Genomic DNA, 54,852 nt, shown 5'->3' on the forward strand with positions numbered 1-54,852 from the left:
GGCCACCAAGGAGGCCGCGAAGTACGACGTGCGCTCGGCCGACACCTCCGTGAAGATCGGGGGCTTCGGGTTCTTCCCGCAGCTGTTCAAGGAGGACTTCTCCAAGGTCACGCTGACGATGGGGCAGCCGAAGCTGTCCAAGATCCCGGGTGAGAAGCTCACGGTCGACATGCACAGCGTGCATGTGCCGCGCTCACTGCTGACACAGCAGTCCGGTGCGGTGACCATCGACTCGACCGACCTGCGACTGCAGTTCTCGCCGCGCGAGTTGAGCAGGCTCGCCGTCGCGTCCACCGGGCTGCAAGGGCTGAGTGTCGTCGCGGTCGACGGCAAGCTGCACGCAAAGCTGACGCTGGGCGGATCCAGCGCCGACGTGCCGATCACTCCGCAGATCAGCAACGGCCGCTTGGCGCTGGCCGTCGACCAGCTACCGGACGGCATCCCGGCCGCGCTCCGGACCGCGCTGCAGAACCGTCTGGCCGCCGGCATCGACATCCCGAAACTCCCGTTCGGCGCCCAGGTCACCGGGGTCAACGTCCAGGACAATTCGATCATCCTGACCGCCGCCGTACAGGACCTGAAGTTCAACTCCTGACTCCCTTGGGTTGCGATGGTTCGCGATATATCGTCGAACTATCGCAATCACTTTCGTAGGGACGGGTGGTCGAGATGACCGGATCGGCGTACGCCGCGGGCTGGCCTTGGCAGCAGTTCGCGCGGCATTGTTCGAGCTTCGACGACATTGTTGAGGAGTTGCGCGCGGCCATGACCGGCGCGAAGCGCGGGCATCGGGGGCACGAGCAGCAGCGCTTCGGGCCGCAGTGGGGGATGTTCGGCGGCGGGCAGATGTTCGGCCCGCCGTGGGGTCCGCCGCCGCGATGGCGCGGACCGAAGGCCCGCAGGGGTGACGTTCGGGCCGCGATCCTCGCCGTACTGGCGGAGCAGCCGATGAACGGCTACCAGATCATCCAGGAGATCGCCGAGCGCAGCGGCGGCGTGTGGAAACCGAGCCCCGGCTCGATCTACCCGACGCTGCAGCAGCTCGAGGACGAAGGCCTGGTGGCGGCGGACGCCGAGGTCGGCCGGCGGACGTTCCAGCTCACGGACGAGGGTCGTGCGTACGTCGCGGCGCACCAGGACGAGGTGTCGGCGCCGTGGGAGGCGATGAGCGCTCCCGCCGGCGACGACGAGAACGGGTTCAAGCCGGTGCTCGGGCAGGTCGCGACGGCGATGTGGCAGATCATGGCCAGCGGTACGCCGGAACAGCAGGCGAAGGCCCGCGAGGCGGTCGGTGACCTGCGCCGCAAGCTGTACGGCATCCTCGCCGAGGACGACGACAACCCGGAGAACAACGAGCAGGACCGGGCATGACATCGCCTGACCGGGGCCGACCCCATCGGGGCGGTCCCGGCGCTCGCGGCGGTCGTCGCGGGCGCGAATGGCAGGGCTGGAACGGCGACTGGGGCCAGCAGGGCTGGGACGGTCGTAGCTCGGGCGGTCAATGGCGTGGACCCGGCTGGGTCGGCGAATGGCGCGAGACGAGCTGGGACGACCCGCGAGATGGCGGCTGGAACCGTGCGGAGGACGGCGGCAGGGACGCCGGCCGGCGAGACGACGTACCCAGGAAGCGGGTGCGGATCGGGGATGCCGAGCGGGATCAGGCTGTGTCGTTGCTCAGTGACCACTTCGTCGCCGGGCGGTTGACGCAGGCCGAGTTCGAGGAACGCAGCGAGCAGGCAACGAAGTCGCGGTACGGCGACGAGCTCGAGCCGCTGTTCGACGACCTGCCGACGTCGATGGAGCTGCAGGTCGCACAACGCGGCCCGGCCGGCGTACGGCGGAGGCCCGGCCCACCGCCGCCGATCCTGATGCTGATGCCGTTCCTGATGATCGGTCTGGTCATCAGCTCGCTCGCACTGGCCGCACCGTGGCTGCTGTGGGGCGTGTTCTGGATCGTCCTGATCAGCGGCATGTCCAAGCGCCGCTGGCACAACAACTACCGTCGCTGACGAGCCCGCGGGATCTCCTCCGCGAACTCGACGACAAACCCATCCGGGTCGGCAATGTGGACCGTCCGATGTCCCCACGGACGGTCCGCCGGCCCGCTCAACACCTGCACGCCGGCCGCGACCAGCCGCTCGGCGTACGCATCCACGCCGTCAACCATCACCACAACTTCCCCACCGGCGCCCGGCGCCACGCCATGCCCGGTCAACCACTCCGCCCGCCGCCGCTCATACAACGCAAACCGCACTCCCCCAGCGTCGAACTCCGCATACCCCGCGTCCGTGAACTTGTACGCCAGCCCCACCACGTCCCGGTAGAAGGCGACGGATCGCTCGAGCTCCCCGACGTACAAAATGACGTACCCGATCTCCATGCCTGGACGCTATCGCCTGTTGCTGCTGCATACCGTTGCATATATGCTACAGAGGATGGACGCGGGAGAGCTGGTGAGAAGAGCTCGGCAGGACGCCGGGCTGTCCCGGCGTGCGCTCGCAGCCAGAGCCGGAGTCCCCACCTCGACGGTGTCGCGCATCGAAGTCGGTTCGAGCGATCCGACGCTGACCATGCTGTCGCGACTGATCGCGGCATCGGGTCGTCATTTGTCCGTGACGATGGACAGCGCTGCGCCGGCCAGTGCGCTGTCGATCGAGAGTCTCACCGCTGCGTACTCGCCTGACGGAGGAGTTCGCAGGGTCAACTGGGCTCGACTGCGCGGGTTTCTCGACCACCTGCTCGCTCATCCGCAGCTCACGGCGGATGCGATCGAGACTCCCCCACACCGGACCGGCGACCCGGCCTTCGACGCGCTGCTTGCCGGCATCGCAGAGAAACTTGCCGACGACCTCGGGATCCCGCGACCCCGATGGACCCGATCGGTTCCCCCCTCGCCCACTCCGTGGGAAGCTCCAGGTACGCCGTCGCGTGTCCAACGAGCACGCGCCAAGGCCCCCGCCCAACTAGCGGCCCGCAACATCTGGCTGGCCGAGCACGATCTCTGGCGTGACGCAGCGTGAGTCGCGGCGACACACCCCGGCCCGCACCCGGCGTCCTCGGCAAGACCGAGATCCTCAACCACCTGGGCGAAGTTGCCGACGAACTCGCCAACGAGAACCTGACCTGCCGCCTGGTTGTCGTCGGCGGCTCGTATCTGGCGTGGCACGATCTCCGGGAGTCCACCGCGGATGTCGACTCGCTGACCAGGCTCAGCGACGAGGTCAAAGCCGTCGTACGGAAGATTGGTGAGCGGCACGGCCTGCGATCCGACTGGCTCAATGACTCGGCCATGATGTTCACGCCCGCGGGGCTGGATCTCGACGAGTGTGAACTGCTGTATGAGCACACCCACCTGACCGTTCTCGGTCCACCACCCGAGCAGATCTTCTTGATGAAACTGCTCGCCGGCCGCGCACCCGACCATGACGACATGACGGTCCTGTGGCCGAAGTGTGGGTTCTCCGACGCCCGGGCGGCGGTGGACGCGTACTACCTGGCCTATCCATTTGAGGAGCACGATCCACACCTCGTCGACTACGTCCAGCAGATCGCGGACCAGGCCGAGCAGATCTAATTGTCGGCGCAGACCCGTAGGGTCGCGGGCATGTACGACGGGACGTTGATTGTCGAGAGCCTTAAGGTCGGGACCGAGCTGGAGGGTGTCCCGTTTACGGTGCGGAAGGTCGGCCGGTATGACGTCGGTAATGCGTCAACCGACCAGCCGAAGGTGTGGTCGGTGGTCGAGTTCGAGGTCGAGCGCGGCGAGGAGTTGGCGGGCCTGTTATCGCAGGTGCTCGACAGCCCGGGGTGGTACGCCGATCTCCACGACGACCGGGAGACCTTCGTGGTGTTCCCGCGTCGCGTGTTTCGTTACCCGCGCGGTGACGAGGCGGCGCGGGCCGAGGCGCAGGAGTTCGGCCGCGGGTTGGCGATCCCCGAGCCGCAGTTGGATTGGACTCGATAATGGGCCGTATGACGACTGTGCTGCGGTACGCCGCGTTCACGCTCGATCCGTCCGGTGGGAATCCGGCCGGCGTGGTGCTCGACGCGCACGGGCTCGATGACGAGGCCATGCAGGCGATTGCCGCGGAGGTCGGGTACTCCGAGACGGCGTTCGTGATCGATGGGTCGGTGCGGTACTTCTCGCCCAAGGCGGAGGTGCCGTTCTGTGGGCATGCGACGGTGGCTACCGCGGTTGCGTTGGCGGAGCGAAACGGGCCGGGCGAGTTCGTCTTCTCGACGCAGGCCGGAATCGTCCCGGTCACTGTGGACGACGGTCTGCGCGCGACCCTCACCAGCGTCGAGCCGCATGTTGAGCCGGCGGGCGACCTGGCAGAGGTGCTCGACATCCTCCACTGGCAACCCGCCGACCTCGACCCGGATCTGCCGGCGAGGATTGCGTACGCCGGGGCGCGGCATCTCGTGTTGAGTGCGGCGACAAGGCAACGACTTGCCGACCTGGACTACGACTTCGATCGGCTGCTCGCGTACATGCTCGAGCGCGACCTCACCACGCTGCAGCTCGTCTGGCGGGAGTCGCCGACCACGTTCCACGTGCGGGATCCGTTCCCGGTCGGTGGGGTCGTCGAGGATCCGGCGACCGGTGCCGCGGCGGCCGCGTTCGGCGCCTACCTGCGCGAGCTCGGGCTCGGGCAGCCGACGATCACGCTGCACCAAGGCGACGACTTGGGTCGCCCCAGCCTCATCACGGTCGAGCTGTCAAAGCAAGACAACCGCGTGCGCGTCAGCGGGAACGCCGTACCGATCACGGCACCCGCATGAGCCACTCGTCGGTGCCGAACTTCTCCGCAACGCGCTCCTGAGCGAGCTCGACAGTCGCGGCGTCGATGTCACCAGCCTGGAGACCGTAGCGGTTCCGGAACGTGCCGACCATCCGCGAGATCACCTCCGCACGGTCGAGACCGGTCTGGCTGCGCAGCGGGTCGACGCGCTTGTTCGCGCTCGTGGTCCCCTTGTCGGACAGCTTCTCGCGGCCGATCCGCAGTACGTCGAGCATCTTGCCGGCGTCCATGTCGTACGCCATCGTCACGTGGTGCAGCACCGCGCCGCCCGCGAACCGCTTCTGCGCGGCACCCGCGATCTTGCCCGCAGGTGAGGTGATGTCGTTGATCGGCTGGTACGTTGCCGCGATCCCGAGATCGTTGAGCGCACCAATGACCCAGTCGTCGAGGAACGCGTAGGACTCGATGAACGACAGGCCGGAGACGAGCGACTCCGGAACGTACAGCGAGTACGTGATCGTGTTCCCCGGCTCGACGAACATCGCGCCGCCGCCGCTGATCCGCCGTACGACGGTCACGTCGTGCCGGGCCGCGCCGTCCAGGTCGACCTCGTTGCGCAGGGACTGGAAGCTGCCGATGATCACCGCGTTCGACGCCCACTCCCAGACCCGCAGCGTCGGCGGACGTTCACCGGACCCGACCTGCTCGGTCAGTACTTCGTCGAGCGCCATCTGCAACGCGGGCTCCCGCGGCACGTCGTGCACGAACTCCCACTCGTGGTCACGCCAACCAGTTGCCCCGGTCAACGCACGCCGTACGGCGACCGCGACCGCCTCCGGCGAGAAGCCCAGCATCTCGACCCCGTCGCCCAGCACACCACGCACGCGCGCCGCGATCTGGGCCGCCGGCAACGCGATCGGCAGGCCGGCCAAGGCGCCGTTGATCCGCTCGAGCGCGTCGTCCGGTTCGAGGAAGAAATCGCCGGAAATCTGCGCGGTCCTCACATGGTCATCGACCACATCGAGATCCGCGACGACGAGCTTCCCACCGGGCACCTTGTACTCACCATGCATGATGAGGAACAACCTACGACGCCCTAGGCTTGTTCCCCCTCCAGAACGACGCGAACCTCGTCGCCGAGTCCAGCCTGCGCTGCTTTCAGCGCTGCCTTGCTGGCGCCGACGCAGAACCCGCCACCCGCGACGAGCATCGTGCTGCCGGCGAAGTCGGCGCCGTTCAGGGTACCGACGACGCGTCGCTGCTTGCGGCCACCTAGTTGCTGCACGCAATCAGCTGGTACGTCGATCACCGCCAGGCCGCTGCCCTTCGCCGGATCCCAGTACCGAACGGTGCCGGTGAATTCAATCGTCGTACTCATCCGGAACCCCCATTCAAGCTGACTTCAGCTTAGACTCCCGAATATGGGGGAAATGAGCATGAACAAGGCGATCCACGCCGCCGTACGGCGCGATCTCGATCGCTTCCTTGACGCACTTGAGCGGTTCCGGGACGGGGACAAGCAGCGGGCCGAGCAGTTGGCGGTGGCCTGGCAGAACTTCGACGAGCAGCTCACCCGGCACCACGAGGGTGAGCACGACACCGCGTGGCCGGCACTGGAGAGGGTCGGCGTGAGCCGCGACCTGTTGACGCAGCTGGATGCCGAGCACGACACGATGGCGACTGCTCTCGCGGCGGCACGTACGGCGATGGGCAAGCTGCGGAAGTCCGCGAGCGCTGCGGACGCGACGACCGCACACGCCGCGATGCACGAGCTCCAGCGGGTCACGGTCGTACACCTGGAACACGAGGAGGCGGAGATCGAGCCCGTCTACCTGGCGAAGAAGGACAGCCCCGAGATGAAGGCGATGGGCCGCGAGTTCGCCAAGGTCGGCCCGGTCCAAGGCGGCACCTTCTTCGCCTGGGCCCTCGACGGCGCCGCCCCCGACGAATCCGAAGCCATCACCCACACCGTCCCCAAACCAGTCCTCACCGTAATAACAGGCCTCTTCGGCCGCACCTACCGCAAATCAGTAGCCCCGGTCTGGCGCTCCTGACGCCGGGCGTACGCCGTACTTCTCCACCACGAACCGCCAGAACAGCCGGACGGCGTGATCAACCGGCCGGTCGATCACGTCGTTCCGCCCACTCAACGACAGGTGCTCGATCCGGACCATCCCGCCCACAGGTCGCCGCGGCGAACTCGGCGACCTGACAGCAATCACGTCGTACGGCGGCTCGGGAACGGGCCGCGGTACGACGAGGATGTCGTGCATCGACGTGGTGCCCGCCAGCAGCTCCGTGGAACCGGTCTGGATGATGCTGTCGGCAACAGCCGCCATGTGCTCGAACTCCGGCGCCTTGTCAGCCATCCCGCGCAAGAACGTCTGGATCTCCGCCCATGGCCGTTCACGGAACGGATACGGGGTTCCCAGCGTGCGCATGAGCCACAGGATGCCAGCGCTCAGCGGGGGTGTTCTACCGGGTTTCGGGCTGGGAGGCCTCGGAGGAGGGTGTCGGTTACGCAGCTGACTTGAGTTGTACGGCGACCTGCCAGACGCGCGAGCGGACCGTGTCGATGTCGGCGGATGCGTCGACCTCGTGGTGGATGCCGCGGTTGGCGTAGAAGTGGATCAACGGAGCGGTCTGCTCGTGGTAGATCTCGAAGCGGCGGCGGATGACCACTTCGGTGTCGTCGGAGCGGTGCTCGATCTCGGCGCGGCGGAGCAGCCGGTGCACCAACGAGTCGACTGCAACCTGTAGGACCAGCGCTGCGTCGAGTGAACGCCCTTGCTCGTCGAGGATGTCGTCCAGCACGCCGGCCTGGTGGAGGGTGCGCGGGTAGCCGTCGAGGACGAAGCCGGCATCGGCGTCCGCCGCCGCGAGCCGGTCGCGAACCATTTCGTTGGTCACCTCGTCGGGCACGTACTCGCCCGCGTCGAGGTACCGCTTGGCCGTCCGCCCGAGCTCGGTGTCGTCCGCGATGTTGCGGCGGAACAGATCACCGGTGGAGATGACAGGCACTCCGAGATGGTCGGCGAGGTGACCCGCGTGCGTCCCCTTGCCCGCCCCCGGCGGCCCCATCAGCAAGACAGTGGTCACGGCACCCTCCTGACCCTCGGTAAGTCCCAAAGAATATGGGACCTTCCGCGACGACGGTACGGTGTACGTCACTCCGGCTCTCGGGAATATGTCACACCGCGCATAACTGTCCGAAATTACTGCTTCTCGAGCATGTCCCACGTAGACAGGCAGAACGGGTGCCCGGCCGGGTCCGCGAACACCAGACAGTGATCGGCATTCGGCTGATGTTCGTACTGCGTCGCGCCCGCCGCAAGCACCAACTCGGCGGCGCCGGCGAGGTCCTCGACGTAGAAATCGAGGTGGTACTGGATCGGCACCGTGGGATCCGGCCAGGTCGGAGGCACATGTGCCGGGTCGCTTTGAAAGTCGATCCGCCCGCCCGGCCCGGCCATGGTGGCCCAGCCCGGGTCGGTGTAGACCAGCTTGCCGCCGGTGATCTGGGCGTAGAACCGGCCGAGCGTCGCCGCGTCCGGGCAGTTGATCGTCGGCGAACTCAGCCGGATCCCGGTGCCGTCCATCTCAGAAGATCATCTCTGGGCGCAGCTCGATGATGTCGCCAGGGCCGGCGAACTTGGCCGCCAGCTCCTCCGCCCGCTCCCGTGTCGCGCAGTCGAGCACGAAGAATCCGGCCAGCTGCTCCTTCGACTCGGCGTACGGACCGTCGGTGCTCACCGGCCGTTTGCCTTCCCAACGGAACGTGCGCGTCGTCGACGGCGCGTCCAGTGCCAGCCCGCTGACCAGCTCGCCGGAGGCGGACAGTTCGGCGAGCATCGCGTCGAACTCCTTGCCCATCGCCTCCCGCTCGTCGGCCGGAATCGACCGCCCGACCTCGGTGAAGTCGATCGTCGGGTGACCCCACGGCTGCGGGTTGGAGTGGATCAGAACCACGTACTTCATCTTGTCCTCCAGTCTCAGCCGGTACGCCGTACTGCGCCCCGGCACCGATGACGTCGGAGGCCCCGTCGCGGCCTCGACATTTCTCCTCGATGTGTTCCAGCTCACATCTAGTCACATTTGCCCCGCCCGGATCCGTCAGCGGGTTGGACACGAAGAGGGGAATACATCATGAGCACGATTCTGGTGACGGGTGGGACCGGAACGATCGGACGCCACGCCGTACCGCTGCTGCAGGCGGCCGGTTGCAAGGTCCGGGTCCTGAGCCGGCATGCCCACGACCGCGGCGACGGCGTCGAGTACCTGGCCGTCGACCTGCTGAAGGGCGAAGGACTGGACCACGCCGTCGACGGCGTGGACGTGATCCTGCATCTCGCCGGTGGGCCGAAGGGCGACGACATCGGCACCCGCAACCTAGTCACGGCGGCCGAGCAGGCCGGGGTCGGCCACCTGGTGCACATCTCGGTGACTGCGGTCGACCAGCTCCCGCTGACCTACTTCAAGTCGAAGCTCGGCGCCGAGCAGGCCGTCCTTCAGTCCTCCGTGCCATCGTCGGTACTGCGGGTCGCCCAGCTGCACGACTTCGCCTGGAACACGGTGCGGATGATGGCGAAGATGCCCGTGCTGCCGATGCCGGGCGGCGTCCGGTTCCAGCCGGTCGACGGGCGGGACGTGGCGGAGCGCCTCGTCGAGCTCGCACTCGGTGAGCCGCAGGGCCTCGTCCCGGACCTGGTCGGGCCGAAGGTTTACAGCCTGTCGGACCTCGCGCACGACTACTTGCGGGCCACCGGCAAGCACCGGTTGTCGCTCCCGATCAGGGTGCCCGGCAAGGCCGGCAAGGTGTACCGCGCGGGCAGCAACCTCACACTGAGCGGTGCCGACCGTGGCACTCACACCTGGGAAGACTTCGTCGCCGCACAGGTGTAGGGCTCCAGCAGCTCCTCCAGGTCCGGCGTACGCCGCCGTGCGATCCCGGCCAGGAAGTCCGCGACCTGCACCCGCGGATCGTGCTTGGAATCAACCTGCGTGAACGACTGCAGCGGTGGCGGCTCCGCCTGCTCGGCCAGGAACGCTCCCAGCCTCGCCACCCGGCCAGGGGTCAGCGCACTCTGCTCGTCGTGCACCACGGCGACCGATCGATGGCCGGCGCTCCAGTACAAGACCGTCTCGGCGAGCGCCGGCACCAGCGGCTCGAGTGGTGGCGGGATCTCCGGATCCTCGTCGATCAGCCGCTGCATCACCTTCTCGACCCGCGAACGGGTCACCGCCCGCAACGCAGGTACGTCGGCCGGCATCGTCGCGAAGAACCGATCCACCGCCTCGTGATCCATCAGCCGCACCCGCTTGGTCCGGGCCAGATCCACGAAGGCCGACAGGAACCCGGTCCGCTGCCTCAGCGCGGCGGCAATCTCGGAGTGATCTGTCCCGAGGCTCGTGCCCGCGCCGTACGACGGCTCCTCGGTGAACAGCTCGAGGACCCGCGCCGCGACGTACGAGGTCTTGTCGATGACGTGGACGTGGGCATGACCCTGCAAGGTGGTGAGCAGCCACTCGAGCGCGGGCCGCTGCTCGGGTCGCAGTAGCTGGTTGGACTTGTACTCCGTCCGCTGGCGCAGACGTGTGCGCAGTACGGCGATGATGCCGGCGGCCGCGGGTACGTCGAGATCGACGCTGGCGTGGGTGATGACGGGTGAGGCAGGGTCGAGCAGGTTGGTTCCGGAGAACCCCGACTCGTCACACGCGACCTCGAACTGGGTACTCATACGCAAGCTCCAAGGCTGAAGGACTGCACGCTACGGGGCCCGTCCGCGGGACGGGCGTGATCAGGTCGCGCGCCAGGGCTCATCGGGCGCGATGCGATCAGTGAGCGGCAGCAGCCTTGGCAGACATGCGACCCATCATGGTCCGGCTCACAGCCGGACACCAGTGAATTCCTACGGCTTGCGGCCGAGGGCGACCAGAAGAAGCTGGCCGGCGCCGGCGGAGCTGAGCGTCTGCTCGTCGTTCGGCCACCACGCTGTCAGGTCGACCAGCCCGGGCTCGACCAGCTCGAGCCCGCCGAGGAGCTCCTCGGTCTCGGCCCTGGTGCGGAACCGGATCTGCGGGAAGGCGTCCTGCAGTTTCTCCTCGATGGCCGTCGAGAACTCCGCGAGCCGGCCGCCGTCGCGCGGGTTGAGCGGATTGGTCAGCGCCACGTACGAGCCGGGCGGTACGGCGGCCACGTAATCCGCGATGACCCGGACCGCCTTCGGGCTCGGGACGTTGTGCAGGACCAGCCCGAGCAGGATCCCGACCGGGCGGGTGAGGTCGAGCCCCGCGGTCACGTCCGGATGGTTGAGTACTGCGGCCGGGTCGGTCAGGTCGACGCCGGCGAAGAAGCTGCGCTCGTCGTCGGCGAGCAGCGCCTGACCGTGCGAGATCGCGGTCAGGTCGTGGTCGACGTACACGACCTTCGCGGCGGCGTTGGCGCGCTGCGCGATCTCGTGCGTGTTCAGCGCGGTGGGCAGGCCCGCGCCGAGGTCGAGGAACTGGTCGATCCCGCCCTCGGTCGTCATCCGGCCGACCGCCTCGGCCAGCCAGCGCCGGTTCTGTTTGGTCAGCTCGGGCAGTTCGGGCGCGATCTTCAGCAACTCCTGGACGAGGCGCCGGTCGACCTCGAAGTTGTTCTTGCCGCCGAGCAGCAGGTCATAGACCCGCGCCTGGGACGCGCGGTCGAGGTCGATCAGGTCCAGCTGCCCGTAGTCCGGCATGGCCCTGCTCCACCTCCGATCCGTCATCCGAAAACCGGGATTGCCGGAAGGCTATCCAGCAAATCCGCCGGGCGCTGCACCGGGGCCGTGTCGTGGAACCTCCGGCCGTGGCTGTCCCGCCCCACGGGAGATCCGCCCGACTCGCGCGGTAAGCGCTTGCCAGGCTCGCTTGACGCCCTCCACACTGAGCGACTACCGCCCCACCTCCCAGGAGGAACCCATGCACCGTCGTACCTTCCTGATCGGCAGCCTCGGCCTCACCGCGGCAACCGTCGCCAGACCCGCGAGCGCGACCACCACCCGCGCAAGAGCCGTCCGGGCCCGCACGCTGGACGAGCTCCGCAAGGCGATCGCGGCCGCCAAGCCGGGCGCGGAGATCGTGCTGGCCAATGGCACATACGCCGTACCCGGTGACGAGACCGTCGCCGTCAGCGCGAAGCACGGGACCGCGACCGCGCCCATCACCGTCCGCGCGGAGTCGGTCGGCGGCGTGACGCTGACCGGGAACAACGGGTTCGCTCTGGCGGGTTCGTCGTACGTCGTGATCGACGGATTCAACCTTCGGCAGCAGACCACGTTCGAGGTACCGACGACGTGTCAGCACATCCGGATCAGCCGCAACGACGTCCAGCTCGGCGATATCGAGGGCTCGCACTGGGTGATGGTGCGCGGCGACGCGACTGTTGTCGAGCGCAACCACTTCCACGGGAAGTCGAAGCTCGGCGTCTTCCTCGGCGTCGAGGGCCCCGGCTCGGACGGCATGGCCCGCGGTGTGCAGATCGTCCGGAACTACTTCTCCGACCACACGTACGCCGGTGACAACGGCGGCGAGCCGATCCGGCTCGGACTGAGCGGCCGGTCGTTGAGCAACGCCGGCGCGTTCGTCGAGGAGAACCTGTTCGAGCGGTGCAACGGCGACCCGGAAGCGATCTCGGTCAAGTCGACCGGCAACACGATCCGGCACAACACGATCCGCGACAGCCTCGGCGGGATCGTGCTCCGACACGGCAACAAGTCCCGCGTCGACGCGAACTTCATCCTTGCCGGAAGCAACGGAATCCGGATCTACGGCAACGACCACCTGATCGTGAACAACTACGTCGAACAGATCGCCGGCTCCGGGATCGTGCTCGGCAGCGGGAGCGTCCGCGATCACAAGCCCGAGGACTCCCCCGAGAGCCGACGCGGCAACGACGCACCCGATCGGGTGACGATCGCGCTGAACACCGTTCAATCGTGTGGAACAGCGATCAGCGGTGAGTCGCAGCGTCCCTTGCCGCCGCTCGGCTGCTCGATCACCGACAACCTTCTCGTCGGCGATGCAGGCAAGCAGCTGGTCTCGATGCCGTACCTGGACGGGATCGCGTTCTCCGGCAACCTCTGCTGGGGCGCCGCGTCCGACGGCACCATTCCGACGGGTGGATCCGCTCGGAAGGACCCGAAGCTCGCGGCGGGCAGCGACGGCGTACGTCGGCTCACGGCCGGCAGCCCGGCGATCAACGCGGCGAGCAAGTCGTACCCGACTGTCACCCGCGACCTCGACGACCATCCGCGCACCGGCAAGGCGGACGTCGGCGCCGACGAGTACAGCAAGGCGACACCGCACAACCGTCCGTTGATGCCCGCGGACGTCGGACCGCAAGCCGGATGATGCGGATCCCCAGGCCATCACAATCCACGCCGCAAGCGGCGTCCACGCTGGCCGGCGGCCGCAGCCGCAGATTGTGATGGCCTGGGAATCCGTGCGATGAGTTTTCTCGCTCTCGCTCGTCTCAACGGAGACCAACCAACGAGCAGGAGGAAACATGGCGAAGGTCTTGTACTCGGTGACGATGTCGGTGGACGGGTTCATCACCGGGCCGGACGGTGACATGCAGTGGATGCGTCCGTACCTCGGGCCGAACCCGGAGGTCGACGAGCTGATCCCGCGGATCGGATCGATCCTCGTCGGCCGCCGGTCCCACGACGGGGACGATCCGTTCAAGGGTGAGTCCGGTGAAGGTCAGGCGTTCGGCGGCGGGTGGAGCGGACCGTTGTACGTCGTCACGCACCGCCCGCCGGCCGATGCCGAACCCGATGTCACGTACGTCGACGACTTCGCCAAGGCACTCGCCCAAGCGAAGGAGGCGGCCGGCGACAAGTACGTCAACGTGATCGGAGCCAACATCGCCAAGCAGTGCATCGAGGCCGGCGAACTGGACGAGGTCCTGCTCCTGTTCGCCCCGACGATGCTCGGCGACGGCACCCGCCTGTTCGACTACCCAGGCGGCCACACGGTCCGGCTCGAACGCATGAGCGTCACCGAGACCGCCATGGCCACCAGCATGTGGTTCAAGGTGGTCTAGAAGTCCGCAGCGGTCGGGTGCATGACCGCTCGGATCTCAACGGAGCGACCGGCAGCTCGCGCGTCTGGCAGTAGGCGCGCGAGCTCGATTGCTCGCTCAGGGCTCTCCACGTCGACGACGTAGTAGCCGTCGATCTGCGTCGGCCGGCAGTCGGGGAGTCGGACGGACAGCTGCGGGTCGGCCAGCAGTTCGCCGCCGACCAGTTCGCCGGCGTCGTGGGCAACTCGCTCGAACTCGTCACGCCGCAGGCGCGCTTCACCGTCACCCTGCAGGATCAGTAGGAACTTCATCGGCGCACTCCTCTCACTGATAGGACGGAGTCGAGTGCGCGGTTTTGACATGATGGGCCGATGTTCGTGCGCACCGAACGGCTGACCTTGCGCCGCTTCACGCCTGCGGACGCCGAGCGGTTCGCGGCGTACCGCTCGGATCCTGCTGTCGCCCACTACCAAGGGTGGGACGCGCCGGTGTCGCTCACCGACGCCCAAGAGACGGTCGAGCGGTTCGGGCAGGGCGATCCGGAAGCGGCCGGCTGGTTCCAGTACGCGGTCGACCTGGACGGCCTACTGATCGGGGACCTCGGTCTCAACCTGCACGAGAACCTGATGCAGGCCGAGCTCGGGTTCACGCTCGCAACGGAGTACCAAGGGAGGGGGTACGCGTCCGAGGCCGTGCGCGGTCTGCTCGAGCACCTCTTCGTCGAGCGGGAGCTACACCGGGTATCCGCCGAGGCCGACGCCCGCAATAACGCATCGGCGCGGTTGCTCGAGCGGGTCGGCTTCACCCAGGAAGGTCTGCGGCTGTCCAACACCTGGTTCAAGGGCGAGTGGACCGACGACCTGCTGTTCGGCTACCTGCGCGATGACTACCTCAACCGATCGCGGCCCACGCCCGCGCCGTCAACTTGATCGAGCCGTCCGCCTCGATCGGCAACCGCTCCCGCACGCCCTCACGCATCGCATCCTGATCCGCCGGGGCCAGACTGCGCAGATACACCGGCGCCACACCCGTCCCGCCGAGGAACGGCGTCCAGTAGTCGTCGAACGACGTGAACACCGTCGGTACGTCGATCGCGCGCGTCCGCACGTCCGCGAACCCGGCCTCGCGGAACAGTCCTTCCAGACCTTCCGCCGTACAGAAGGGGAATCGGACGCCCTCGTCGTGTTCACGGTCCTGCGGACGCAGCGCGAGCATCGTGTCGAAGAAGTACCGCATCACCTGCATGCCTTCGGCGTAGTCCCACACGTAGACCGCGACCGTCGACCCGATCTCCCGCATCCGGCGCAGCGCCTCGACCCGCTCCGGCACGAAGTTCAGCACGAGGCCGGAGACCACCACGTCGAACGGACCGTCGGGCAACTCGGCCGCCGAGCGTACGTCGAAGCTCGCCCGCTCGTCGTGGATCGACTGCCGCGCGTACTCGATGAACCCTTCGGACGGGTCGACCCCGAGCACGGCGACTGGGTCCGCCGTACGCAGGATCGTGCTCGTCAGGGCGCCCGTACCGCAGCCGACGTCGAGCCAGCGCAACGCCGCCGGCTGCTCGAGCCAGTCGATGAACTCCGTCGCGACCAGCCGGCTCCAGCGGCCGACATACGACTCGTAAATTCCCCCACGCGACCACTCACTCACTTGGGCAGGATAGACGGGAGCGAAACGCCCGTCAGTCCCTCGGCAACCTTCCAGAGGCGGGCGCTGGTCTCCGAGTCGAGCGCAGCCTTCGGCTGCTTGGTCACGCCGGTGGGACCGACGAGACCGAAGATTCCCGAAGGACCGTAGTAGCCGCCGGCCTCGGCGGCAGGGTCGGCGGCCGCGAACAGGAGCGGCTCGGTGCCCATCTCGACGTCCTGCTTCGGGAGGGGGTTGAAGCGCATGCCCACCCGGTTGAGGAGCGACGGCCGCTCCCGGCCGAGCGCGGCACCGGCGCTCTGCAGGTTGGTGCGGGTGTAGCCGGGGTGGGCGGCGACGCTGAGCAGGCCCCAACCGCGGTCGGAGGAGAGCTTGGCCAGTTGGTTGCTCATCATCAGGTCGGCGAGCTTCGACTGCGAGTACGCCGCGGTCCGCCGGTATCGGTTGTCCCACTGCAGGTCGTCGAAGTGGATGCTGCCGAAGTTCGCGGCACCGCTGGCCATGGTCGCGATCCGAGGCGCCGGCGCTGCCAGGACGAGCGGCAGCAGCCGCACAGTCAGCGCGAACGGGCCGAGGAAGTTCGACCCGAACTGCAGCTCGAAGCCGTCCTTGGTGGACATCCGGGTCGGCGGAACCATCACGCCTGCGTTGTTCACCAGCACGTCGACGTGCGACTCGTCGGCGGCGAGCTTGTCGGCGAACTCCTGGACCGAGGCCAGGTCGGCGAGGTCGATCCGCCGTACCTCGAGCTGGGCATCAGGGTGTTCGGCAAGGATCTCGGCCTTCGCCGCCTCGCCCTTGGCCGGAGTCCGGACCGCCATCACCACCCGCGCACCCGCGGCGGCGAGCCGCTTGGTGGCCTCCTTGCCGGTGCCGCTGTTGGCGCCGGTGACGACAACGAGCTTGCCGGTCTGATCGGGAACGTCGTACATGATCCACACTCCATAAAAGACTGATGGTCTGTTATGGCAGGAACGCTATCAGACCGCTGGTCCGATAACAACAGACCGATGGTCTGTAGAATGTGAGCGTGAAGACATTCCAGCGCGCCCGGAGCGACGAGCAGCGGGCCGAGCGGCGGCGGGCGATCCTCGCGACGGCCGCCACGATGCTGACCGAGATGCCGGTCGCGGACGTCAGCCTCAACGAGCTGAGCCGCCGCGTCGGCCTGGCGAAGTCCAACGTGCTGAACTACTTCGACTCCCGCGAGGCCGTCCTGCTCGAGCTGTCGAGCAGCGAGCTCGCGGCCTGGGTGAAGGATCTGGATGCCACGGTCGGCGACGCGCTCCCGGAGCTGTCGATCGACGATCGGACCGAGCAGCTGATCACCGCCATCGTCGGCACGTTGGCGGAGCGGCCGGTGGTGTGCGACCTGATCAGCGCGCAGGCGGGAGTCCTGGAGCGGAACATCTCCACCGAGACAGCGCTGAGCTTCAAACGCGCTGCCGCGGTGAGCTATGTGCGGATGATCGAGGTGGTCGTCGGCGTACTGCCGGAGCTCGGCGAGGACGGAGCGGGCAGGTTCATCGCCAACGCGAGCCTGCTCGCGGGTGCGATCTGGACCCACTCACACCCCGTCCCCGCCATCCTCGCCGCCTACGAAGCCGACCCGGCCCTCGACGCGATCCGGCTGGATTTCGAGCCGGCGCTCACCGACTCGCTCCGCACCTTGCTGTACGGCGCTCTACCCCGAGTGTGATCAGGGCAGGTAGTAGTTCGGGTTCGGGAGCTTGAAGGTACGGTCCGCGAACCCGCCCTTCAGGTCGGAGAACTGGTCGCCGAAGTTCGCGACGATGTCGTAGCCAAGCGACTCGATGTGCGCGCGGGTCGCCGACTTGTAGTGGATCGTCGTACACGAGCCGTTCGGGTCGGCCGCGCAGGCCTTCTGCAGGTAGTCCGGGTAGTTGGCGACGGCCGGCTTGGTGAACAGGCCGTCCTCACCGTTGCTCAGCGTCGTCGGGTTCGGGTAGCCGGCGTCGACGCCGATCCCGTCCGAGGTGAGGTTGCCGAGCGTCGCGGTCTCCTGCGCCGCGCCACGACCGGTCAGGAAGAAGATCGCGTAGCCCTCACGCGCGGCCGTCTTCACCAGGTCGACCATGCCGGGCACGGCCGGGAACCGCTGGTTCAGCACGTAGTCCGCGTTGGTCGTCGGGTTGAACGCCCAGTTGCTGAAGATCTCGTAGTTCCAGGTCGCCAGCGAGGTGTCGTCGACGTCCAGCAGGATCGCCTTGGTCTCGCGGGTGTGGTGCGGCGTCGAGATCCAGCGCGTGCCCGCCGCAGCCACCGAGCGGGCTTCCTTGGCGTAGTTGCTGTTGTCGGCGAACGTACCGCTACCGAGCGGATCGCCGTAGTAGTTGCGCAACTGCTGCCGCAGTACGTCGATGTTCGTGACCTGCTTCTCGCTGTGCGGCGTCGACGTCTGGATGGCCGGCTGCGGGTTCGCGGCACCGGCCGAGTACGCGACCCCGCCGACGACCGATGTCATCGCGACTGCTGCGACGCTGGTCAGAACCATCCGGCGGGACGGCCGGCGCCAGGAACGGAATGCCATGGTGACCTTCTTCGGAGTACGGGAATGCTTGCCAAAGCAAACTAACCCCGGTCCGGCCCGGTTGACCGTACGACAGCCTGAATTACAGGGGAATCCTGCGCCTGTTCAGACGGATTTCACGTAACGGTGGCATGGCACCGGTAAGGTTCCGCCTTCCACCGTGGCCGGATAGTCGAACGGGCCGCCGTCGGTCCAGCCGCTGCGCTCGTAGAACCGGCGGGCCCGCGCGTTCCCGGTCGCCACGGCAAGCCAGGCTTCCCTGTGTCCTCCTGCTTTCACCTGCCGTTCAGCTTCGGTCAGTAGCGTCCCGGCTACTCCCGATCCGCGGTGATCGCGCGACACGTACACCTGCTCGACCTCGTCCCCCACCACCATCACGAACCCGGCAACCTCGTCCCCGACCAAGGCAACGGTGGTGTCCGCAACCCCTTGCGCAGCACGCGTTCCGAACGATTCCTCGGTCCGGACCGCCACCAGTTCATCCGGCACATGCCCGAGATGCCCGTCCCGCCAACCGTCGTACCAGATCGCTGCCACAACCTCGGAGTCCCCGGCGACAGCAGGCCGCACGATCACAGTCATGCGGCCAGCGTAAGTGAACCCGCAGCCTCGCTCACGAAGGAGAACACGCCATGGCCACTGGCCTGGTCAAGACCGACGATCCGTGCTTCTCCTGGGGAGACTCGATCGTCGAAGCCGTCAGCGAGACCACCGATCGCCTTGTCCGCTGGCGCGGTATCGACTTCGTCGTCCGGCCGAACGACCGCCCGGGCATGAGCGCAGTGGACTCGCTCCGGTCGAACGACAGCCCCTTGGTCCTGCCAGAGGAGTTGGCCGATGCGGTCCGCCGGTACGGCGCCGGGACGCCGGGACAGGGTGACCGGGAACGGCTGGTCCAAGCAACCGCACATACGACCTCCCAGTCGGTCGGGCTGAGCAGCCCGCTGTTCGACAACATCGGCGGCCTCCACCAGCCGGAGGCGGACCTGGACGACGGGCTGGCCGATGTCTGGACCCAGGAACGGCTGCCCAAGCTCTGGTCGAAGACCGAGTCCGCACAGTTCGTCCCGGCCGAAGACCTACCGGACTTTGCCTTCGCCGGCCGGAATCCAGCGGCCGCAGCGGCAGCGCGGGCACTGATGACCGAGATCGTCCGGCAGCAAGGCGGCACCCCGGCCGAGCCCGAGGACTACGCCGCACTCTCCGACTGGCTGATCTCGCAGAAACCCGAGGAGCGGTACGGCGAGATCCTGTCGCTCCTGCCCGGTACGGACGAGCTGTCGCCGCGTGACCTGCTGCGCGCAGAAGTCACCCTCCGCAACGGCTTCACCGAGGCCGTCGCGAAGAACAACCCGTCACTCGCGGCCGCTGCCGTCCAGGCGGCGTCGGAGAAGATCGACCCCCAGCTACGCAGACTGGTCGACGACTCCGCACTCGCCCCGGCCAGCGGCGCAATCACCGCCGGCGCCACCTACAGCACGACCGGGCCTTCCACGATCCAGCCCGGTCGCGAGCAGAGAGGGCTCGGCGGTTAGGCGGGGTCGTAGGACAGGTTGGGGCGGAGCCAGCGTTCGACCTCTTCGACCGTGAGGCCTCGGCGTACGGCGTAGTCCTCGATCTGATCGCGACCGAGGCGGCCGACGCTGAAGTAGCGGGATGCCGGGTTCGCGAAGATCAGGCCGCTGACCGCCGCGGCCGGCGTCATCGCGAACGACTCCGTCAGCCCTAGACCGAGCTGCTCCGCCTCAAGCAGCTCGAACAGGTCCTTCTTCTCGGTGTGGTCCGGGCTCGCCGGGTACCCGAGTGCCGGCCGGATCCCGCGGAACCGCTCCGCGTGCAGATCCTCCAGCACCGGCTGTACGTCGGGCTCGAACCACGCCTTCCGCGCCTCCAGGTGGATCCACTCGGCGAACGCCTCGGCCAGCCGGTCGGCCAGCGCCTTCACCATGATCGCCCGGTAGTCGTCGTTCTTCTGCTCGTACGACTTCGCCAGCGCCTCGGCGCCGTGGATCGCGACGCCGAACCCGCCGAGGTGGTCACCGGCCGGCGCGACATAGTCCGCCAGGCAGCGATTGTGTCGCCCGGCAGGCTTCTCGGTCTGCTGCCGCAGCATCGGGAACGACCGGTCGAGGCCGTCCAGAACGATGTCGTCCCCGGAACTGTGCGCCGGCCAGAACCCGTACACACCCTCGGCCCGGAACGACCCGTCGGCGATGATCTCGTCCAGCAGCGTGTTCGCGTCGTCGAACAGCTCCCGCGCGACGGGATTGTCCAGGATCGCCGGGTACTTGCCCTTCACTTCCCAAGCCAGGAAGAGGAACTGCCAGTCGATCATCGCGCGCAGAGCCTCCAGCGACGGCATCTCCCGGCGCAGACCGGTGAACGCCGGCACCGGCAGCTCGCCGTACTCGACGGGCTCCTTGTTCGCGCGCGCCTCGGCCAGCGTCAGCAGCGGGCTGCGCTGCTTGTTCGCGTGCTGCTCGCGGAGCCGCTCCTGCTCAAGACTGTTGCTCTTGGCAAGCTGTTCGGCCCGCTCCTCGTCGAGCAGGTCCGACACCACGCCGACCACCCGCGACGCGTCGAGCACATGCACTGTCGTCTGGTCGTACGCCGGTGCGATCCGGACCGCGGTGTGCTGCTTCGACGTGGTCGCACCACCGATGAGCAGCGGCAGCTTCAGCCCGCGCCGCTGCATCTCGGCGGCCACGGCAACCATCTCGTCGAGCGACGGCGTGATCAGCCCGGACAGCCCGACCGCGTCGGCGCCCTCGGCAACGGCCGTGTCCAGGATCCTTGCCGCCGGCACCATCACGCCGAGGTCGATCACCTCGTAGTTGTTGCAGCCGAGCACCACGCCGACGATGTTCTTGCCGATGTCGTGGACGTCGCCCTTCACGGTCGCCATCACGACCTTGCCCTGGCCGCGGACCATCTCCGCGCGGCCCTCGAGCCGGGCCTGCTCCTTCTCCGCCTCCATGAACGGCTCCAGGTAGGCGACCGAGCGCTTCATCACCCGCGCGCTCTTCACCACCTGCGGCAGGAACATCTTGCCGGCCCCGAACAGGTCGCCGACGATCTTCATGCCGTCCATCAGCGGACCCTCGATCACCTCGAGCGGACGCGGCAACTGCTTGCGCGCCTCCTCGGTGTCCGCCTCGATGTAGTCGACGATGCCGTGCACCAGCGCATGCGACAGCCGCTCCTGCACGGTGCCCTCGCGCCAGGTCAGATCGATCTCGCGCTGGGTGCCCTTGCCCTTCACGTTCTCCGCGAACGCGACCAGCCGATCGGTGGCGTCGTCACGCCGGTCGAAGATGACGTCCTCGACCAACTCGAGCAGGTCCTTCGGGATGTCTTCGTACACAGCCAACTGGCCGGCGTTGACGATTCCCATGTCCAGGCCGACCTTGCCCGCGTGGTACAGGAACGCCGAGTGCATGGCTTCGCGGACGATGTCGTTGCCGCGGAACGAGAACGACAGGTTCGAGATACCGCCGCTGATGTGCACGCCCGGACAGCGTTGTTTGATCAACGGCAGTGCGTCGATGTAGTTCTTCGCGTAGCTGTTGTGCTCGGACATACCGGTTGCGACGGCCAGCACGTTCGGGTCGAAGATGATGTCCTCGGCCGGGAAGCCGATCCCGGTGAGCAGGTCGTACGCCCGGCCGCAGATCGCGACCTTGCGCTCGACGGTGTCGGCCTGGCCCTGCTCGTCGAAGGCCATCACCACCGCGCCGGCGCCGTAGTCCATGATCTTGCGCGCGTGCTCGAGGAACTGCTCCTCGCCCTCCTTCAGGCTGATCGAGTTGACCACGCCCTTGCCCTGCACGCATTTCAGGCCGGCCTCCAGCACCGACCACTTCGAGCTGTCGATCATGATCGGGATCCGGGCCACCTCGGGCTCGGTCGCGATCAGGTTCAGGAACGTGGTCATCGCCTGCTCGCTGTCGAGCAGGTCGGCGTCCATGTTCACGTCCAGCAGGTTCGCGCCGCCGCGCACCTGCTCGAGCGCCACGTCGACGGCGGCTTGGTGGTTGTCGCCCTCGATCAGCCGGCGGAACCGCGCCGACCCGGTGACGTTGGTCCGCTCGCCGATCATCACGAACCCGGTGTCCGCGCTGATCTTGAACGGCTCGAGCCCGGAGAACCTGGTGGTGTGATCGGTCGGTACGACGGTCCGCGGCGCGACGTCCTGCACCGCGGCGGCGATCTGCTTGATGTGGGCCGGCGTCGTACCGCAGCAGCCGCCGACGATGTTCACCAGCCCGGACTGCGCGAACTCCTCGAGCATGCCCGCGGTCTCGTGCGGCTGCTCGTCGTACCCGCCGAAGGCGTTCGGGAGGCCGGCGTTCGGGTGCGAGGCGACGTACGTGCCGGCGAACCGGGCGAGGTCCGCGACGTGCGGGCGCATCTCCGCGGCGCCGAGCGAACAGTTGACGCCGACGACGAGCGGCTTGGCGTGCTCGACCGAACTCCAGAACGCCTCGACGGTCTGACCCGACAGCGTGCGGCCGCTCAGGTCGACGATCGTCACCGAGATCCACAGCGGCAGGCGCGGCGCGACCTCGCGGGCCGCGGCAACGGCGGCCTTGGCGTTCAGCGTGTCGAAGATCGTCTCGATCAGCAGCAGGTCGACGCCGCCCTCGGCGAGCGCCGCGATCTGCTCGGCGTACGTCGCCTTGACCTGCTCGAAGTTCACCGCGCGGTACGCCGGGTCCTCGACCCGCGGGCTCAGCGACAGCGTGACGTTCAGCGGGCCGATCGAGCCGGCCACGAACCTCGGCCGGTCCGGGGTGGCGAACTCGTCGGCGGCCTGTCGGGCCAGGCGCGCGCCGGCCAGGTTCATGTCCCGCACGTACTGCTGCAGGCCGTAGTCCGCCTGGCCGATGCTGGAGGCGGTGAACGTGTTCGTGGTGGTGATGTCGGCGCCGGCCGCGAGGTACTGCCGGTGGACGTCGAGGATCACGTCCGGCCGGGTCAGGTTGACCAGGTCCGGGTCGCCGGCGACGTCGTGGGTCTCGTCGTTGTAGCGGTCGGGCTGATAGTCCTCGGGCTTGAGCTTGGCGTTCTGCAGCATCGTGCCCCAGGCACCATCGAGCACGACGATCCGCTGATCCAGCAGCTCGCGCAGCGCGGTCTCACTCATCTGCCGTCCCCTCCAGAAACGATCTCCGGAGGCGCCCTTGCAGGGTGCACGCAGGCCCTCGCCGTCTGTGCACTCAGGTCGAGCGTGGCGGACCCTCGGCCCGTTGCAGCGCCTCTCGGCCTGGATCGTCCATGGTAGCGGCGTCACTCCCTGCAGCCAGCACCCAAGATCACATTCTAAGACGGTGTCTCAAGGGGTGATCAGGTTCTGGAGGCTCGGGGCGTACAGCGCGGCGATCCGCTCCAGGTCGGCCGCAGCGATCGGGCCGTCCCGGTCGATCGCGATCGCGGCGCCCAGCCCGAGCAGCTGGCCGGTGATCAGCGCGGCGCGGAGGTCGGCGTCCGGACCGGTCAGTCGGGCGGCGAAGGCGCGGGTGACCTGGTCGCGGAAGTGTTCGCGGATCTGGGCGCGCTCGTCACCCTTGCCGGCCGCGAAGACGACCCGGACGAGCAGGTCCTGGTCGTTCTCGCGGCGGTACTTCACGAGGGTCCGGACGGCGTGCTCGCCGAGCCGCTCGTTCGGTGCCGCGAGCAGCAACTGGGCGGCCTCGGTGAAGTCGGCGACCCGCTCGAACAGCGCTTCCTTGCCGCCGAAGTACTTGACGATCAGGGCGGCGCTCACGCCGGCATCCCCCGCGACCCCGCGGAGCGTGACCGCGTCGTACGGCTCGCGCGCGAACGCCTTCCGCGCCGCGCGCAGGATCGCGGTCCGCCCCGGATCGGTCACGCCCGTGTCACCTCGCCAGTCGCCTCACCGGCCACCTCGCCCGTCACCTCGTACGCCGGCTCGGGGCGACGTACCGGGATCAGCAGGACCAGCCCCGCCGCCGCCACGGCCGCCACCCCGGCGATCACGAACACGATCAGGTACGCCGAGAGCGCGGGTGCGACCCGGCCGGCGCTCGCGATCGTGACGTTGGCCAGCACGGTCGCGACGATCGTGCTGCAGATCGCCTGCCCGACCGTGCGCATCAGCGTGTTGAGGCCGTTCGCGGCAGCCGTTTCGGTCACCGGCACAGCATGCATGATCAGCGCCGGAAGCGCCGAGTACGCAACGGCAGTGCCGGCAGAAACCACCGTCGCACCGATCACGATCCCCGGCACGTTGCTGCTGGTGAACAGGCGGACCACGTACCCCGCGGCCATCAGCACCGACGCGATTCCCAGCGTGAACCGCGGGCCGCGCGCGTTGGAGATCCGGGCGGACACAGGCGAGAGCAACACCATCGCCACGCCACCGGGCAGCAGACACAGGCCGCTGACCACGATGGATTCACCCAGCCCGTAGCCGGTCCACGTCGGCTCCTGCACGAGCTGCGCGGTCGACAGCGAGTTGGCGTAGAACGCGAACCCGATCAGCAGTGCACCCAGGTTGGTGAAGAGTACGGCGGGACGCGCGGAGACGCGGAGGTCGACGAGCGGGCTCCTCGTGCGCAGTTCGTACCAGCCCCACGCCGGGACCAGCAGCACGGCAACGGCGTACAGGACGACGAGGGTCGGCGTACTCCAGGCGGTGGTCTTCGAGACCGCGAGGAGGAAGCAGACGAGAAACGCGCTGAGGCCGAGAGCGCCGACGATGTCGAAGGGGCCGCTGGTGCGGATCGCCGACTCGGGGACGATCAGCAGCACCAGGACGATGTCGAGCAGGCCGAGGCCGAGGTTGATCCAGAACATCGTGTGCCAGTTCGCGTACTCGACCACCAGCGTCGCGGCCGGGATGCCGAACGCCGCGCCGATGCCCAGCGTCGAGCTCATGATCGCGATGGACGGAATCACCCGTCGCGGGGGCAGCTCGTCGCGCAGGATGCTGATGCCGAGCGGGACCACCGCGACCGCGGCGCCCTGGAACGCCCGGCCGACGATCAGCACGGTCAGGTTCGAGCTGATTGCGCAGAGCAACGAGCCGATGACCATCGACGACAGCGCGATCAGCAGTACGCGGCGCTTGCCGTACATGTCGCCGGCGCGGCCGAGCAGCGGCGTGAAGACGGCGCCGGTGAGCAGCGTCACAGTGATCAGCCAGCTCACGTCGGACGCGGGGCTGTGGGTGATCTGCGGGAGCTCGGGCAGGAGCGGTACGACGATGGTCTGGCTGATCGAGACCAGCACACCGCAGAAGGCGAGCGCGGCCAGAATCAGGCGTGGGTGAGCGGCAGGGCGGACGGTCACACGGAGTCCTCACGGGGTGAACAGGTGTTTACTCAGGAATGGTAAACGCTTGTTCACCCCTTCCGGAAGTGGACCGTCGAACTGGCCGTCGATTGGACCAGCTCGTCGGAGGCGCCGCTGCCTAGGTTGGTTGCATGAGGATCTTCATCGCCGGTGCGACCGGTGTCATCGGCCGTCGGCTGGTACCGCTGCTAGTTGCCGAGGGCCACGAGGTGACCGCGCTCTCGCGGCGGTCGCAGGTGGCCGGCGTGACGACGGTGCAGGGTGATGTGTACGACGCTGCCGCGCTCCGCGAGGTGGTTGCGGCCGCCCGGCCGGATGTGGTCATGCACCAGCTGACCGACCTCACGTCGCGCGATTTCGCCGCGAACGGGCGGATCCGGCGTGAGGGCACCCGCAACCTCGTCGACGCTGCGCTCGCTGCCGGCGTACGGCGGGTGATCTCGCAGAGCGTTGCGTGGGCGTACGAGCCGGGCGATGCACCCGCTGACGAGTCCACATCGCTCGATCTGCACACCGCCGACGAGAGGCGCCGCGGGACGGTTGACGCGGTCGCCGCCCTCGAGGCGATCACCGCCGAGGCTCCCGAGTGGGTCGTCCTCCGCTACGGCCTGCTCTACGGCCCCGACACCTGGTACACCAAGGGCGGCCTGATGGCCGACCTGGCCGCCGCCGGCCAACTCCCGGCCAACGGCGATGTCACCAGCTTCCTCCACATCCAAGACGCGGTCTCAGCCGCCGCAGCCGCCGTGACCTGGCCCTCCGGCCCCGTCAACGTCGTCGACGACGAGCCGGCACCCGCCACCACCTGGCTCCCAGCGTTCGCACAATCAGTAGGCGCCGCCGCCCCGACAGACCCCCAGCCCGCCTCACGCACTCCTTGGGCTCGCGGTGCCACGAACACCCATGCGCACAGCCTCGGGTGGTCCCCCAGTCAGCCGACCTGGCGTACGGGCTTCTTCTCCTGAGCTCGAACAAAGAGATCGGGCCCGGGCGCTCTGAGGGGGAGGAGAGCGTCGGGCCCGATCGGTCGGTCCGCCTGCAGCGGGGGGGTAGCGCTGGGGGTTAGCGGACCGGGCCTGTGATCAGTTCGATGGTTGCCTTGTGAGTCTGGCCGGACTGGTCGACCCAGCCGACCTCGACCTTGTCGCCGGGGTGCTGGTTGTTCAGCAGCTCCGACAGCGTGTCGGGCGAGTCGACGGTGTGACCGGCGAAGGAGGTGATCACGTCACCGGCCTCGAGGCCGGCCTCGTCCGCGTGACCGTCCGCGAGTACGTCGCCGACGACCGCGCCGGTGGTGCCCTCGCTCGTCACGACCGAGACTCCGAGCATCGGGGAGGCGCCGATGTGTACGGCGTCCGACGACTTGCCGTTCTCGATCTGCTGGGCGATGTCGAGCGCCTGGTTGATCGGGATCGCGTACCCCTCGGTGGTCGTCCCGGACCCGTTCCCGGAACCGCCCTGCCCGTTGCCCGAGCCGTCGCCGGAACCGGAACCATCGCCGGAGCCGCTGCCCGAGCCGTTGCCCGAGGAGCCGTTGCCCGACCCGTCGCCGAAGCCGTTACCGCCGAACGGGTCGCCGTAGCCGTTCCCGTTCCCGTATCCGTCGCCGTACCCGGTGCCGTCCCCGGCCGCCGCCAGCGTCGCCGTCGCGGTCGCGCCGGAGGTGACCGCCGTCTGACCCGGCCGGCCCTGGCCGCCGTTGTTCCCGTTGCCGCCGGCCACGTCCACGCCGACGACCTCGCCGCTCGCGTTCACCAGCGGGCCGCCGGAGTCGCCGGCCTGGATGTTCGCGTCGGTCTCGATCAGGTTGGTGAGGTTCTCCGGGTCCTGCCCGTTCTCGTCGGTCGCGGTGATCGCCTGGTTCAGTCCGGTCACCTTGCCGGCCGCGTAGCTCGGCGTACCGCCGGTGCCGCCCGCGTTCCCGACGCCGACGACCTGGTCGCCCAGCTTCACCTGGTCGGAGTTCCCGGTCTTCGCGGTCTCCAGCCCGGACGCGTCCTTCAGCTTCAGTACGGCGATGTCGTGCTGCTCGTCGTACCCGACCACGCTCGCGGTGTACGTCTTCCCGTTGCCGATGTCGGTCACGGTGATCGACGTCGCGCCCTCGACGACGTGGTGGTTGGTGAGCACCTCGCCGTCGGCGGTGAGCACGATGCCGGTCCCGGCCGCCCGTGCGTTCTCGTACCCGAGCACGGTGTTCACGTCGACCAGCCCCGGGGACACCTTCGCCGCCACGGACGAGGCGTCGAACGCCTTCTGCGACAGCTGCGAGCTGTTCCCGGCGCTGTGTTGGTCGATGCCCCAGGCAACCGATCCGGCGACGACCACCGCGGCCAGCCCGAGCACCCCGGCGCCCAGCAACCGGCGGCCGCGCTTCTTCGGCGGCTTCGGCGGGAACGGGTACTGCGGGTTGTACTGCGGACCCTGCTGGTACGGCGATCCCTGCTGGTACTGCGGGTTGTTCGGGTACGGCCCGTTCTGGGGGTACTGCGGGTACCCGCCATGCGCCGGCGGCCAACCTCCGTACTGCCCACCGTCGTACGGTCCAGGTCCAGCGCTCTCGTTCATCTCCCGTGCCCTCCTCAGCCAGTTCCCTCTGCTACGAGTAGAGCGCGCCAGACTGAGAACTCCATCGGGCCAACCAATGAATCAGCTGAGAATCTTCTGCACGGCCATCACCACGGCCCGGCGTCGCACGGTCGCGTTCGGCTCATCGGCGCCGTACTCCGGGTTCATCGACGACCAACTCGTCGCGATCGCCTGGATCAGCGACAGCAAGCTGACCGCGCTGAACTGCCGCGACACCACCCGCCGCCGCATCCCTCGCTGCAGGTCGTCCAGCCGACTGTGGTTGACCGCGACGATCGCCTCCAGCGGCTGACCCTCCGGCCGCTCGAGCCGGTACCAGGTCGAGAGCCGCAGCCGGTCCGGATGCGCCTCGAAGTAGTCGAACACCCGCCCCGCGTACGCCGGGAGGTCGTCGGCGTCGAACCCGACCTCGTCGAGGTACTGGTCCACGGAGGCGCTGAACGCCGCGTCGAACAGCCCGTCCTTGTTGCCGAAGTACGCGTAGAGCATGGCTTTGTTGCAGCCGGCCGCCTCGGCGATCCGGTCCACCCGGGCGCCGGCGATCCCGCGCGCGGCGAACTCCTCGATGGCGGCGGCCAGGATGCGCGCCTTGGTCCGGTCGGCGTTCCGTTGCTGCATGCGACCAGACTAACCAACTGGTCAGTTGATTTCGACCAACTGGTTGGTTAGCGTGGAATTAAACAACCAACCAGTTAGTTAGGTCTCAGCATGAACAAGATTTGGCTGATCACCGGCAGTTCCCGCGGCCTGGGCCGCGCCCTCACCGAGGCCGTGCTGGCCGCCGGCGACCGGGTCGTCGCCACCGCACGCACACCCGAGCAGCTCGACGACCTGGTCGCGAAGCACGGCGAGCAGATCCGCGCCGTCGCCCTCGATGTGACCGACGCCACGGCCGCCCGTGCCGCCGTTCAGACTGCACTCGACACGTTCGGCGGGCTCGACGTCGTCGCCAACAACGCCGGCTACGCGAACAGCGCCTCGATCGAGGAGACCCCCGACGACGACTTCCGGGCGCAGATCGAGACCAACCTCTTCGGCGTCGTCAACGTGACGAAGGCGGCGTTGCCGGTGTTCCGCGAGCAGAAGAGCGGGCACTTCCTGCAGTTCTCATCGGTCGGCGGGCGGGTCGGCGGGACCCCGGGCATGGGCGCCTACCAGACCGCGAAGTTCGCTGTCGAAGGCTTCTCCGAGGTGCTCAGCAACGAGGTCCGGCCGTTCGGCGTGAAGGTGACGATCGTCGAGCCGGGCGCGTTCCGCACCGACTGGGGCGGCTCGTCGATGCAGCTCGCGGAGGTGCACCCGGACTACGACTCCACCGTCGGCGAGCTGAACCGCTACCGTCTGGAGACCGACGGCAAGCAGCCCGGCGACCCGGCGAAGGCTGCCGAGGCGATCCTCCACATCGCGAACCTCGACAACCCGCCGCTCCGTCTCCTACTCGGCAAGGACGCCCTCACCCACGCCGACCGCGCATCCGTCTCTCGCGCCGAGGAGGCCGCCGCCTGGGCCCACCTGACCACCTCGACCGACTATTCAGCGTAGTGAGCGGAAGAACTCGCGGACGTCGCCGATCAGGATCTCCGGCTCTTCCAGTGCGGCGAAGTGACCGCCGTGGTCGACGTCGGTCCAGCGGGTGATGTTGTTCTCCCGCTCGGCGTACCGGCGGATCGCGACGTCGTGGGCGAACGCGATCACAGCGGTCGGCACCCCGGAGTTCTCCAGCTTGGTCCCCCACGCCTCCTGCTGTGCGTAACCGACGTACGCGGCCGAGCCGGCGGTGCCGGTGAGCCAGTAGATCATCGCGTTGGTGAGCAGCCGGTCCTTGCTGATGATTGCGTCCGGCAAGGTTTCGGCGGGCCAGGTCCAGGCCATGAACTTGTCCATGATCCAGGCCAGCTGCCCGACCGGCGAGTCGACGAGTCCGTACGCCAGCGTCTCCGGCCGGGTGGACTGGATCGAGATGTAGCCGAACTCCTTCTGCATAAAGCCGCCGATCCGCGCGATCCGGTCCTGCTCGAGCGGCGTCAGCGTCTGCAACTCCTCCTCCGGCAGCGGGAACGGCGGCAGCGAGGGCCCGCCGTTCGTGTGTACGCCGACGACCCGGTCACGGGCCGCACGCGCTACCGCCGGCGAGACGGCGCCGCCGATGTCACCACCCTGTACGCCGTACCGCTCGTACCCGAGCTCTTCCATCAGCAGAGCCCACACCTGTCCGACCCGCTCCCTGGACCACCCGCTGGCAGACACCGGCCCGGAGAACCCGAACCCGGGCAGCGAAGGAATCACGAGGTGGAACGCGTCCGCGGCCTGACCGCCATGGGCGACCGGGTCGGTCAGCGGCCCGATCAGGTCGAGGAACTCGACGATGGAGCCGGGCCAGCCGTGCGTCAGCATCAGCGGCAGCGCGTCCGGCTCGGCCGACCGGACGTGCAGGAAGTGGATGTTCTGACCCTCGATCTCGGTGGTGAACTGCGGATACGAGTTCAGCTCCTTCTCGGCCGCGCGCCAGTCGTACGAGGTCCGCCAGTAGTCGACCAGCGAGGACAGCCAGGAGACCGGTACGCCGGTGTTCCAGTCGTCACCGGGCAGCGGCGCGGGGAGCCGGGTGCTCGCCAGCCTGGCGGCGAGGTCATCGAGAGTGCTCTGCGGGATGTCGATCGTGAAGGGCTTGATCATGTCTAGAAGTCTGTCACCCGCTTAGGACAGCTTCAGTCCTAGCTGCGTGACAGAATCCAAATCATGCTCGAAACCTCGGCCCGGCTCCTCAAACTCCTCTCGCTCCTGCAGCAGCCGAAGGAGTGGAGCGGTGCTGCCCTGGCCGACGAGCTCGCCGTCGGCGTGCGGACCGTGCGGCGAGACGTCGACAAGCTCCGAAACCTCGGCTACCCGGTCGACGCCGTGCCAGGTGTCGCCGGCTACCGGCTCGGCTCAGGGGCAGCACTCCCGCCGCTGCTGCTGGACGACGAGGAGGCCGTTGCCGTCGCGATCGGACTGCGCGCCGCCGCGTCCGGCACAGTCGCCGGTACCGAAGAGTCGTCGGTCCGGGCGCTCACCAAGCTCGAGCAGGTTCTGCCGTCCAGGCTCCGGCATCGGATCGAGCTGCTCCAGCAGGTCGCGGTCACGCCGGCGGGCGGCCCGTCCGTGCAACCCGACGTACTGCTGGCTGTCGCCGCCGCCTGTCGCGACCATCAGCGGCTCCGGTTCGACTACAGCAACCACGACGGTACGGCGACCACCCGGACGACCGAGCCGCATCGGCTCGTGCACACGGGCCGGCGGTGGTACCTCGTCGCGTGGGATCTGGATCGGACCGACTGGCGCACGTTCCGGCTCGACCGCCTCGAGCCGCGGATCCCGACCGGTCCGCGCTTCACGCCACGCGAAGAGGTGCCGGACATCGCGACTACGAACCGCGGCGTCGCGTACGGCGGATACCGCTACCAGGCCCGCATCCTGGTCCACGCACCAGCCGAGCAGGTCGCCGACCGCTTCGGGCCTAGCGTCGCGTCGGTAACGCCGATCGACAGCAGCCATACCAAACCGTTTGGTATGGACCCGCATACCAGACGGTTTGGTATGGAGTCGGCAACGACGCTGGTCGAGACCGGGGCGAACTCCCTCGACGAGATCGCCTTCTATCTCGGTCGGCTGGATCACCCGTTCGAGATCCAGTCACCGCCGGAGTTGATCGAGCGCGTCCGCGACCTGGCGACGCGCCTGGCAGCGTCGATTCCGCCGTCCTGACCGGTACCGTTCAGACATGCAGGATCGGTACGTCGAGACCGTGCTGGGCCGGATCCGCTTACGCATCGACGGATCCGGACCTGCGATGCTGTTCTGGCCGAGCCTGCTGATGGACGGCACGCTCTGGTCCGCCCAGGCCGCCCACTTCGCCGACCGCTTCCAGGTGATCCTCGTCGATCCGCCCGGTCACGGCGGCAGCGAACCGCTGACCGGTCCGTTCACGTTCGACCAATGCGCGCAGGTGATCGCCCAGATCCTCGACGACCTCGGCACCGGCAAAGCACACCTGATCGGCAACAGCTGGGGCGGCATGATCGGCGGCACCTTCGCCGCCCTGTACCCGGACCGGATCGGCATCGCAGTCCTGATGAACGCCACGGCCTCACCTGCGGGCCGTCGGCAACGATTCGAGTACGGCGTGCTGACCCGCACCGCGCAACTCCTCGGCGGGATCCGCGGACCGCTCAAGGGCCCGGTGCGGGACGCGTTCCTCGGCCCGACCGCCAGACATGAGAAGCCCGAGGTCGTTGCCACAGTCAACGAACTGGCCGCGAAGGTGAACATCACCTCGGGCCGGCACGCGGTCACCAGCGTGGTCCCGCGGCGACCTGATCAACGCGCGCTGTTCGGCCGGATCCGCACGCCGGTCCTGGTTGTCGCCGGCGGGGAGGACCCGACGTTCACGCCGGACGAGACCGAAGAGATGGCGGATTCGATCCCCGGCGCGCGCTTCGTCGTACTCGAGCAGTCGGCGCATCTGGCCGCGCTCGAGTCCCCGAAAGAGGTCAACGCCCTGATCGACGATTTTCTCGCCGATCAGGGCGCTGCAACCTACTAGCGGACTAGCGGACCACGGCCCCGGTCTTCGGGTCCAGGATCAGCTTGCTCTTGCTCGGGCGCTGCCAGAAGTCGAACATGCCGTTCAGGCTGCCGGCGCGCTGGTCAAACGAGTGGTCGCCGATCCGGCCGGTGCGCCAGTTGTCCTCGATGAACTTCAGCACCGAGGTCTGGTCGGTCACCGCGTGGTCGACGTGGTTGGTCTTCGCGTACGGCGAGATCACGAGCAGCGGCAGGCGCGGACCGTAGCCGCAGCGGTCGGCGTACCCGCCGGAGACCGGGTCCTTGCCGCAGGTCGCGGCCTGGTCGAGCGCCGCGTCCTTCGAGCCGTTCACGGTCGGCGACTTCTGGTGGTCGTACCAGCCGTCGGAGTCGTCGTAGGCCAGGACGACAGCGGTCGAGGCCCATTCCTTCGACTTCTGCAGCTGGTTGATCTCCTTGACGACGAACGCCTGCTCGTCCAGCGGGTCGGAGTACCCGGCGTGCCCGTCCTGGTACTCGCCGGCCTTCAGGAAGCTGACGGCCGGCAGGTTGTTGGCCGCGACGGCCGCGTCGAAGTCCGAGGTGTCGTACTGGTGGTTGGCCTGGTCGGTGTGACCGATCGCCTTCACCGAGGTCGGCGCCAGGTGCTTCGGGTTGGACGTCGACTGGTAGTACTCGAACGGGTTGTGGTGCGGGCTGTAGTCGACCGCCGCGATACCGCCGACGTTGTTGTGCGTCGCGCCGCAGACGGCCTTGCCGTCGACGGTGCTGGTCGGCTTGAAGCCGCCCTGGAACCAGCCCCAGGTGACGTGCTTCTGGTTCAGCAGGTCGCCGATGTTCTGCCCGTGCATGACGGCCAGGTTGTTCGTCGACTTGCCGTTGTTGTTCGAGCAGTCGTCGTAGTACGGGTCGGGGTCGTTGGTGATCGTGCCGATCCCGTTCTTGTCCGGCGACTGGACCGCGTACGCGTCGGTGGTCGGCTTGCCGGTCTTCGGATCGACGGCCTGGCCCCCGTGGGTCTGGCCGGAGATCAGGTTCAGCGCGCCCGGGGTGGACGGGCCGTAGACCGTGTCGTACGAGTTGTCGTTCAGCGAGTAGTGCTGCGCGTAGTTCCACATCGCGGTGACGGTGTTGCCGTCGTAGTAGTCCATCACCAGGCCCGGCTCACCGAACAGCACCGGCTGGCCGGTGCACTTGTCGGTCTCGGTGTTCTCGACGAACTTGTCCATCTTGCCGCCGTTGACGGCCTTCTGCTCCGGACCGTAGCCGTGGTTCTGGTCGCAGGTCAGCGCCTGCGACGGCGCCAGCCGCTTCGGGTTGTACGCGTTCGGGTTGCTCGTCAGCAGCTTCTTGGACAGCCCGTTGACCTTGGGCGTGTTCCGGGCCGCCTTGAACGGCGTACCGTCGGTGTTGGTCGCGTTCGGGTAGGTGCCGAAGTAGTGGTCGAACGAGATGTTCTCGCCGAAGATCACCACGACGTGCTGGATCGGCGTCGACGGGTGCACCGTCGGGAACGAAAAGGCGGCGTCGCCCACCTGAGCGCTACCGCCCTGACTGCCGACACTCCCCTTGCCGCCCCTACTGGCGACGCCCTGACTGCTGCCGGCGCCGCTACAGGCGACCAGCAGCAAGCTCGTCGCGGCCACACCGGCCGTAGCGAGCACACGGAGTCTTGCGCGCATGCCTTCTCCTCTTAGGTAAATCATGCGAGCAACGACCGCCCGAAGTGGTCGTTGCCGTCCCGAACACCGGGAAGAACAAAGAAGTAGCCGCCACCGACCGGCCGGATGTAGTCGACGAGCGGCTCGTCGATCAGCCGGGTCTGCACGGCCTCGAACTGCCGGGCGATGTCCTGCTGGTAGCAGCAGAACAGCAGCCCCATGTCCAGGTCACCGACGGCGTCGGTGCCCTTGTCGTAGTTGTAGCCGCGGCGCAGGAACTGGCTGGCCGCGGTGCTGATGGTGCGCGGGTTGGCCATCCGGATGTGACTGGTCAACGGGATCGCGCCGCCGGTCGGATCAGCCGGGTAGTTCGGCAGGTCGGTCTCGCTGTTGCCGTCCAGCGGTGCGCCGGAGTCACGACGGCGGCCGAACATGTTCTCCTGCTCGCCGACCGACACCCGGTCCCAGAACTCGACCAGCATCCGGATCTGCCGCAGCACCTGGTAGCTGCCGCCCTCGGTCCAGGCCGGCTCACCGTTGCCCTTGGCAACCCACACGAGCTTGTCGTGATCGGCGACGGCCGGCTTGACGATGCCGTCCTTGAAGCCCATCAGGTTGCGCTGCGTCCCGGACGGCCGCGGCGGGCTCTGGAAGCCGTCGACCCGCCAGCGCAACTGCATCACGCCGCGGGTGTGCCGGGCGATGTCCCGCAGCGCGTGCAGCACGGTGTCGCTCTCCGTCGCGCACAACTGCAGGCTCAGATCCCCGTGACACAGGCTGTCGTCCAGGCTGTCGTTGGGGAATTCCTTCATCGGCTTCAGCTTGGCCGGCTTGCGATCCTCGAGCCCGTACCGAGCATCGAACAGCGACGCCCCGACGCCGACGGTGACCGTCAGATCGTCACCCGGCATATCCGGACCGAGTACGCCGGAATCGGCCGGCGGAGCGGTGATCCCCAGCGGCGCAAGCGCACCGCCTGCAGTCAGCAGTCTCGCCCGCTCGGTCACTGTCTTGAACAGCTCGGTGAGCTCGGACTTGTTCGCCGCGATCACGTCGAACGACGCGAAGATCGCCTGCTTCTGCGGATCGTTGGTGATGCCGGCCTGGTGCTCGCCGTGGAACGGCACCGCGGTCGTCGGAGCCGCGGCGGCCGTCGAACCGGCCAGGCCCGCCACTGCCGCGGTACCGACGCCGGTCACGGCTGCCGCACCGGCGCCGGCCAGCGTGCCGCGCAGGAACGAGCGACGGTCGAAGCCGGTCATCCAGCCCTCCGAACTTCACAGATGGCAGCGACGGGGGCGAGCCTCTCCAGCAATTCGCCGACCGCGCCGTTGAGTTGCTCACGGGCCTTCTGGTCCAGCTGCGCGACCGGGGTGTTCTGGTGCGCGGTCAGCAGTGCGCGGACCCGGGCTTCCCACTGCTGCACCTGCGGCAGATCAGGGTCGCGGGGCTTGAGGACCGGGTCGAGGATGGCCAGCACGTTCGCCGTGCCGTTCAAGTTGGCCAGTGCGGTGTTCAGCGACGTACCGCTGCCCTGGTCGTTCTCGCCGGTCAGCTCGAACTGAAGTGCGTTCTCCATGATCTCGTGGGCGCGGAGCCCGAGATCGTTCGGATCCACCTGTTCGTTGGGCAGATCCTTCTGCAGGCCGTGTACGTCGGCCGCGAGCTGATCCGCGATCGGCTTCAAGCTCGCGGCGGACGCGTTGTGCCACAAGCCCTTCTCCAACGGGTGGAAGCCGCCGGAGCCGTCGATCTTGTCCGCGAAGTCGCCGAACGCGTCGTACGCCGCACCGAGCGAGTTGTAGGCCAGATGCGCGGGCAGCCAATCGGCCCGGGCTGCGACCAGGTTGCCGGCGTCGACGTCGGCGCTCAGCTTGTCCGTCTTGACCGCCAGGCCGGCGACGCCGATGGCGACCGCGGCCTGGTACTGCTTCACCAGCGGCAGCATGTCGTTCTTGGTGACGGCGACCGCGGCCGGGCCGGCCTTCCCGTCGCCCGCGACACTGACCGTCGGGCCGGTGATCGCGTCGGTGTCCTCGATCAGGCAGCGGATCGCGTACCGTCCCGCGCCGAGTTGCACGTCCATCGGTGCGGAGGTGTTCGGACCCAGGCCCTCCACCTCGCCGTACACCTTGTTGCTGTCGACGTCGACGAGATCGACCTCGGCGGCCGCATCACCGGTGTTGTGCAGGGTGATCGTCTGCCGACCGGTCTTCGCATCAGTCCAGCCCTGGCCGCACTGGCTGCGGGACACCGCAACCTCGGGTGGGCCACCGGCCGCACTGGCGGAGTTGGCGGAGCCCTGCCAAGGCCGCCAGATCACCACTGCGACTACCGCGCCTACGGCTATCAGCGAGACGGCCGCCGGCAGCGGACGGGGGGTGCGCACGAGATGTTGCTCCTGAGGCTTTGGGCAAATCCATTCGTCGCCGATACTAATCACGAGGTTGCCGGGGAAGGCCGTTGTTGGCCCTCTCGTCATCCAGTGTTCGCCCTAGCGGCGCGACGGTACCGGGGTGCGAGACAGGTCGGAGGCAACGACGATCTCGCCGTCGAACTCGGCGGCGGCTTCGCTGAGAAAACGCTCAGGTTCCTGATAACGCTGGGAAAAGTGGGTCAGGACCAAGGTGCGAACGCCGCACTCGGCCGCGACGCGGGCTGCCTGCCGGGCCGTCAGATGCCCGAAACGACGGGCTAGATCGGCTTCCGGTGAGAGGTACGTCGACTCGATCACCAGCATGTCCGCGTCTTCGGCCAGGCGCAGTACGTTCTCGCACAACCGGGTGTCCATGATGAATGCGAACCGTTGCCCCGGCCGCGGTTCGCTGACGTCCTCGATCCGCACCGTCCGGCCGTCCACCCCGAGGGATCCGGCCTGTTGGAGCCGACCGATGGCCGGACCAACGATGCCGTGGGCAGCGAGTCGGTCGGGCAGCATCCGGCGGCCGTCGGGCTCGATCAGCTGGTATCCGAACGAGTCCACCGAGTGCTCCAGCCGGCGCGCCCACAACTGCCCGAACGATCCGACCGTCAGCAGCCCGTCCTCCTCCACCGGCTCCTCGAGCAATTCGGCTCGCTCGTAGAACGACGCGGCGTACCGCAAGCGCGTGAAGTACTTCTGGCCCGATGCCGGATAGTGCGCGCGGACCGGATGCGGTACGTCGTCCAGCGACAACCGCTGCACGATTCCCGGCATGCCGAGACAGTGATCGCCATGGAAATGTGTAATGCACAGCCGCGTGATCGCCCCGGCCGCGACTCCGGCGTACAGCATCTGCCGCTGGGTGCCCTCGCCGGGATCGAAGAGGAATCCCTCGTCGTCCCAGCGCAGGAAGTACCCGTTCTGCGTGCGTTCCCGCGACGGCACCTGACTGCCGGTCCCGAGCACGACGAGTTCACGCACCCGCCCAAGACTAGTGCCCCGACGCGGGGCACTAGCTAACCGAGTGCCCGCTGGAACGCGACCAGGAAATGATCGACCTCTACCGACGTCCAGATCAGCGGCGGCCGGATCTTCAGCACTCCCCCGCCGGGCCCGGTCGTCCCGACCAGTACGCCGTGAGCTCGCAGCCGCTCGGCGAAGCCGGCCGCATCGGGCATCTCCACTCCCACCATCAGCCCTTGACCGCGCACCGGCAGCTCCGGCACCAGCGCCTCCAACCCGGCACGCAACTCCGCGCCGACCGCACCGGAACGCGCGACCAGCCCGGTCTGCTCGATCACATCCAGCACGGTCAGCGCGGCGACACAGGACACCGGATTGCCGCCGAAGGTGCTGAAGTACTCGTCCACCTCGGTGAACGCCTGGGCGATCTCCCGCCGGGTGATCAGCGCCGCGACCGGATGACCGTTGCCCATCGGCTTGCCGAGGGTGACGAAGTCCGGTGTCAGCCCGAAGTCCTGGAACCGCCACAAGTTCCGTCCGCCCCGCCCGAAGCCGGCCTGCACCTCGTCCGCCAGGAACAGCCCGCCGGCCGCCCGAGCCGCGTCCTGCAACCCCCGCATGAAGTCGTCCCGCGGCGTGAGGATTCCCGCACCGCTGAACACGCTGTCCACCGCGAGCAACGCCGGATCATGACCGGCCCGCTGCAGCTCGGCCCGGGCCGCACCGACCCGCGCGATCGCAACCGGTCCGTCGTCCCGGGGATCTCGCGGTGCCTCGAAGACCGCGACGTGGGACGGCCGCGCCGAGGCCGGGTAGGTGTTGGTCGAGAACGCTGCAGTCGCCTCACTGACCCCGTGGTACGCCAGGTCCGCGACGATCGCACCACCGCGCCCGGTCACGACCCGGGCCATCCGCCAAGCCAGGTCGTTGGCCTCGCTGCCGGAGTTGGCGAACACGCACGTGTCCAGTCCGTCCGGCATCGAGGCGACCAGCCGCTCGGCGAGCTCGACCACGTTCGAGTGCAGGTACCGCGAGTTCAGATTCAGTACGGCGGCCTGCCGCGAGATCGCCTGTACGACGGCCGGATGGGTGTGCCCGACGACAGGAACGTTGTTGTAGGCATCGAGATACCGACGCCCGTCGGCGGTGTAGATCCACGGACCTGAGGCACGGACGACCTGCAACGGCTCGCGGTAGAACAACGGCGACAGCTCGCCGCCGAGGGCTGCCTTCCGGCGTACCAGCAAGGTCGGGTCGGGTGCTGTGGCGACGCGCGACGTGCCGCAGAGGCGGTGGAAGCGGTTGGTCAGCTCGCTCTGTCCAAGCTCGCCGAGCTGGTCGAGGATGCGCCAACTGCCGACGACGAGACTGGTCAGGTACTCCTCGTTGTCGGGATAGAGCGGCGCGCGCCAGGCCGAGATGAGCACGCTGGCGGCGGACCGGGCCAGGACGAGTTCGCCGATCAGCTCCACTTCGGCCGGCTCGAGCGGCAGCACCCGCTGATAGCCGTCGAGGAAGCGGCCGGCGTCGGCCCACAGGTCTCCGGACTCCCGCAGCAACGAGGTGAGGCCGATCGCGAGGTCGGCGACCCGCGCGGTGTGGTGCATGTCGCCGAAGTCGATGACGCCGGAGATGCCGCCGTCGGCCAGCAGCAGGTTGCTCAAGGTCACATCGCCGTGCAGGGCTGACGCCGGGAGCTTGCGGGCGGCCTCGTCGAGACCGGCGAAGCGATCGAGCAGGCGCTGCATCGGGGCGCGCCGCCGTACGTCGGGCAGGCTGTCCGCGTACGGCCGCAGGTCGGCGACGTGGCGCGGATCCCAGTCGAGCCTGCGATGTGCCGACGGGTGTCCGAAGCCCTGGAGTGCGTGTGTCAACCGGCCGCTGATCACGCCGAACTCGGACGCGAACCAGTCCGGCAGCGCGGTCAGGTCGGCAACCTCGCCGGGCAGGACAGTGATGACCCGGACCAGATGTGTACGACCGTCGGTAGCTTGGACCCTGGTGACCGGCGCGCCGGTCGTGCTGGGGATCAGTCGTGGGATCGGCAGCTCGGGATCGACGCGTGCGACATGCTCCATCGCGGCGCACTCCATCGCGATCTGATCCGCATCGTCCCCGGAGTTCGACACCTTGACCACCAGCCGACGGCTGCCTGCCTCGGCAAGGAAGTTCCGGTCGCGCTCACTGCGCAGCTCGGTCACCACGGCGTCGAGGCCGTGCTCCGACCGCAACAGCTGTGCTGCCGTCCGGACGTCGACCTCGGGCGGATCCTCGACCATGCTCGCCGTCTGCCCTGCGATGTGCGTCATGACGCAATCCTCGAGGTGACCCGGCTGCGGCCTTCGAACACCAGCGGCTCCGGAGGTTCGAGGTACTGCGGGACCCCGTCCGCGCCGAGCCGGAACGGCGCATCGTGCCCGGGATAGATCCTGTCCGCCAGCTGGGCGACCCGCTCGATCGAGGCCTCCGCGCGGGCGCCGTCGTACGGGCGACCCGGCGCAGTACGGGAAAGCAGGACGTCGAGGGTGGGTACTGCGTCCGCGCTGAGGACGGCTGTTCCGGTGTCGATGCTGACGGCGAGGCCGATCGAGCCGGGCGTGTGGCCCGGCAGGTCCAGCACCTTCACACCGGGCAGCGGCTCATCGCCGTCGCCGGTCGCCCGTACGTCGAGGTCGTCGAGGATCCGGCGTGCCCATCGCGGCGTACCGAGGTCGGTGGCAGGCGGGTCGGCGAGGTTGTCGAGCTCGTCGGCGTGCAGCAGGATGCGGGCATCCGGGAAGAGGTCGGCGTTCTGCACATGGTCCCAGTGACCGTGCGACAACACGACCGTACCGATGTCGGCCGGCTCCAGACCCCGGGCCGCCAGCGCCTCGAGCAACCACCGGCGCCGACCGGCGTGGCCGCAGTCGAACAGCAGGTGTCCCGCCTTGGTCTCCACCAGGTGGACGGAGCAGAACGCGGGGTTCCCTTGTTCGGTGCGGAGCGAATAGCCGTTGAGCAGAACGGTGATCGTGGCAGTCATCGAGTCCTCGACTGTCGGTAGGTGGAACGGCAGCGCCCCGCGCCGGTTATGAGCCCGGGGCGCTGCCGGCTCAGGTGAGGACGAGCGGTCCGGCGTCGATCAGCAACGACGGGACGACCACGCTGTCCATGAACGTCTGGTCGCCGATCTCCCGGACCGCACCGACCGCCAGTACGGCGTTCAGCACCTCGTCCATCCGGAAGGTGAAACGCAACTGCGGGTGCCACGCGACGAGCTTGCCGTCCTCGGCCCAGTACGTCGCATCCCTGGTGGTGCCGGTGACCAGCGTCTGCTTCGGGTGCAGCACTCGCAGGTAGTCGAGGCGGTTGACCACCAGACCACTGCCACACTCGGCGAGCAACTCGTCCTCGGTTGCTTCGCCGGCGTCCAGCAGGAGGTGCGACGGCACCGGGTCACCGCCGAACCGCCAGCCGTCCGGCACCGCGTGACCGGTCGGGACACCACCGGTCAGCTCGGCCCGGCGCCGGTCGGAGACCACACCGGTCAGCACACCGCGGTCAATCAACGGCGTCCGCCGCCGAACGTTGCCTTCAGCATCGAACCCGCTGAGCAGCCCGGCCGTGTCGGTCGCGTCGTCGACCAGAGTCAGTTGCTCGCTGACGACCTGCTGTCCCATCCGGCCGGCCAGCACCGACCGGCCGCTCGCATAGTGCTGCGCGCCGAGTGCCCAATGCCCGAAGGTCGCGATCAACGTATTCACCGCGGACGGCTTCAGCAGCACCCGGCAGGTGCCGCGGAAGGACTCGCGCACCGGCAGCGGGCGCAGCGCGTCGCGCAGCCGGCCGGGAATATCGCCGACCGGGATCAGGTCGGCGTCGCGGTGCACCAGCTTGACGCTTGCGGATTGCCCGTCCTGCTTCGCGATCGCCTGGATCGATGCCTTGGTCAACGTTTCGGACCGGAACAGGCCGTCCGAGTCCGCGACGACCCGGTCGAGTACGTCGTACCGGATCGCGCCGCCGAGGCGGGCGGAGTCGTCGAGGCCGTCGCGTACCGTGGCGAACCATTCGTGCCGGACGGCGGGATCGCAGTCCAGGATCGACTTCGCCGGCTCCACCACAACCTGCTCGACCTCGGGCGTCGTACCCGAAGGCGCCGGCGTCGGCTCGACCTCACCGGACGGGGCCGGCAGGTCGGCGAGGGCTGCGGTCAGCCGGTCCGCGAGGACCTTGACGGCGGCCGGCTCGAGGGTCTCCAGGGTGCCGCCGGCGGTCCGAGCTCCCCGGTTCACCTTGACCCGGACCCGGAGTCTGCGTTCGCTGTGCTGCGCGGTGATCTCGGACTCGGCGTACCGCAACAGTTCGGCGTTCTCGCCGAGCACGTCCAGCCGGGTCCCCGGCCCGAGAATGTCCAGCGCCTGCTCGATGTCTGCTCGCTCGATGCTCATCGTCCCACCTGCACGTTCTGGAAACGTCCCGGCACGGTGCCGTGACCGACATGAGCCACCTGCAGCGGCTCGCCCTTGTTGCACGACGGGACGCCGTGCAATTTCCACTCGTCCGGACCGCCGAGCGCGTCCAGACCGGCCCAGAACTGCGGTGTCACGCTCTGGTAGCTGCAGTTCTTCAGCAATCGCCCGAGCTTGCCGTCGCGGATCTCCCAGCCGAGCTCGGTGGTGAACCGGAACGACATCCGCTGGTCATCGATCGAGAAGCCGCGATTCGTGTCGACCAGGATGCCGCGCTTGGTACCGGCGATCATCTCCGCCAGCGAGGACTCCCCCGGCTCGAGGCAGATGTTGGTCATCCGAACCAGCGGCAGCCGCTGCCAGCCGTCCGCCCGGGACGCGCCGGTGGGCTGGTCGCCCAGCGCCGCCGCCGACTCGCGGCCGGACATGTAGCCGAGGAAGATGCCGTCCTTGACCAACTGGGTCCGCTGGGCCGGCACGCCCTCGTCGTCGTACCCGAACGAACCCAGTCCGCCGGGGATGGTGGCATCGGCGTACGCCGAGACGATCGGCGAACCCCAGCGGAAGTTGCCGCGCCGCTCAGGCGTTGCGTACGTCCCGCCGGCCAGGCTGGCCTCGGTGCCGAGCGCCCGGTCGGCCTCCATCGGGTGGCCGGCGCACTCGTGCAGGACCATCGCCAATTGGTTGCCGCCAGCAATGAGTGTGGTGACCTCGTCGGGGCACTGCGGCGCGGTCAGCAACGCGACCGCCTCGGCCGCCACCCGGGCCGCGTTCTCAACCAGGCCGAGCGATTCGACATGCTCCCAGCCCGCCGTGGCGAAGTCTCCGCGCTGGCCGCGGATCTGTCGCGGGACGCCTTGCGGGAACGACCGGCGCTGCAGGTCGTCGCCGTTGCCGGCGTTCACCATCAGGCCGCCGCCACTCTCGGTCAACGTCTGCTCGATCAGCGCGCCCTCGGTGTTCGCGAACACCTTCTCGTCGCGGTACAGGTCGATCGACGCCTCGATCTGCTGGACCAGCGGGCCGGCCGTCGACGCCTCCTTCACGGTGGCGGACAGCAGGTCGAGCTTGGTCGACAGCGGAACTTCGAACGGATCGACCCGCATCGGCGACGACCAGGTCGCCCGGGTCGTGACCGGATCGCCGAGGGCCACGTGGCCGCCACCGCCGGCGGCGCGAGCCTGGCCGACCGCCTGCGCGATCACGCTGTCGAGGCCGTTCGGGTCCAGCCGGTGGGTGGCGGCGAAACCCCACTGCCCGCCGATCAGGACGCGCAGCCCGAGGCCGAGCGAGTCGTCATAGCCGACCTCACCGGGGCCGTCGAGCTCGACCAGAACCTGCTCGTGGGTACGCCGGACCACCCGGATGTCGCCGTACTGCACGTCCGCGGGCAACAGGGCCAGCACGGTCTCGGCGGTGTCTCGCATCACTCGGACCTCCGATTTGGGACGGGGTGAAGCCTCACCGTAGCAGATACTACGAGATTTTGAATAGAGGTCGTGAGTACTACAGAGGTGTTCGGCGGACAGCAATCGGCCCCGGTCCTCGCGGGGCGCGGACCGGGGCCGATCGTCAACAGGGACAGGCGTTTCAGCGTTTCTTCGGCCGGACGTCGATCGCCAGGCTGATGCTGAACGCCACGACGATCAGGGCGCCGCCCAGCAGGGTCAGTCCGGTGTCACCGAACAGCTTGGCCGTCATCGCGGCGAACAGGACGACCAGGGCGAGCACCACGGCGACCGCGATCTTCCAGTCGTCGCCGATGATGAAGTCGTACCAGAACTGCCCGAAGGCCTTGAGGAACTTCACTTCTTCACCTCCACCGCGATGTCAGGGGCACCCACCGGCGCCGGAGCGGCCGGCTTGCGCAGCGCGGCCACGAAGATCCGGCTGAGCAGCAGCCAGGCGGCCAGCAGAACCAGGATCATCAGGTCGTGCCCGGGCCAGTTCAGGCTCTCGCGGCCGTCGCGGAAGATGCCGATCCCCTCGACCGCCCAGTAGGTCCCGAACGAGGCGAGCAGCAGGCCGACGCCGTACTTGAGCAGGTTCTCGTTGATCATCGACAGCGGCCGGCGCAGCGCGATCGCGATGACGAGCACGATCACGACGGCCGCGGCGGCGCCCAGGCTGGCAGCCGGGATGTTGTTCGCGTTCAGGCCGAAGGTCAGCACGATGAAGACGACCTCCATCCCCTCCAGGAACACGCCCTTGAACGAGACCATGAACGCGAACAGGTCCAGGCCGCCCTTGCTCTCGCCGGCCGACTTGGCCGCCTCCACCTCCTCGCGGTAGATCGCGTCCTCGTCATGGACGGCCTTTCGCCCAGACGATCTGAGGATCGCCTTGCGGAGCCACTGCAGTCCGAAGATCAGCAGCAGACCGCCGATGGCGAGTTGCAGCGCAGACTCCGGGAGCCAGTTCGCCAGCGCGTAGCCGGCCGCGGCCGTCACCACCGCGAGCGCGCCGAGCGCCGCGAAGGTGCCGACCAGCGCCGACTTCCAGCTCCGGGTGAAGCCCATCGCCATGACGATCGTGGTGGCTTCCACCATCTCCACGAAACACGCGACGAACGTCGCGACGATCAACCCCCACGTTGCCGCGTCCATCTCTCACATCCTCAGGTTGATGAAACATATGTTGCAAGCAACGATAGTTACGTCGTTCTAAGTGTGTCAATGCGCTGAGGCCCGCGGTGGACACGGACGGCTCCGGGCATGCCGAAGCACCCGAGGTGATCAGGGAGTCACCTCGGGTGCATCGGGGCAGGTCAGGCCAGCGCGGCGACCAACGTGCTCGCGGAGATGTTGCCGCCGCAGGACACGACGGCGACCCGCTTGCCTTCCAGTTCGGTACGACGAGCCCGCGCGGCCGCGAACGCCATCGCGGCCGAGCCTTCGATCAGCTGGTGCTCGGTGTCGATCACCGTCCGCAGGGCGGCGCTGATCGCGTCCTCGCTGACCAGCACCCAGTCGTCGACCAGCTCACGGCACAGGTCGAAGGTGATGCTGCCCGGCTCGACGCTGCCCGCCGTACCGTCGGAGAGCGTCTCCTGCGCGTCGACCTGGATGATCTTCCCGGCCCGCACGGACGCTGCCATCGCGTCGTCGCGCACGGGCGAGGCGCCGTACACCGTGATCCCGGGCAGGTGCTTCTTGAGCACCGATGCGACGCCGCTGATCAGCCCGCCGCCGCCGACCGCAACCACCACCGCGTCGAGCGGCGCACCGCCCAGCTGCTCAAGGATCTCGACCGCGACCGTGCCCTGACCGGCGATGATGTCCGGGTCGTTGTACGGCGGCACGTAGGTCAGGTCGTGCTCGGCCGCATAAGCCCGCGCCTTCGGTTCGAGTACGCCGGAATCGTTGCCTTCAGCCCGGATCTCCAGGCCGAGCCGGCGCAGCGCGGCGACCTTGCTCGGCGACGCGTTCTCCGGCAGGTAGACGATGCCGTGCCCGCCCAGCGCGGCGAGCGCGTTGCCGACCCCGAGGCCGTGGTTCCCGGTCGAGGCGGTCACCACCCCGGCCTGCCGCTGCTCGTCGGTCAGGGTGAGGATCTTCGCCATCGAGCCGCGTGCCTTGAACGAGCCGGTGCGCTGCAGGTGCTCGCTCTTCACCAGCAGGTCGGCGCCGAGCTCGTCGCTGAGAGCGCCGTACCGCACGAACGGCGTCGGCGGCAGGTGCTCACGCAGCCTCGGTGCGACCCGTTCCGAGCGCTCGGCGGCTTCCGCAGGGCTGAACGTCATGCAGTACTCCTATCCGGTTGCCACTGACAGCTGGGCCCGGAGCCCGGCGCGCAGCGGGATACACATCGGTTTACCACTCACCGGGTGAGGCACGACCTTGGACTCCACCCCGAAGACGTCCCGGATGATGTCGCAGGTGAACACGTCCTCCGGGGTTCCCTGCGTGACAAGGGCGCCGGACTTCATCACGAACACATGGTCGGCGTACTCGGCAGCCATGTTGAAGTCGTGCAGCACCATCGCCACCGTCTTGCCCTGTTCCTGGTTGAGCTGGTGCAAGAGGTCCAGCACCTCGAGCTGGTAGGCGACATCCAGGTACGTCGTGGGCTCGTCGAGCAGGATCAGGTCCGTGCCCTGTGCGAGACACAGCGCGATCCAGACCCGCTGACGCTGGCCACCAGACAGCTGGTCGACATGCTGGTGACGCAACTCAGCAGTACTGGTCACGGTCATCGCCCATTCGACCGCTTCCTTGTCGGCCGCGCTAGGCACCTTGAGCGAGGTGCGGTGCGGATGCCGACCGAACCAGACCAGGTCCTCGACCGAGATCGATTCGGGCGTGACCAGGACCTGCGGCAGGATCGCGAGCAGCCGGGCCACCTCCTTGGTCGGGGTGTCCTGGATCGACTTCCCGTCCAGGATCACGCTGCCCTTGGCCGGCGGCAGCAGCCGGGCCAGTGCCCGCAACGCGGTGCTCTTGCCGGAGCCGTTCGGGCCGATCAGCACGCTGACCTTCCCGTCGGGGATGGTCAAGGTCAGATCGCGAGCGATCACCTTCTGGTCATAGGCGAGCTGAACGCCTTGTGCCTGCAGACGCATGGCGGGTCTCCTACTTTCCGGTCTTCACGAGCAGGTACAGGAAGTACGGGCCACCGACCACGGCCGTGACCAGGCCGGCCGGAATCTCCAGCGGCGGTGCCAGACCACGCCCGATCATGTCGGCGAACAGCATCAGCAGTACGCCGAACAGCGCGGCCGCCGGGATCGACGCGAGGTGTTTGCCGCCGAACACGCGCCGAGCCATATGCGGAGCGATCAGCCCGACGAAGCCGATCGTGCCGGCCACCGCGACCGCGGCCGCGGCCAACGCGACCGCGAACAGCAGCAACAGCCGGCGGGTCTTCTCGACCGGTTCACCGAGGCCGGCGGCCAGGTCGTCGCCGAGTCCGAGTACGTCGAGCTTGCGCGCCCACACCACGATCAGCGGCACCAGCACGAGCACCCAGGGCAGGATCTCCAGGACCGCACTCATCGACCGGCCGAACAAGCTTCCGGTCAGCCAGATCAGCGCCGCACTGACATCAAGGGGTTTGCGGACCAGCAAGAACCGGATGCCCGCCTCGAAGGCCGCACTGACCGCGATGCCGACCAGCGCGATCCGCACCGGAGTCGCACCACGCCGGTAAGCCAACAAGTACACCAGCCCCGCGGCGAGCAATCCACCGACGAAGGCCGCCGGTACGACGGCGAGCACGGGCACGCCGGGGATCGCGAGCAGCAGCAACATGCCGCCGAAGCCCGCACCCTTGGTCACACCAATGATGTCCGGGGCCGCCAGCGGGTTGCGGATCACGCCCTGCATCACGGCGCCGGACACCGCGAGCGCCGTACCGATCAACCAGCACAACAGGACCCGCGGCACCTGGAAGTCGAACACGATCGCTGCCGCCTGGTCGGACCGGTCGCCGACGATGGCGTGCAGGACGTTGCCGAACGACACCTCGGTCGCCCCGACCTTCAGGCTGTAGATACTCAGCACGACGGCCAATACGCCAAGCGATCCCATCAGAGCAGCGGGATGCCGCTTGGCCAGCGACGTACGCCGGACGTGCTGCGCGACGATCGTCGTGCTGGTCATGAGGTCACCTTCTGTCGACGGGCCAGGTACACGAAGATCGGCGCACCGAGCAGGGCCGTGACCACGCCGGCAGGGACTTCGAACGGCGGCTTCACGTAGCGGGACACGATGTCGGAGTACAGCACCAGCACGCCTCCGCCCAGCGCACACAACGGCAACAGCACCGTGTAGCTGGAACCGACCAGGCGGCGCATGATGTGGGGCACCACCAAACCGATGAACGCGACCGGTCCGGCCACGGACACCGCCGCGCCGCACAGCACGATCACCAAAGCCGACCCCATCGTCCGGGTCCGTTCGACGTTCTGGCCCAGCCCGCGAGCCATGTCGTCACCCAGAGCCAGCAGGTTCAGCGGGCGCGCCATGGCGAACGCACCGAGCAGACCGAGGACGAGCCAAGGGAGCAGGTTGCGCACGTCCTGCCAGCCGGCGAAGTTGACGCCGCCGACCAGCCAGAACAGCACGCTGTCGGTGGAGTTCTCGTCGAAGATGATCAGCACCTGGGTCAGCGAGATCAGCAGACTGCTCGCGGTCACACCCGCCAGCGCCATCCGCACCGGGCTGACCCGGCCACGTCCTGAGCCTGCCAGCAGCATCACCGATACGCCTGCCGCGGCCGCGCCGCCGAACGACAACAGGATCGTCGGCGCACCCGACAGCGACGGCACGACGGTGATCGCCAGTACGACGACGAACACCGCGCCGGCGTTCACTCCCATGATCTCCGGCGCCGCCAGGGGGTTGGCCGCGACCGCCTGCATCAACGCGCCGGCCACCGCCAGGGCGGCGCCGACGCAGAGCGCCAGCACCACCCGCGGCAACCGGATCGACTGCAGGATCAGCGCGTCGGAATCCTTGGCGTTGAAGATCGCAGCCGGCAGCCGGGACAACGAGATGTGCTGACTGCCGATCGACAGGCCCCACGCGATCCCGGCCACGAGCAGCACCAGGACGACCAGCGACACCCAGGTGACCCGCTGCTTGCTGGTGACGATCTTCGGACGCCGGTGGGCGGCGTCCTCGGTCGATTCGGGCACAGTGCCCACGGACAGGCTCATGTCACTTCCCGTAGAGCATCTTGACGGCTTCCTTGGCGACCACTTCGGAGGCGATCAGACCCCGCGAACGGGACCATTCGTTCGGGTCGACGTCGTAGCTCGCGTTGTTCTTCACCGCCGGGATCTCCTTCCACAGCGGACTCTTCTTCCACTGGTCCCGCAGCGTCGGCCCGTCGTTGGGAGCAATGAACATCACGTCCGGCTTCGTGGCGACCAGCGTCTCCAAGGTCAGCGAGACCGACGCATCGCCGGAGCCGTCCGGCAGCGGTGACTTGATACCGATGGCGGACAGCACTCCCGGGGTGTAGGCCTTCGGCGGGAACCCCGTGAAGCCCTTCTCCGAGGCGCGCACGAACAAGGCCTTGCGGCTCTCGTCCGCGGGCGCCGTCGCCTTCAGGTCGGCCATCGTCTTGGCGTGCTCGGCCAGCCGGGTCTTCATCTGGTCGCACTTGTTCAGCGCGATGGCGGTGGACATCTCACTGTCCAGCACCTGCTGGTAGTTGCCGTTCAGGCTGGCGTAGGCGATAGTCGGCGCGATCTTCGACAGCTGCGCGTAGATGGCCTTGTGCCGGCCGCTGTCGGCCACGATCAGGTCCGGCTTCAGCGCCGTGATCACCTGGATGTTCGGCGTCGCCCGCAGGCCGACCGACTTGTACGGACCGACCTTGTCGCGCAGGGCGGGGATGATCCGCTTCGGCTGGTCGTCGTCGGCCACTCCGACCGGCGACATCCCGACCGCGACGAGCGCGTCGACGAACGAGTACTCCAGCGCCACCACGCGGGTCGGCGTACCGGTGATCGTGGTGGTGCCGAGGTCGTGCTTCACCGTGCGGGTGGCTTTACCGCACTGGTCCAGGTTCACGTCCGGGCTGACGCCTTCGGCGGCAGCTGCCCGGTCGGCGTTCGGCGCCGCGCCGGTAGAGGGTGAGGAGGCGGAGCCGCCGCAGCCGGACAGGGCGACCGCGGCGGCGGTCAGGGTGACGGCGACGGCGAAACGCCGCAACCTCGAGGTTCGGTGGGACATGGCATTCGCTCCTGATGTCGACAATGCCTTGCAGGGGTGGGATTCACCCGGCCGCGATGCGGGACAGGGCCGGGTCGTCGACGTCCGGACGGTCTGACAGACCGGGGCCGTCGTAGAGGTTCCAGGGGGCCTGCTGGTAGCTGTTCGCGCAGGGCAGGCCGGGAGTCAGCCGGTAGGTGCCAGTGGTCAGATCGACCAGGCTGGACACGATCGTGGCGTAACGGTCGAGCTCGTGCCGGCGCGGATCGACGTGCTGGCAGACGGCGTTGGGGTGACTGAAGTGGTCGCTCATCGTGTTCTGCACGATGGTCTCGACGGCCTTCTCGGTGGTGCCGTCCTGGCGGACCTGACGCAGGCCCTCCTCGACGCGCGGCACCCGGTAGAGCGAATCCACCGAGAACGGGCGGTAGGTGTCGTTGATCTGCGGCGGGACGAACGCCTGGAAGTGGTTGCCGTGGACCAGCAGTCCATCGGTCGGGTACATCCAGCCGTGCCGTCCGGGCGTGGTCTCGACGTCGATGGCGAAACCGTCGCGGTGGGTGAGAAGCAGGTTGCTCGACAGGTTCTGGCGAGCTCCGAAGACGACCTGCAGAGCGTCGTACATGTCCCAGCTCTCCAGCACCATCCGGCGGACGAACGTGCCGGGAACGGCGAGACCGCGGCCGAAGCCGGCACCCAGCCCGTTCGCGTTCAGCGACAGCCCGGCCGAGTTCGCGCCGTGCCGGGCGAGCTGGCCGGCCTCGACGTGCCCGATCACCGTCGGCTTGCCCGGCTGGGAGATCCTCAGCAGCACGATCGTGTCGGCGACGCCGGCCCACAGGTCCCAGTTCTGTCCGGACCAGACATGCCCGAGCGGATTGGCCGCCGGCAGGATCGCGAACGACGTACAGCCGTCGTCACGCTCTTCGTCGTGCTCTTCGTCGGCCGCGAACGGGTTGCCGCGGGTCAGTTCGCCGCGGCTGTTCAGCGCGAGGATCTCGGCGAACGTACGGCCGGAGCCGTCGGCGATCCCGCGGACCTCGTCCAGCAGTTCGGGCGCGTGCGGCTCGATCACCGGGATCCAGCGCGGCGCTCGCTCGAGAACCTCGGCCCAGCTCAGCCCGGTGGCGCGCGGGACGGACTCGGCGTAGAACGCCAGCGAGCGCTCGATCAACGTCCGCGCGGCCTCGCCGTACTGGCGGCCGCGATCGCGGGCGTCGGCGCCGGAGATCTCGATGGTCGGAAGGTGTGCCACGGAAGTCGCTCCAGGAGGGGTGGACGGAAAACTGGACACGCGCCGTTCGTTGTGTTCACTACGAATATTCGTCTGACGGTAGTGATTGCTACAATCCCTGTCAACGGGTCGGCGCATCGTTTACCTGGCGGTGACACAGCGGGCCGGATGACATGATCTGCGTACTGACAGGCACAACTGGGAGCCGGAGGAGCCGACGTGACCGAAACCAAGGCGCCCACCCTGCCGGAGCGGGTGGCGAGCCGGATCGACTCGCTGACCGCGACCGAGCGGAAGATCGCCGAGTACCTGTCGGCCCATCCGCAGGAGGCAGCCTTCTCCTCCGCCGAGGAGCTCGGACGGGCCACCGGCACCAGCGACGCCAGCGTGGTCCGCACGGCCAAGGCTCTGGGCTTCGACGGGCTGCCGGGCCTGAAGCGATCGCTACAGGGCGAGCTACAGGCGCTGCTCAGCCCGGCGAACCGGCTCAGCAACAGCCTCGCGACGTTCGACGACGGCGCCGAGGGCATCCTCACCGCGACCCTGCGCGACCACGTGGAGCGGCTCCAGCAGGCCGAACGGACGATCGACCCGGAGGCGTTCGCGAACGCCGTCGAGCTGATCGACTCCGCCCGCGAGACGCTCATCTGCGGCTTCGCCGGCCTGGACGGGATCTCGGCGTACACCGCGACCCACCTGACCCGCATCGGCCGCCGCGCGCGGGCCGCGTCGGACACCGGCTACCGGCTGGCCGACCGGCTGCTCACGCTCGGTCCGGAGGACGTGGTGGTGGTGATCGCCCACAACCGGATCATCGTGGAGACACGCGTCATCCTCGATCTCTGCGCCGAGGTCGGCGCCCATGTCGTGCTCATCACCGACACGCTCGGCGAGGCGCTCCGCGACCAGGTCGACGCCGTACTGTCGGCCCCGACGAGCCGTCCGGGGACGTTCACCAGCCAGGCGACCGTGCTGATCCTGCTCGAGGCGCTGGTGATCGCGGTCGCCGCGCAGGACCAAGAGCGCTCACTGCAGACGACCGACCGGATGAACCAACTCCGGGAAGAGTTGATGGGCTTCTCCCGCGCCGACGAAGTAGCCCTGAACCTGCCGGCCGCTCGGCGCGACCGCAAAAGCGACGCCTAGACAGTGCCTTCAGTGCGTTCGTAGACGTCGGCCTCGAACTCCTCGAGCAGGCGCTCGCAGTCGGCCACCTTGGCCCTCGCCAACTCCTTGCCGTCGGCATCCATCCAGTCGCGGTCCTCTACCTTGGCGAGCCAGCGGCGGAGCTTCTCCAGGTCCTGGCGGATCTCCTCGGCCTCCTCGAAGGTGTAGTTCTCCCGGAACCGCTCGAACTCGATCTCCTTGACGAACTTGGTCTCGCACTCCTCGACGATCTCGGCGTACTCCTTGGCCGACTGGACCCGGAAGCCCTCGACGAACTGCTCGCGGGCGTCGTCGTCCAGATCGGTCAGGGTCAGGAACACGCTCGAGCCGCCCAGCTCGGTGACCCGCTCACGGACCTTCTCCATCCCGGCCCGCAGCTCACCGCGGTCCGGTAGCACGCACACGGCCTGCTGCACGTAGAACCCGCCCAGGCGCTTGAGGTCCCGCCACACCGCAACCCGGGCCCGGGACGACTCGCTGGGCACCTTGTAGATGAGCAGCAGCCAGCTCTCGGGGCTCTTGGCCTTGGTACGTCGGGTCGCCATGCCGGACAGGTTATCCGCTGACACAGGACCGCAGCCCGTCGACGAGGTACGGCATCACCTCCTGCCAGTCCGCGACCAGCCCGACGTCGCAGTGCGCGAAGATCTCCGCGGCCGGGTCGGTGTTGATCGCGACGACGGTCCCCGCGCGACCGGCGCCGGCCAGGTGGTTCAGGTTGCCGGACAGTCCTACCGCCAGATACATCCGCGGGGCGACACTGCGACCGGTGATACCGATCTGCCGTCCGTGCGGGAGCCAGCCCTGGTCCGTCACCTTGCGGGTGGCAGCGAGCTCCGCGTTGAGCAGGGCACGGACCGGCTCCAACTCGTCGTACTTGTCCGGTGGTACGCCGCGACCGACACCGATGACGACCTCGGCGCGGTCGAGCGCGTCTCCGTCGTCTCCGGTACGTCGTTCTGTCCGGGTGATCGCGGTGTCGGGCTCGACGTGGAGGGTGTGCTGCTCTAGCGGACGGTCCGCGCGCGGGGTACGCAGTGGCAGCAGACCGGTCCTCAGGGTCGCGATCTGCGGAGTCCCACGGCTCACGATCTCCGCAAGCGTGCCGCCCCCGGACGGCTTCAACCCACTCAACCGCCCATCCTTCGCAGACAAGCTGACGAGATCAGACATCAGCCCGGCATCAGAGGTAACCGCCAGCCGAGCAAGCACTTCCCGATCCCAGGGCAGAGCAGCCCCCAGCACCGCCCACACCTGCCGGCCCTGCAGCCATCCAGTAAGCGCCCGAGCCACCGATCGAGGTTCGTCACCGTCCAGGGTGACCACCGAGTCAGCACCCCAGCACGCAAGATCCTCCCCACCTGCAGCCGTCCTGACAGCCACAACCCCACCACCAACCTCAGCCGCAAGCCCCGCAGCCGCCCCGAGCAAAGCACGGTTCCCCTCCACCGGCCCATCCCCAACCAGCACCACAACCCGCGCCCTGGAAGGCGCATGGACGGAAGCTCCGGAGGGCGCAGTGGCGGAGACCCCAGCCGGCGCTCCGGCGGAGACCCCGCCGCGCGCACTGGCGGGAGCGCCGGTCGAAGCGGCGCTGGGAGGCGCGGCGGGCTCCTCGCTTGTTTCCCCGCCGCGACGCCCGGAGGGCGTCGCGGCGGGGTTGTGGGGGGCGACCGGCACTGGGTGGGTGGTGATGGAGGCGTCGAAGCAGCCGCGGGTGATGAGTTCGGCGATCGCTCTCTCGGCCTGGACGTGTGGTTGGCCGCGGAAGATGACCGGGTTGCGGGTGAGGGGGGCGGGGTGGACCTGGGCGACCTTGGTGGGGCTGGCGGGGAGGCCCCAGGGGGCCTCGGGGAGGTCGGTGGTGGTGACCAAGCGGACTGTGTCGGGGGGAGGCCAGGTGTCCGCGGGGGCCTTGGCTGGGTCGCAGGAACGCTCGGCTACTGCTACTACCGCGGGGAGGTCGATGGTGACCGACTCCGTGCCGGTGTCGTACTGGACTGTGGTGCGAAGGCGACCGTCGGCTGGTTCGAGTGTCAGGACGGGACCGGTGAAAGGCAGGCCGAGGAGTTCGGCGAGCATGGCGCCGACGGCTCCGGTGCTGCCGTCGACCGAGCTGTTGCCGACCAGGATCAGGTCCGGCGGATCGTCGAGCAGCCGGATCGTGGCTGCCAGCGCGCGAGCGGTCACCAGACAATCCGAGCCGGCCAGCGCGGGATCCGACAGTTGCACGGCGTCGTCGACACCCCACGCCAGCGCCTCACGCAGTACGTCGACAGCCGCGGGCGGGCCCATCGTGATCGCCGTACTGCGACCGCCTGTCTCCCGCGCCAGCCGCACCGCTTGCGCCACGGCCCGGCGGCACCACGGGTTCATCTCCGCGACCGCACCGGCCCGTTCGAGCCGGCCGTCCGCGTCGAGACGACCGCTGTGATCACCCTTAGGGACCTGCTTGACCAGGGCCGTGACTACGAGGTTCATGACAATCCGGTTCCTACGGCTAGACCGATGGCGAAGGTGACGGCGGCCGAGAGGCCGCCGAGGAGCAGTTGGCGGCCGCCGCCGTACCAGAACGGGCGGGCGGTGATCTTGCCGACGATGCCGCCGGTGACGACCAGGCCGAGGGCGCTGAGCAGCAACGCCGGCAGCACCGAGACGGCCCCGAAGAGGAACGGGAGCAGCGGGATCACCGCGCCGATCGCGAAGGCCGCGAACGACGAGCCGGCCGCGACCCACGGTGACGGGAGATCGTTGGGGTCGACACCGAGTTCTTCCCGGACGTGGACGTCGAGCGCGACCGCCGGGTTGGACGTCAGCTCGCGCGCGACCTCG

The 54,852-nt window shown here is 68.3% G+C and carries 58 protein-coding genes (2 of these 58 cut by a window edge); 19 read left to right on the forward strand and 39 right to left on the reverse strand.

Annotated features, from left to right (window positions below):
- The 3 genes from ACQPYH_RS37205 to ACQPYH_RS37215 form a co-directional block, all read left to right on the forward strand.
- On the forward strand, positions 1-595 hold the 3' portion of the coding sequence (locus ACQPYH_RS37205) for an LmeA family phospholipid-binding protein (protein WP_432881356.1). It extends 125 nt beyond the left edge of the window; only the last 595 of its 720 coding nucleotides appear in the window; its start codon lies beyond the left edge, outside the window; the stop codon is at positions 593-595.
- 74 nt (positions 596-669) lie between these two features.
- The gene (locus ACQPYH_RS37210; protein ID WP_432881358.1) at positions 670-1,371 is read left to right on the forward strand and encodes a PadR family transcriptional regulator; all 702 of its coding nucleotides are present in this window, start codon (positions 670-672) and stop codon (positions 1,369-1,371) included.
- A complete protein-coding gene (locus ACQPYH_RS37215; protein WP_432881361.1) occupies positions 1,368-2,009 on the forward strand; it encodes a DUF1707 SHOCT-like domain-containing protein in 642 nt (213 codons plus the stop codon). Before ACQPYH_RS37210 ends, ACQPYH_RS37215 begins: the two co-directional genes overlap by 4 nt.
- On the opposite strand, the gene ACQPYH_RS37220 is transcribed toward ACQPYH_RS37215, so the two are convergent.
- Positions 1,997-2,380 (reverse strand): VOC family protein, encoded by a 384-nt coding sequence (locus ACQPYH_RS37220; RefSeq protein WP_432881364.1) that lies wholly within the window; start codon positions 2,378-2,380, stop codon positions 1,997-1,999. The genes ACQPYH_RS37215 and ACQPYH_RS37220 overlap by 13 nt on opposite strands.
- A 55-nt stretch (positions 2,381-2,435) precedes the next feature.
- Here ACQPYH_RS37220 and ACQPYH_RS37225 point away from each other — a divergent pair, with 55 nt between their 5' ends.
- Genes ACQPYH_RS37225 through ACQPYH_RS37240 form a run of 4 tightly spaced genes read left to right on the forward strand, consistent with a single transcriptional unit; the run spans position 2,436 to position 4,782 of the window.
- Positions 2,436-3,020 (forward strand): helix-turn-helix domain-containing protein, encoded by a 585-nt coding sequence (locus ACQPYH_RS37225; RefSeq protein ID WP_432881366.1) that lies wholly within the window; start codon positions 2,436-2,438, stop codon positions 3,018-3,020.
- Positions 3,017-3,574 carry a DUF6036 family nucleotidyltransferase gene (locus ACQPYH_RS37230; protein ID WP_432881368.1) on the forward strand — a complete coding sequence of 186 codons (558 nt, stop codon included), beginning with the start codon at positions 3,017-3,019 and terminating at the stop codon, positions 3,572-3,574. Before ACQPYH_RS37225 ends, ACQPYH_RS37230 begins: the two co-directional genes overlap by 4 nt.
- A 30-nt stretch (positions 3,575-3,604) precedes the next feature.
- On the forward strand, positions 3,605-3,964 hold the full coding sequence (locus tag ACQPYH_RS37235; protein WP_432881370.1) for a hypothetical protein: 360 nt from the start codon (positions 3,605-3,607) through the stop codon (positions 3,962-3,964).
- Positions 3,965-3,972: 8 nt separating this feature from the next.
- On the forward strand, positions 3,973-4,782 hold the full coding sequence (locus ACQPYH_RS37240) for a PhzF family phenazine biosynthesis protein (RefSeq protein ID WP_432881372.1): 810 nt from the start codon (positions 3,973-3,975) through the stop codon (positions 4,780-4,782).
- On the opposite strand, the gene ACQPYH_RS37245 is transcribed toward ACQPYH_RS37240, so the two are convergent.
- Positions 4,766-5,815, reverse strand: a complete 1,050-nt coding sequence (locus tag ACQPYH_RS37245; protein ID WP_432881375.1) for a lipoate--protein ligase family protein — start codon at positions 5,813-5,815, stop codon at positions 4,766-4,768. The two genes, ACQPYH_RS37240 and ACQPYH_RS37245, sit on opposite strands and share 17 nt — an antisense overlap.
- A gap of 23 nt (positions 5,816-5,838) precedes the next feature.
- Positions 5,839-6,120 carry a DUF1905 domain-containing protein gene (locus tag ACQPYH_RS37250; RefSeq protein ID WP_432881378.1) on the reverse strand — a complete coding sequence of 94 codons (282 nt, stop codon included), beginning with the start codon at positions 6,118-6,120 and terminating at the stop codon, positions 5,839-5,841.
- A 43-nt stretch (positions 6,121-6,163) separates the two neighbouring features.
- On the opposite strand from ACQPYH_RS37250, the gene ACQPYH_RS37255 reads away from it, so the two are divergent.
- Positions 6,164-6,796, forward strand: coding sequence for a hemerythrin domain-containing protein (locus tag ACQPYH_RS37255; RefSeq protein WP_432881380.1), 633 nt, complete (start codon positions 6,164-6,166; stop codon positions 6,794-6,796).
- Here ACQPYH_RS37255 and ACQPYH_RS37260 read toward each other — a convergent pair.
- From ACQPYH_RS37260 to ACQPYH_RS37275, 4 genes are all read right to left on the reverse strand, one after another.
- Positions 6,770-7,183 carry a hypothetical protein gene (locus ACQPYH_RS37260; RefSeq protein ID WP_432881382.1) on the reverse strand — a complete coding sequence of 138 codons (414 nt, stop codon included), beginning with the start codon at positions 7,181-7,183 and terminating at the stop codon, positions 6,770-6,772. The genes ACQPYH_RS37255 and ACQPYH_RS37260 overlap by 27 nt on opposite strands.
- 76 nt (positions 7,184-7,259) lie before the next feature.
- A complete protein-coding gene (locus tag ACQPYH_RS37265; protein WP_432881385.1) occupies positions 7,260-7,841 on the reverse strand; it encodes an adenylate kinase in 582 nt (193 codons plus the stop codon).
- A gap of 116 nt (positions 7,842-7,957) precedes the next feature.
- On the reverse strand, positions 7,958-8,341 hold the full coding sequence (locus ACQPYH_RS37270; protein WP_432881388.1) for a VOC family protein: 384 nt from the start codon (positions 8,339-8,341) through the stop codon (positions 7,958-7,960).
- Between the two features lies 1 nt (position 8,342).
- Positions 8,343-8,720: a YciI family protein gene (locus tag ACQPYH_RS37275; protein ID WP_130440784.1), complete on the reverse strand. Its 378-nt coding sequence runs from the start codon at positions 8,718-8,720 to the stop codon at positions 8,343-8,345.
- Positions 8,721-8,888: 168 nt separating this feature from the next.
- Here ACQPYH_RS37275 and ACQPYH_RS37280 point away from each other — a divergent pair, with 168 nt between their 5' ends.
- Positions 8,889-9,644, forward strand: coding sequence for an SDR family oxidoreductase (locus ACQPYH_RS37280; RefSeq protein WP_432881391.1), 756 nt, complete (start codon positions 8,889-8,891; stop codon positions 9,642-9,644).
- Here ACQPYH_RS37280 and ACQPYH_RS37285 read toward each other — a convergent pair.
- Both ACQPYH_RS37285 and ACQPYH_RS37290 read right to left on the reverse strand, forming a co-directional pair.
- Positions 9,608-10,480: a DUF3800 domain-containing protein gene (locus ACQPYH_RS37285; RefSeq protein WP_432881394.1), complete on the reverse strand. Its 873-nt coding sequence runs from the start codon at positions 10,478-10,480 to the stop codon at positions 9,608-9,610. The genes ACQPYH_RS37280 and ACQPYH_RS37285 overlap by 37 nt on opposite strands.
- 171 nt (positions 10,481-10,651) lie before the next feature.
- Positions 10,652-11,467: an SAM-dependent methyltransferase gene (locus ACQPYH_RS37290; RefSeq protein ID WP_432881396.1), complete on the reverse strand. Its 816-nt coding sequence runs from the start codon at positions 11,465-11,467 to the stop codon at positions 10,652-10,654.
- Positions 11,468-11,687: 220 nt separating this feature from the next.
- On the opposite strand from ACQPYH_RS37290, the gene ACQPYH_RS37295 reads away from it, so the two are divergent.
- Both ACQPYH_RS37295 and ACQPYH_RS37300 read left to right on the forward strand, forming a co-directional pair.
- Entirely contained in the window at positions 11,688-13,118 is a 1,431-nt protein-coding gene (locus tag ACQPYH_RS37295; RefSeq protein ID WP_432881398.1) for a polysaccharide lyase 6 family protein, read from the forward strand.
- 154 nt (positions 13,119-13,272) lie between these two features.
- Positions 13,273-13,812, forward strand: coding sequence for a dihydrofolate reductase family protein (locus tag ACQPYH_RS37300; RefSeq protein WP_432881401.1), 540 nt, complete (start codon positions 13,273-13,275; stop codon positions 13,810-13,812).
- Here ACQPYH_RS37300 and ACQPYH_RS37305 read toward each other — a convergent pair.
- Positions 13,809-14,102 carry a YciI family protein gene (locus ACQPYH_RS37305; RefSeq protein WP_432881403.1) on the reverse strand — a complete coding sequence of 98 codons (294 nt, stop codon included), beginning with the start codon at positions 14,100-14,102 and terminating at the stop codon, positions 13,809-13,811. The two genes, ACQPYH_RS37300 and ACQPYH_RS37305, sit on opposite strands and share 4 nt — an antisense overlap.
- 60 nt (positions 14,103-14,162) lie before the next feature.
- Between ACQPYH_RS37305 and ACQPYH_RS37310 the strand changes: the two genes are divergently transcribed.
- Positions 14,163-14,720 carry a GNAT family N-acetyltransferase gene (locus tag ACQPYH_RS37310; protein WP_432881405.1) on the forward strand — a complete coding sequence of 186 codons (558 nt, stop codon included), beginning with the start codon at positions 14,163-14,165 and terminating at the stop codon, positions 14,718-14,720.
- Here ACQPYH_RS37310 and ACQPYH_RS37315 read toward each other — a convergent pair.
- Positions 14,683-15,444 (reverse strand): class I SAM-dependent methyltransferase, encoded by a 762-nt coding sequence (locus ACQPYH_RS37315; RefSeq protein ID WP_432881408.1) that lies wholly within the window; start codon positions 15,442-15,444, stop codon positions 14,683-14,685. The two genes, ACQPYH_RS37310 and ACQPYH_RS37315, sit on opposite strands and share 38 nt — an antisense overlap.
- On the reverse strand, positions 15,441-16,373 hold the full coding sequence (locus ACQPYH_RS37320) for an SDR family oxidoreductase (protein ID WP_432881411.1): 933 nt from the start codon (positions 16,371-16,373) through the stop codon (positions 15,441-15,443). Before ACQPYH_RS37320 ends, ACQPYH_RS37315 begins: the two co-directional genes overlap by 4 nt.
- Positions 16,374-16,471: 98 nt before the next feature.
- On the opposite strand from ACQPYH_RS37320, the gene ACQPYH_RS37325 reads away from it, so the two are divergent.
- Positions 16,472-17,140: a TetR family transcriptional regulator gene (locus tag ACQPYH_RS37325; RefSeq protein ID WP_432881413.1), complete on the forward strand. Its 669-nt coding sequence runs from the start codon at positions 16,472-16,474 to the stop codon at positions 17,138-17,140.
- Here the strand turns inward: ACQPYH_RS37325 and ACQPYH_RS37330 are convergent, their stop codons facing one another.
- Together ACQPYH_RS37330 and ACQPYH_RS37335 are read right to left on the reverse strand one after the other, a co-directional pair.
- On the reverse strand, positions 17,141-17,992 hold the full coding sequence (locus tag ACQPYH_RS37330) for an HAD family acid phosphatase (protein ID WP_432881415.1): 852 nt from the start codon (positions 17,990-17,992) through the stop codon (positions 17,141-17,143). It abuts the gene before it with no gap.
- A gap of 105 nt (positions 17,993-18,097) precedes the next feature.
- A complete protein-coding gene (locus ACQPYH_RS37335) occupies positions 18,098-18,574 on the reverse strand; it encodes an N-acetyltransferase family protein (RefSeq protein WP_432881418.1) in 477 nt (158 codons plus the stop codon).
- 50 nt (positions 18,575-18,624) lie between these two features.
- Between ACQPYH_RS37335 and ACQPYH_RS37340 the strand changes: the two genes are divergently transcribed.
- Positions 18,625-19,527 (forward strand): hypothetical protein, encoded by a 903-nt coding sequence (locus tag ACQPYH_RS37340; protein WP_432881420.1) that lies wholly within the window; start codon positions 18,625-18,627, stop codon positions 19,525-19,527.
- Here the strand turns inward: ACQPYH_RS37340 and metH are convergent.
- The 3 genes from metH to ACQPYH_RS37355 form a co-directional block, all read right to left on the reverse strand.
- The gene (metH, locus tag ACQPYH_RS37345) at positions 19,524-23,138 is read right to left on the reverse strand and encodes a methionine synthase (protein WP_432881423.1); all 3,615 of its coding nucleotides are present in this window, start codon (positions 23,136-23,138) and stop codon (positions 19,524-19,526) included. The genes ACQPYH_RS37340 and metH overlap by 4 nt on opposite strands.
- Positions 23,139-23,327: 189 nt before the next feature.
- Positions 23,328-23,864: a TetR family transcriptional regulator gene (locus tag ACQPYH_RS37350; RefSeq protein ID WP_432881426.1), complete on the reverse strand. Its 537-nt coding sequence runs from the start codon at positions 23,862-23,864 to the stop codon at positions 23,328-23,330.
- Positions 23,861-25,306, reverse strand: coding sequence for an MFS transporter (locus tag ACQPYH_RS37355; protein WP_432881429.1), 1,446 nt, complete (start codon positions 25,304-25,306; stop codon positions 23,861-23,863). Before ACQPYH_RS37355 ends, ACQPYH_RS37350 begins: the two co-directional genes overlap by 4 nt.
- A 134-nt stretch (positions 25,307-25,440) precedes the next feature.
- Here ACQPYH_RS37355 and ACQPYH_RS37360 point away from each other — a divergent pair, with 134 nt between their 5' ends.
- Positions 25,441-26,274 (forward strand): NAD-dependent epimerase/dehydratase family protein, encoded by an 834-nt coding sequence (locus tag ACQPYH_RS37360; RefSeq protein WP_432881432.1) that lies wholly within the window; start codon positions 25,441-25,443, stop codon positions 26,272-26,274.
- A 97-nt stretch (positions 26,275-26,371) separates the two neighbouring features.
- On the opposite strand, the gene ACQPYH_RS37365 is transcribed toward ACQPYH_RS37360, so the two are convergent.
- Both ACQPYH_RS37365 and ACQPYH_RS37370 read right to left on the reverse strand, forming a co-directional pair.
- A complete protein-coding gene (locus tag ACQPYH_RS37365; protein ID WP_432881435.1) occupies positions 26,372-27,877 on the reverse strand; it encodes a S1C family serine protease in 1,506 nt (501 codons plus the stop codon).
- Positions 27,878-27,958: 81 nt separating this feature from the next.
- Positions 27,959-28,516, reverse strand: a complete 558-nt coding sequence (locus ACQPYH_RS37370) for a TetR family transcriptional regulator (protein WP_432881438.1) — start codon at positions 28,514-28,516, stop codon at positions 27,959-27,961.
- 90 nt (positions 28,517-28,606) lie between these two features.
- Here ACQPYH_RS37370 and ACQPYH_RS37375 point away from each other — a divergent pair, with 90 nt between their 5' ends.
- On the forward strand, positions 28,607-29,440 hold the full coding sequence (locus ACQPYH_RS37375; protein ID WP_432881441.1) for an oxidoreductase: 834 nt from the start codon (positions 28,607-28,609) through the stop codon (positions 29,438-29,440).
- On the opposite strand, the gene ACQPYH_RS37380 is transcribed toward ACQPYH_RS37375, so the two are convergent.
- Positions 29,432-30,574: an epoxide hydrolase family protein gene (locus ACQPYH_RS37380; protein ID WP_432881444.1), complete on the reverse strand. Its 1,143-nt coding sequence runs from the start codon at positions 30,572-30,574 to the stop codon at positions 29,432-29,434. The two genes, ACQPYH_RS37375 and ACQPYH_RS37380, sit on opposite strands and share 9 nt — an antisense overlap.
- A gap of 63 nt (positions 30,575-30,637) precedes the next feature.
- On the opposite strand from ACQPYH_RS37380, the gene ACQPYH_RS37385 reads away from it, so the two are divergent.
- Together ACQPYH_RS37385 and ACQPYH_RS37390 are read left to right on the forward strand one after the other, a co-directional pair.
- Positions 30,638-31,642, forward strand: coding sequence for a helix-turn-helix transcriptional regulator (locus ACQPYH_RS37385; RefSeq protein WP_432881446.1), 1,005 nt, complete (start codon positions 30,638-30,640; stop codon positions 31,640-31,642).
- Positions 31,643-31,658: 16 nt separating this feature from the next.
- On the forward strand, positions 31,659-32,480 hold the full coding sequence (locus ACQPYH_RS37390) for an alpha/beta fold hydrolase (protein WP_432881449.1): 822 nt from the start codon (positions 31,659-31,661) through the stop codon (positions 32,478-32,480).
- Positions 32,481-32,484: 4 nt separating this feature from the next.
- On the opposite strand, the gene ACQPYH_RS37395 is transcribed toward ACQPYH_RS37390, so the two are convergent.
- From ACQPYH_RS37395 to ACQPYH_RS37470, 16 genes are all read right to left on the reverse strand, one after another.
- Positions 32,485-34,143 (reverse strand): phospholipase C, encoded by a 1,659-nt coding sequence (locus ACQPYH_RS37395; protein WP_432881451.1) that lies wholly within the window; start codon positions 34,141-34,143, stop codon positions 32,485-32,487.
- A 20-nt stretch (positions 34,144-34,163) separates the two neighbouring features.
- Complete coding sequence (gene efeB / locus ACQPYH_RS37400; protein WP_432881453.1) at positions 34,164-35,384, reverse strand: iron uptake transporter deferrochelatase/peroxidase subunit; 1,221 nt, start codon at positions 35,382-35,384, stop codon at positions 34,164-34,166.
- Entirely contained in the window at positions 35,381-36,511 is a 1,131-nt protein-coding gene (locus ACQPYH_RS37405; RefSeq protein ID WP_432881456.1) for an EfeM/EfeO family lipoprotein, read from the reverse strand. Before ACQPYH_RS37405 ends, efeB begins: the two co-directional genes overlap by 4 nt.
- A gap of 105 nt (positions 36,512-36,616) precedes the next feature.
- Positions 36,617-37,525: a ribonuclease Z gene (locus ACQPYH_RS37410; protein ID WP_432881459.1), complete on the reverse strand. Its 909-nt coding sequence runs from the start codon at positions 37,523-37,525 to the stop codon at positions 36,617-36,619.
- A 35-nt stretch (positions 37,526-37,560) separates the two neighbouring features.
- Complete coding sequence (locus ACQPYH_RS37415) at positions 37,561-39,816, reverse strand: aminotransferase class III-fold pyridoxal phosphate-dependent enzyme (protein ID WP_432881461.1); 2,256 nt, start codon at positions 39,814-39,816, stop codon at positions 37,561-37,563.
- Positions 39,813-40,529, reverse strand: coding sequence for an MBL fold metallo-hydrolase (locus ACQPYH_RS37420; protein ID WP_432881464.1), 717 nt, complete (start codon positions 40,527-40,529; stop codon positions 39,813-39,815). The genes ACQPYH_RS37415 and ACQPYH_RS37420 overlap by 4 nt, the downstream gene beginning before the upstream one ends.
- Positions 40,530-40,599: 70 nt before the next feature.
- The gene (locus tag ACQPYH_RS37425) at positions 40,600-41,937 is read right to left on the reverse strand and encodes a TldD/PmbA family protein (protein WP_432881467.1); all 1,338 of its coding nucleotides are present in this window, start codon (positions 41,935-41,937) and stop codon (positions 40,600-40,602) included.
- Positions 41,934-43,385 carry a TldD/PmbA family protein gene (locus ACQPYH_RS37430; RefSeq protein ID WP_432881469.1) on the reverse strand — a complete coding sequence of 484 codons (1,452 nt, stop codon included), beginning with the start codon at positions 43,383-43,385 and terminating at the stop codon, positions 41,934-41,936. Before ACQPYH_RS37430 ends, ACQPYH_RS37425 begins: the two co-directional genes overlap by 4 nt.
- A gap of 163 nt (positions 43,386-43,548) precedes the next feature.
- Complete coding sequence (locus tag ACQPYH_RS37435) at positions 43,549-43,767, reverse strand: hypothetical protein (RefSeq protein ID WP_130440847.1); 219 nt, start codon at positions 43,765-43,767, stop codon at positions 43,549-43,551.
- A complete protein-coding gene (locus tag ACQPYH_RS37440) occupies positions 43,764-44,564 on the reverse strand; it encodes a COG4280 domain-containing protein (protein WP_432881472.1) in 801 nt (266 codons plus the stop codon). Before ACQPYH_RS37440 ends, ACQPYH_RS37435 begins: the two co-directional genes overlap by 4 nt.
- Positions 44,565-44,725: 161 nt before the next feature.
- A complete protein-coding gene (locus tag ACQPYH_RS37445; protein ID WP_432881473.1) occupies positions 44,726-45,700 on the reverse strand; it encodes a threonine/serine dehydratase in 975 nt (324 codons plus the stop codon).
- Between the two features lie 9 nt (positions 45,701-45,709).
- Positions 45,710-46,519: an ABC transporter ATP-binding protein gene (locus ACQPYH_RS37450; RefSeq protein WP_432881474.1), complete on the reverse strand. Its 810-nt coding sequence runs from the start codon at positions 46,517-46,519 to the stop codon at positions 45,710-45,712.
- A gap of 10 nt (positions 46,520-46,529) precedes the next feature.
- Positions 46,530-47,558 carry a FecCD family ABC transporter permease gene (locus ACQPYH_RS37455; protein WP_432881476.1) on the reverse strand — a complete coding sequence of 343 codons (1,029 nt, stop codon included), beginning with the start codon at positions 47,556-47,558 and terminating at the stop codon, positions 46,530-46,532.
- A complete protein-coding gene (locus ACQPYH_RS37460; RefSeq protein ID WP_432881478.1) occupies positions 47,555-48,616 on the reverse strand; it encodes a FecCD family ABC transporter permease in 1,062 nt (353 codons plus the stop codon). The genes ACQPYH_RS37455 and ACQPYH_RS37460 overlap by 4 nt, the downstream gene beginning before the upstream one ends.
- A 1-nt stretch (position 48,617) precedes the next feature.
- The gene (locus ACQPYH_RS37465; RefSeq protein ID WP_432881481.1) at positions 48,618-49,640 is read right to left on the reverse strand and encodes an ABC transporter substrate-binding protein; all 1,023 of its coding nucleotides are present in this window, start codon (positions 49,638-49,640) and stop codon (positions 48,618-48,620) included.
- Positions 49,641-49,683: 43 nt separating this feature from the next.
- Positions 49,684-50,874, reverse strand: a complete 1,191-nt coding sequence (locus ACQPYH_RS37470; RefSeq protein WP_432881484.1) for a C45 family autoproteolytic acyltransferase/hydolase — start codon at positions 50,872-50,874, stop codon at positions 49,684-49,686.
- A gap of 198 nt (positions 50,875-51,072) precedes the next feature.
- Here ACQPYH_RS37470 and ACQPYH_RS37475 point away from each other — a divergent pair, with 198 nt between their 5' ends.
- Positions 51,073-51,999, forward strand: a complete 927-nt coding sequence (locus ACQPYH_RS37475) for a MurR/RpiR family transcriptional regulator (protein WP_432881487.1) — start codon at positions 51,073-51,075, stop codon at positions 51,997-51,999.
- On the opposite strand, the gene ACQPYH_RS37480 is transcribed toward ACQPYH_RS37475, so the two are convergent.
- The 3 genes in view from ACQPYH_RS37480 to ACQPYH_RS37490 are tightly spaced (at most 10 nt apart) and all read right to left on the reverse strand, a layout consistent with a single transcriptional unit that may run on beyond the window.
- The gene (locus ACQPYH_RS37480) at positions 51,996-52,565 is read right to left on the reverse strand and encodes a Chromate resistance protein ChrB (protein WP_363864262.1); all 570 of its coding nucleotides are present in this window, start codon (positions 52,563-52,565) and stop codon (positions 51,996-51,998) included. The genes ACQPYH_RS37475 and ACQPYH_RS37480 overlap by 4 nt on opposite strands.
- A 10-nt stretch (positions 52,566-52,575) precedes the next feature.
- Positions 52,576-54,501: an FAD-binding protein gene (locus tag ACQPYH_RS37485; RefSeq protein WP_432881490.1), complete on the reverse strand. Its 1,926-nt coding sequence runs from the start codon at positions 54,499-54,501 to the stop codon at positions 52,576-52,578.
- Positions 54,498-54,852, reverse strand: partial view of a VIT1/CCC1 transporter family protein gene (locus ACQPYH_RS37490; RefSeq protein ID WP_432881493.1) — the end only. Its footprint extends 368 nt past the window's final position; only the last 355 of its 723 coding nucleotides appear in the window; its start codon lies off the right edge, out of view — the gene reads right to left on this strand; its stop codon occupies positions 54,498-54,500. The genes ACQPYH_RS37485 and ACQPYH_RS37490 overlap by 4 nt, the downstream gene beginning before the upstream one ends.

The organism is Kribbella sp. CA-245084 (genome assembly GCF_050942355.1).
Taxonomy (GTDB): domain Bacteria; phylum Actinomycetota; class Actinomycetes; order Propionibacteriales; family Kribbellaceae; genus Kribbella.

Bases quoted from the DNA above. Each gene is read 5' to 3' on its own strand.
- ACQPYH_RS37210 (WP_432881358.1), top strand. From the start codon at position 670: ATGACCGGATCGGCGTACGCCGCGGGCTGGCCTTGGCAGCAGTTCGCG.
- ACQPYH_RS37215 (WP_432881361.1), top strand. From the start codon at position 1,368: ATGACATCGCCTGACCGGGGCCGACCCCATCGGGGCGGTCCCGGCGCT.
- ACQPYH_RS37220 (WP_432881364.1), bottom strand. From the start codon at position 2,380: ATGGAGATCGGGTACGTCATTTTGTACGTCGGGGAGCTCGAGCGATCC.
- ACQPYH_RS37225 (WP_432881366.1), top strand. From the start codon at position 2,436: ATGGACGCGGGAGAGCTGGTGAGAAGAGCTCGGCAGGACGCCGGGCTG.
- ACQPYH_RS37235 (WP_432881370.1), top strand. From the start codon at position 3,605: ATGTACGACGGGACGTTGATTGTCGAGAGCCTTAAGGTCGGGACCGAG.
- ACQPYH_RS37240 (WP_432881372.1), top strand. From the start codon at position 3,973: ATGACGACTGTGCTGCGGTACGCCGCGTTCACGCTCGATCCGTCCGGT.
- ACQPYH_RS37245 (WP_432881375.1), bottom strand. From the start codon at position 5,815: ATGCATGGTGAGTACAAGGTGCCCGGTGGGAAGCTCGTCGTCGCGGAT.
- ACQPYH_RS37250 (WP_432881378.1), bottom strand. From the start codon at position 6,120: ATGAGTACGACGATTGAATTCACCGGCACCGTTCGGTACTGGGATCCG.
- ACQPYH_RS37255 (WP_432881380.1), top strand. From the start codon at position 6,164: ATGGGGGAAATGAGCATGAACAAGGCGATCCACGCCGCCGTACGGCGC.
- ACQPYH_RS37260 (WP_432881382.1), bottom strand. From the start codon at position 7,183: ATGCGCACGCTGGGAACCCCGTATCCGTTCCGTGAACGGCCATGGGCG.
- ACQPYH_RS37270 (WP_432881388.1), bottom strand. From the start codon at position 8,341: ATGGACGGCACCGGGATCCGGCTGAGTTCGCCGACGATCAACTGCCCG.
- ACQPYH_RS37275 (WP_130440784.1), bottom strand. From the start codon at position 8,720: ATGAAGTACGTGGTTCTGATCCACTCCAACCCGCAGCCGTGGGGTCAC.
- ACQPYH_RS37280 (WP_432881391.1), top strand. From the start codon at position 8,889: ATGAGCACGATTCTGGTGACGGGTGGGACCGGAACGATCGGACGCCAC.
- ACQPYH_RS37285 (WP_432881394.1), bottom strand. From the start codon at position 10,480: ATGAGTACCCAGTTCGAGGTCGCGTGTGACGAGTCGGGGTTCTCCGGA.
- ACQPYH_RS37290 (WP_432881396.1), bottom strand. From the start codon at position 11,467: ATGCCGGACTACGGGCAGCTGGACCTGATCGACCTCGACCGCGCGTCC.
- ACQPYH_RS37295 (WP_432881398.1), top strand. From the start codon at position 11,688: ATGCACCGTCGTACCTTCCTGATCGGCAGCCTCGGCCTCACCGCGGCA.
- ACQPYH_RS37300 (WP_432881401.1), top strand. From the start codon at position 13,273: ATGGCGAAGGTCTTGTACTCGGTGACGATGTCGGTGGACGGGTTCATC.
- ACQPYH_RS37305 (WP_432881403.1), bottom strand. From the start codon at position 14,102: ATGAAGTTCCTACTGATCCTGCAGGGTGACGGTGAAGCGCGCCTGCGG.
- ACQPYH_RS37310 (WP_432881405.1), top strand. From the start codon at position 14,163: ATGTTCGTGCGCACCGAACGGCTGACCTTGCGCCGCTTCACGCCTGCG.
- ACQPYH_RS37320 (WP_432881411.1), bottom strand. From the start codon at position 16,373: ATGTACGACGTTCCCGATCAGACCGGCAAGCTCGTTGTCGTCACCGGC.
- ACQPYH_RS37330 (WP_432881415.1), bottom strand. From the start codon at position 17,992: ATGGCATTCCGTTCCTGGCGCCGGCCGTCCCGCCGGATGGTTCTGACC.
- ACQPYH_RS37335 (WP_432881418.1), bottom strand. From the start codon at position 18,574: ATGACTGTGATCGTGCGGCCTGCTGTCGCCGGGGACTCCGAGGTTGTG.
- ACQPYH_RS37340 (WP_432881420.1), top strand. From the start codon at position 18,625: ATGGCCACTGGCCTGGTCAAGACCGACGATCCGTGCTTCTCCTGGGGA.
- metH (WP_432881423.1), bottom strand. From the start codon at position 23,138: ATGAGTGAGACCGCGCTGCGCGAGCTGCTGGATCAGCGGATCGTCGTG.
- ACQPYH_RS37360 (WP_432881432.1), top strand. From the start codon at position 25,441: ATGAGGATCTTCATCGCCGGTGCGACCGGTGTCATCGGCCGTCGGCTG.
- ACQPYH_RS37365 (WP_432881435.1), bottom strand. From the start codon at position 27,877: ATGAACGAGAGCGCTGGACCTGGACCGTACGACGGTGGGCAGTACGGA.
- ACQPYH_RS37370 (WP_432881438.1), bottom strand. From the start codon at position 28,516: ATGCAGCAACGGAACGCCGACCGGACCAAGGCGCGCATCCTGGCCGCC.
- ACQPYH_RS37375 (WP_432881441.1), top strand. From the start codon at position 28,607: ATGAACAAGATTTGGCTGATCACCGGCAGTTCCCGCGGCCTGGGCCGC.
- ACQPYH_RS37380 (WP_432881444.1), bottom strand. From the start codon at position 30,574: ATGATCAAGCCCTTCACGATCGACATCCCGCAGAGCACTCTCGATGAC.
- ACQPYH_RS37385 (WP_432881446.1), top strand. From the start codon at position 30,638: ATGCTCGAAACCTCGGCCCGGCTCCTCAAACTCCTCTCGCTCCTGCAG.
- ACQPYH_RS37390 (WP_432881449.1), top strand. From the start codon at position 31,659: ATGCAGGATCGGTACGTCGAGACCGTGCTGGGCCGGATCCGCTTACGC.
- ACQPYH_RS37395 (WP_432881451.1), bottom strand. From the start codon at position 34,143: ATGCGCGCAAGACTCCGTGTGCTCGCTACGGCCGGTGTGGCCGCGACG.
- efeB (WP_432881453.1), bottom strand. From the start codon at position 35,384: ATGACCGGCTTCGACCGTCGCTCGTTCCTGCGCGGCACGCTGGCCGGC.
- ACQPYH_RS37415 (WP_432881461.1), bottom strand. From the start codon at position 39,816: ATGACGCACATCGCAGGGCAGACGGCGAGCATGGTCGAGGATCCGCCC.
- ACQPYH_RS37420 (WP_432881464.1), bottom strand. From the start codon at position 40,529: ATGACTGCCACGATCACCGTTCTGCTCAACGGCTATTCGCTCCGCACC.
- ACQPYH_RS37425 (WP_432881467.1), bottom strand. From the start codon at position 41,937: ATGAGCATCGAGCGAGCAGACATCGAGCAGGCGCTGGACATTCTCGGG.
- ACQPYH_RS37430 (WP_432881469.1), bottom strand. From the start codon at position 43,385: ATGCGAGACACCGCCGAGACCGTGCTGGCCCTGTTGCCCGCGGACGTG.
- ACQPYH_RS37440 (WP_432881472.1), bottom strand. From the start codon at position 44,564: ATGGACGCGGCAACGTGGGGGTTGATCGTCGCGACGTTCGTCGCGTGT.
- ACQPYH_RS37445 (WP_432881473.1), bottom strand. From the start codon at position 45,700: ATGACGTTCAGCCCTGCGGAAGCCGCCGAGCGCTCGGAACGGGTCGCA.
- ACQPYH_RS37450 (WP_432881474.1), bottom strand. From the start codon at position 46,519: ATGCGTCTGCAGGCACAAGGCGTTCAGCTCGCCTATGACCAGAAGGTG.
- ACQPYH_RS37455 (WP_432881476.1), bottom strand. From the start codon at position 47,558: ATGACCAGCACGACGATCGTCGCGCAGCACGTCCGGCGTACGTCGCTG.
- ACQPYH_RS37460 (WP_432881478.1), bottom strand. From the start codon at position 48,616: ATGAGCCTGTCCGTGGGCACTGTGCCCGAATCGACCGAGGACGCCGCC.
- ACQPYH_RS37465 (WP_432881481.1), bottom strand. From the start codon at position 49,640: ATGTCCCACCGAACCTCGAGGTTGCGGCGTTTCGCCGTCGCCGTCACC.
- ACQPYH_RS37480 (WP_363864262.1), bottom strand. From the start codon at position 52,565: ATGGCGACCCGACGTACCAAGGCCAAGAGCCCCGAGAGCTGGCTGCTG.
- ACQPYH_RS37485 (WP_432881490.1), bottom strand. From the start codon at position 54,501: ATGAACCTCGTAGTCACGGCCCTGGTCAAGCAGGTCCCTAAGGGTGAT.